The organism is Streptomyces sp. NPDC002446, from assembly GCF_053595675.1.
Window position 1 is genome coordinate 115,343 of sequence record NZ_JBSFYC010000005.1, and the last position, 56,966, is coordinate 172,308.

Annotated in this window: 47 protein-coding genes (2 of these 47 running past the window's edge); 31 read left to right on the top strand and 16 right to left on the bottom strand. The window is 73.6% G+C overall.

Features of this window, described 5'->3' with window-relative positions; all coding sequences use genetic code 11:
- The 3 genes from ACWD6P_RS05100 to ACWD6P_RS05110 all read left to right on the top strand — a co-directional run.
- Positions 1 to 376, top strand: the 3' portion of a protein-coding gene (locus ACWD6P_RS05100; protein WP_451442637.1) for an acyl-CoA synthetase. The gene continues 1,175 nt to the left of window position 1, outside the view; only the last 376 of its 1,551 coding nucleotides appear in the window; its start codon lies off the left edge, out of view; the stop codon is at positions 374 to 376.
- Positions 377 to 433: 57 nt separating this feature from the next.
- On the top strand, positions 434 to 1,975 hold the full coding sequence (locus tag ACWD6P_RS05105) for an acyl-CoA synthetase (RefSeq protein ID WP_451442638.1): 1,542 nt from the start codon (positions 434 to 436) through the stop codon (positions 1,973 to 1,975).
- Between the two features lie 96 nt (positions 1,976 to 2,071).
- Entirely contained in the window at positions 2,072 to 2,872 is an 801-nt protein-coding gene (locus tag ACWD6P_RS05110) for a VOC family protein (RefSeq protein WP_451442639.1), read from the top strand.
- 72 nt (positions 2,873 to 2,944) lie between these two features.
- Here the strand turns inward: ACWD6P_RS05110 and paaK are convergent, their stop codons facing one another.
- Positions 2,945 to 4,273 carry a phenylacetate--CoA ligase PaaK gene (gene paaK, locus ACWD6P_RS05115; protein WP_451442640.1) on the bottom strand — a complete coding sequence of 443 codons (1,329 nt, stop codon included), beginning with the start codon at positions 4,271 to 4,273 and terminating at the stop codon, positions 2,945 to 2,947.
- Positions 4,274 to 4,394: 121 nt separating this feature from the next.
- On the opposite strand from paaK, the gene ACWD6P_RS05120 reads away from it, so the two are divergent.
- Together ACWD6P_RS05120 and ACWD6P_RS05125 are read left to right on the top strand one after the other, a co-directional pair.
- Entirely contained in the window at positions 4,395 to 5,093 is a 699-nt protein-coding gene (locus tag ACWD6P_RS05120) for an alpha/beta fold hydrolase (protein WP_451442641.1), read from the top strand.
- Positions 5,094 to 5,242: 149 nt separating this feature from the next.
- A complete protein-coding gene (locus tag ACWD6P_RS05125) occupies positions 5,243 to 5,953 on the top strand; it encodes a chorismate mutase (protein WP_451442642.1) in 711 nt (236 codons plus the stop codon).
- Here the strand turns inward: ACWD6P_RS05125 and ACWD6P_RS05130 are convergent.
- A complete protein-coding gene (locus ACWD6P_RS05130; protein WP_451442643.1) occupies positions 5,908 to 7,536 on the bottom strand; it encodes an acyl-CoA synthetase in 1,629 nt (542 codons plus the stop codon). The two genes, ACWD6P_RS05125 and ACWD6P_RS05130, sit on opposite strands and share 46 nt — an antisense overlap.
- A gap of 186 nt (positions 7,537 to 7,722) precedes the next feature.
- Between ACWD6P_RS05130 and ACWD6P_RS05135 the strand changes: the two genes are divergently transcribed.
- From ACWD6P_RS05135 to ACWD6P_RS05155, 5 genes are all read left to right on the top strand, one after another.
- The gene (locus tag ACWD6P_RS05135; RefSeq protein ID WP_451442644.1) at positions 7,723 to 8,523 is read left to right on the top strand and encodes a crotonase/enoyl-CoA hydratase family protein; all 801 of its coding nucleotides are present in this window, start codon (positions 7,723 to 7,725) and stop codon (positions 8,521 to 8,523) included.
- 59 nt (positions 8,524 to 8,582) lie between these two features.
- Positions 8,583 to 9,530: a Zn-ribbon domain-containing OB-fold protein gene (locus ACWD6P_RS05140; RefSeq protein WP_451442645.1), complete on the top strand. Its 948-nt coding sequence runs from the start codon at positions 8,583 to 8,585 to the stop codon at positions 9,528 to 9,530.
- Positions 9,530 to 10,585 carry a thiolase domain-containing protein gene (locus ACWD6P_RS05145; protein WP_451442646.1) on the top strand — a complete coding sequence of 352 codons (1,056 nt, stop codon included), beginning with the start codon at positions 9,530 to 9,532 and terminating at the stop codon, positions 10,583 to 10,585. Before ACWD6P_RS05140 ends, ACWD6P_RS05145 begins: the two co-directional genes overlap by 1 nt.
- The gene (locus ACWD6P_RS05150; RefSeq protein WP_451442647.1) at positions 10,582 to 11,763 is read left to right on the top strand and encodes a thiolase domain-containing protein; all 1,182 of its coding nucleotides are present in this window, start codon (positions 10,582 to 10,584) and stop codon (positions 11,761 to 11,763) included. The genes ACWD6P_RS05145 and ACWD6P_RS05150 overlap by 4 nt, the downstream gene beginning before the upstream one ends.
- A gap of 263 nt (positions 11,764 to 12,026) precedes the next feature.
- Positions 12,027 to 12,266, top strand: coding sequence for a DUF397 domain-containing protein (locus tag ACWD6P_RS05155; protein ID WP_451442648.1), 240 nt, complete (start codon positions 12,027 to 12,029; stop codon positions 12,264 to 12,266).
- Between the two features lie 39 nt (positions 12,267 to 12,305).
- On the opposite strand, the gene ACWD6P_RS05160 is transcribed toward ACWD6P_RS05155, so the two are convergent.
- The gene (locus ACWD6P_RS05160) at positions 12,306 to 13,034 is read right to left on the bottom strand and encodes a leucine-rich repeat domain-containing protein (RefSeq protein WP_451442649.1); all 729 of its coding nucleotides are present in this window, start codon (positions 13,032 to 13,034) and stop codon (positions 12,306 to 12,308) included.
- Positions 13,035 to 13,134: 100 nt separating this feature from the next.
- Here ACWD6P_RS05160 and ACWD6P_RS05165 point away from each other — a divergent pair, with 100 nt between their 5' ends.
- Positions 13,135 to 13,530, top strand: coding sequence for an ACT domain-containing protein (locus ACWD6P_RS05165; protein WP_451442650.1), 396 nt, complete (start codon positions 13,135 to 13,137; stop codon positions 13,528 to 13,530).
- 87 nt (positions 13,531 to 13,617) lie between these two features.
- Complete coding sequence (locus ACWD6P_RS05170; RefSeq protein WP_451442651.1) at positions 13,618 to 14,118, top strand: hypothetical protein; 501 nt, start codon at positions 13,618 to 13,620, stop codon at positions 14,116 to 14,118.
- A 116-nt stretch (positions 14,119 to 14,234) separates the two neighbouring features.
- On the opposite strand, the gene ACWD6P_RS05175 is transcribed toward ACWD6P_RS05170, so the two are convergent.
- Both ACWD6P_RS05175 and ACWD6P_RS05180 read right to left on the bottom strand, forming a co-directional pair.
- On the bottom strand, positions 14,235 to 16,241 hold the full coding sequence (locus ACWD6P_RS05175; RefSeq protein WP_451442652.1) for an N-acetylmuramoyl-L-alanine amidase: 2,007 nt from the start codon (positions 16,239 to 16,241) through the stop codon (positions 14,235 to 14,237).
- A gap of 295 nt (positions 16,242 to 16,536) precedes the next feature.
- Positions 16,537 to 17,670 carry an aminoglycoside phosphotransferase family protein gene (locus tag ACWD6P_RS05180; protein ID WP_451442653.1) on the bottom strand — a complete coding sequence of 378 codons (1,134 nt, stop codon included), beginning with the start codon at positions 17,668 to 17,670 and terminating at the stop codon, positions 16,537 to 16,539.
- Between the two features lie 285 nt (positions 17,671 to 17,955).
- On the opposite strand from ACWD6P_RS05180, the gene ACWD6P_RS05185 reads away from it, so the two are divergent.
- Positions 17,956 to 19,497, top strand: coding sequence for a DNA-binding protein NsdB (locus ACWD6P_RS05185; RefSeq protein WP_451442654.1), 1,542 nt, complete (start codon positions 17,956 to 17,958; stop codon positions 19,495 to 19,497).
- A 206-nt stretch (positions 19,498 to 19,703) separates the two neighbouring features.
- Here the strand turns inward: ACWD6P_RS05185 and ACWD6P_RS05190 are convergent, their stop codons facing one another.
- On the bottom strand, positions 19,704 to 21,170 hold the full coding sequence (locus ACWD6P_RS05190; protein WP_451442655.1) for a PP2C family protein-serine/threonine phosphatase: 1,467 nt from the start codon (positions 21,168 to 21,170) through the stop codon (positions 19,704 to 19,706).
- Between the two features lie 321 nt (positions 21,171 to 21,491).
- Between ACWD6P_RS05190 and ACWD6P_RS05195 the strand changes: the two genes are divergently transcribed.
- The 5 genes from ACWD6P_RS05195 to ACWD6P_RS05215 all read left to right on the top strand — a co-directional run bounded on the left by ACWD6P_RS05195 (position 21,492) and on the right by ACWD6P_RS05215 (position 30,261).
- Positions 21,492 to 22,916, top strand: coding sequence for a HEAT repeat domain-containing protein (locus ACWD6P_RS05195; protein WP_451442656.1), 1,425 nt, complete (start codon positions 21,492 to 21,494; stop codon positions 22,914 to 22,916).
- A 136-nt stretch (positions 22,917 to 23,052) separates the two neighbouring features.
- A complete protein-coding gene (locus ACWD6P_RS05200; protein ID WP_451442657.1) occupies positions 23,053 to 24,180 on the top strand; it encodes a glycosyltransferase family 4 protein in 1,128 nt (375 codons plus the stop codon).
- The gene (locus ACWD6P_RS05205) at positions 24,177 to 25,421 is read left to right on the top strand and encodes a glycosyltransferase (protein WP_451442658.1); all 1,245 of its coding nucleotides are present in this window, start codon (positions 24,177 to 24,179) and stop codon (positions 25,419 to 25,421) included. Before ACWD6P_RS05200 ends, ACWD6P_RS05205 begins: the two co-directional genes overlap by 4 nt.
- Before the next feature lie 200 nt (positions 25,422 to 25,621).
- On the top strand, positions 25,622 to 26,605 hold the full coding sequence (locus ACWD6P_RS05210; RefSeq protein WP_451442659.1) for an SGNH/GDSL hydrolase family protein: 984 nt from the start codon (positions 25,622 to 25,624) through the stop codon (positions 26,603 to 26,605).
- On the top strand, positions 26,602 to 30,261 hold the full coding sequence (locus tag ACWD6P_RS05215; RefSeq protein ID WP_451442660.1) for a hydantoinase B/oxoprolinase family protein: 3,660 nt from the start codon (positions 26,602 to 26,604) through the stop codon (positions 30,259 to 30,261). The genes ACWD6P_RS05210 and ACWD6P_RS05215 overlap by 4 nt, the downstream gene beginning before the upstream one ends.
- 12 nt (positions 30,262 to 30,273) lie before the next feature.
- Here the strand turns inward: ACWD6P_RS05215 and ACWD6P_RS05220 are convergent, their stop codons facing one another.
- From ACWD6P_RS05220 to ACWD6P_RS05230, 3 genes are read right to left on the bottom strand one after another with little or no spacing between them, the layout of a single operon-like run.
- A complete protein-coding gene (locus tag ACWD6P_RS05220) occupies positions 30,274 to 31,137 on the bottom strand; it encodes a 5-oxoprolinase subunit C family protein (protein WP_451442661.1) in 864 nt (287 codons plus the stop codon).
- The gene (gene pxpB / locus ACWD6P_RS05225; protein ID WP_451442662.1) at positions 31,134 to 31,766 is read right to left on the bottom strand and encodes a 5-oxoprolinase subunit PxpB; all 633 of its coding nucleotides are present in this window, start codon (positions 31,764 to 31,766) and stop codon (positions 31,134 to 31,136) included. Before pxpB ends, ACWD6P_RS05220 begins: the two co-directional genes overlap by 4 nt.
- On the bottom strand, positions 31,763 to 32,539 hold the full coding sequence (locus tag ACWD6P_RS05230) for a LamB/YcsF family protein (protein WP_451442663.1): 777 nt from the start codon (positions 32,537 to 32,539) through the stop codon (positions 31,763 to 31,765). The genes pxpB and ACWD6P_RS05230 overlap by 4 nt, the downstream gene beginning before the upstream one ends.
- 327 nt (positions 32,540 to 32,866) lie before the next feature.
- Between ACWD6P_RS05230 and ACWD6P_RS05235 the strand changes: the two genes are divergently transcribed.
- From ACWD6P_RS05235 to ACWD6P_RS05265, 7 genes are all read left to right on the top strand, one after another.
- Positions 32,867 to 33,610: a GntR family transcriptional regulator gene (locus tag ACWD6P_RS05235; protein WP_451442664.1), complete on the top strand. Its 744-nt coding sequence runs from the start codon at positions 32,867 to 32,869 to the stop codon at positions 33,608 to 33,610.
- Positions 33,611 to 33,735: 125 nt separating this feature from the next.
- A complete protein-coding gene (locus ACWD6P_RS05240) occupies positions 33,736 to 34,446 on the top strand; it encodes a DUF969 domain-containing protein (RefSeq protein WP_451442665.1) in 711 nt (236 codons plus the stop codon).
- Entirely contained in the window at positions 34,443 to 35,411 is a 969-nt protein-coding gene (locus ACWD6P_RS05245; RefSeq protein ID WP_451442666.1) for a DUF979 domain-containing protein, read from the top strand. Before ACWD6P_RS05240 ends, ACWD6P_RS05245 begins: the two co-directional genes overlap by 4 nt.
- 56 nt (positions 35,412 to 35,467) lie before the next feature.
- Positions 35,468 to 36,112, top strand: coding sequence for a pyroglutamyl-peptidase I (gene pcp, locus ACWD6P_RS05250; RefSeq protein WP_451442667.1), 645 nt, complete (start codon positions 35,468 to 35,470; stop codon positions 36,110 to 36,112).
- Positions 36,113 to 36,316: 204 nt separating this feature from the next.
- A complete protein-coding gene (locus ACWD6P_RS05255; protein WP_451442668.1) occupies positions 36,317 to 37,840 on the top strand; it encodes a hypothetical protein in 1,524 nt (507 codons plus the stop codon).
- A 124-nt stretch (positions 37,841 to 37,964) separates the two neighbouring features.
- Positions 37,965 to 38,909, top strand: a complete 945-nt coding sequence (locus ACWD6P_RS05260) for a hypothetical protein (RefSeq protein WP_451442669.1) — start codon at positions 37,965 to 37,967, stop codon at positions 38,907 to 38,909.
- A 56-nt stretch (positions 38,910 to 38,965) separates the two neighbouring features.
- Positions 38,966 to 43,651 (top strand): hypothetical protein, encoded by a 4,686-nt coding sequence (locus tag ACWD6P_RS05265; RefSeq protein ID WP_451442670.1) that lies wholly within the window; start codon positions 38,966 to 38,968, stop codon positions 43,649 to 43,651.
- A 54-nt stretch (positions 43,652 to 43,705) separates the two neighbouring features.
- On the opposite strand, the gene ACWD6P_RS05270 is transcribed toward ACWD6P_RS05265, so the two are convergent.
- From ACWD6P_RS05270 to ACWD6P_RS05280, 3 genes are all read right to left on the bottom strand, one after another.
- Positions 43,706 to 44,791 carry an S-(hydroxymethyl)mycothiol dehydrogenase gene (locus ACWD6P_RS05270; RefSeq protein WP_451442671.1) on the bottom strand — a complete coding sequence of 362 codons (1,086 nt, stop codon included), beginning with the start codon at positions 44,789 to 44,791 and terminating at the stop codon, positions 43,706 to 43,708.
- Positions 44,792 to 45,050: 259 nt separating this feature from the next.
- Positions 45,051 to 45,857, bottom strand: a complete 807-nt coding sequence (locus ACWD6P_RS05275) for an IclR family transcriptional regulator (RefSeq protein ID WP_451442672.1) — start codon at positions 45,855 to 45,857, stop codon at positions 45,051 to 45,053.
- 180 nt (positions 45,858 to 46,037) lie between these two features.
- Entirely contained in the window at positions 46,038 to 46,421 is a 384-nt protein-coding gene (locus ACWD6P_RS05280) for a hypothetical protein (protein ID WP_451442673.1), read from the bottom strand.
- A 371-nt stretch (positions 46,422 to 46,792) separates the two neighbouring features.
- Between ACWD6P_RS05280 and ACWD6P_RS05285 the strand changes: the two genes are divergently transcribed.
- The 3 genes from ACWD6P_RS05285 to ACWD6P_RS05295 are packed head-to-tail and all read left to right on the top strand — an operon-like array spanning position 46,793 to position 50,629.
- The gene (locus tag ACWD6P_RS05285) at positions 46,793 to 49,759 is read left to right on the top strand and encodes a nitrate- and nitrite sensing domain-containing protein (protein ID WP_451442674.1); all 2,967 of its coding nucleotides are present in this window, start codon (positions 46,793 to 46,795) and stop codon (positions 49,757 to 49,759) included.
- Positions 49,756 to 50,196, top strand: a complete 441-nt coding sequence (locus tag ACWD6P_RS05290; protein ID WP_451442675.1) for a roadblock/LC7 domain-containing protein — start codon at positions 49,756 to 49,758, stop codon at positions 50,194 to 50,196. The genes ACWD6P_RS05285 and ACWD6P_RS05290 overlap by 4 nt, the downstream gene beginning before the upstream one ends.
- Before the next feature lie 19 nt (positions 50,197 to 50,215).
- A complete protein-coding gene (locus ACWD6P_RS05295; RefSeq protein ID WP_451442676.1) occupies positions 50,216 to 50,629 on the top strand; it encodes a DUF742 domain-containing protein in 414 nt (137 codons plus the stop codon).
- A gap of 6 nt (positions 50,630 to 50,635) precedes the next feature.
- Here ACWD6P_RS05295 and ACWD6P_RS05300 read toward each other — a convergent pair whose 3' ends face one another.
- Complete coding sequence (locus ACWD6P_RS05300; RefSeq protein ID WP_451442677.1) at positions 50,636 to 51,640, bottom strand: MASE1 domain-containing protein; 1,005 nt, start codon at positions 51,638 to 51,640, stop codon at positions 50,636 to 50,638.
- Between the two features lie 31 nt (positions 51,641 to 51,671).
- Positions 51,672 to 52,496 (bottom strand): PP2C family protein-serine/threonine phosphatase, encoded by an 825-nt coding sequence (locus tag ACWD6P_RS05305; protein WP_451442678.1) that lies wholly within the window; start codon positions 52,494 to 52,496, stop codon positions 51,672 to 51,674.
- A 157-nt stretch (positions 52,497 to 52,653) separates the two neighbouring features.
- Here ACWD6P_RS05305 and ACWD6P_RS05310 point away from each other — a divergent pair, with 157 nt between their 5' ends.
- From ACWD6P_RS05310 to ACWD6P_RS05320, 3 genes are all read left to right on the top strand, one after another.
- Positions 52,654 to 53,523, top strand: coding sequence for an alpha/beta fold hydrolase (locus ACWD6P_RS05310; protein WP_451442679.1), 870 nt, complete (start codon positions 52,654 to 52,656; stop codon positions 53,521 to 53,523).
- A 62-nt stretch (positions 53,524 to 53,585) separates the two neighbouring features.
- On the top strand, positions 53,586 to 54,206 hold the full coding sequence (locus ACWD6P_RS05315; protein ID WP_451442680.1) for a TetR/AcrR family transcriptional regulator: 621 nt from the start codon (positions 53,586 to 53,588) through the stop codon (positions 54,204 to 54,206).
- Between the two features lie 161 nt (positions 54,207 to 54,367).
- Entirely contained in the window at positions 54,368 to 54,970 is a 603-nt protein-coding gene (locus ACWD6P_RS05320; RefSeq protein ID WP_451442681.1) for a GTP-binding protein, read from the top strand.
- Between the two features lie 66 nt (positions 54,971 to 55,036).
- On the opposite strand, the gene glpK is transcribed toward ACWD6P_RS05320, so the two are convergent.
- Both glpK and ACWD6P_RS05330 read right to left on the bottom strand, forming a co-directional pair.
- Positions 55,037 to 56,572, bottom strand: a complete 1,536-nt coding sequence (gene glpK / locus ACWD6P_RS05325) for a glycerol kinase GlpK (protein ID WP_451442682.1) — start codon at positions 56,570 to 56,572, stop codon at positions 55,037 to 55,039.
- 52 nt (positions 56,573 to 56,624) lie between these two features.
- Positions 56,625 to 56,966, bottom strand: partial view of an MIP/aquaporin family protein gene (locus ACWD6P_RS05330; protein WP_451442683.1) — the final stretch only. 426 nt of this gene lie beyond the right edge of the window; the window shows 342 of its 768 coding nt (coding positions 427–768); its start codon lies off the right edge, out of view; its stop codon occupies positions 56,625 to 56,627.

A 56,966-nucleotide genomic window follows, 5' to 3' on the forward strand; every position in this document is an offset into this window, starting at 1 on the left:
CCTCGACGAGGACGGCTACCTCTTCCTGCGCGACCGCAAGATCGACATGATCATCTCGGGCGGTGTCAACATCTACCCCGCCGAGATCGAGGCGGCGCTGCTGACCCACCCCGCCGTCGCGGACGCCGCCGCGTTCGGCATCCCGCACGCCGACTGGGGCGAGGAGGTCAAGGCCGTCGTCGAACCGGCCGAGGGGCAGCAGCCCGGACCGGCCCTCGCGGCCGCGATCCTCGCCCACTGCGAGCAGCGGCTCGCGGGCTACAAACGGCCCAGGACGGTCGACTTCATCACCGCCATGCCCCGCGACCCCAACGGCAAGCTCTACAAACGGCGGTTGCGCGACCCGTACTGGGAGGGGCGCGAGCGCGCGGTGTAGCGCACCGCCGCGGCCGGGTGCCTTGACCGCGGGTGGGGCGCGGCCGAGGATCGCGCCATGACGCGAGCGCGGAGCAACACGGTCGACGGAGTCCTGCGGCGCAGTGCGCGCCGGGTGCCGGGGCGCACGGCGGTGCGGTACGGGGAGCGGGCCTGGACCTACCGCGAGCTGGACGACGCGGTGACCGCCGCGGCCCGGGTGCTGCTGGCGGACGGCCTCGGGCCCGGCGACCGGGTCGCGTCCTACGGGCACAACTCCGACGCGTATCTGATCGGCTTTCTGGCCTGCGCCCGCGCCGGACTGGTGCACGTACCGGTCAACCACGGCCTCACCGGCGAGGATCTGCGCTACCTCCTGGACCAGTCGGGCAGCGCCCTGGTGCTCACCGACGCCGCACTCGCCCACCGGCTGCCGGACTCCCTGCCCGCCATGCCGCTGTACGGCGCGCCCGGCGGGCTGCTGGAACGGGTCGCCGCACAGCCCGCGCCCACCGGCGCCGGGCCGCTGCCCGAAGTCCCCGACGACGAGCTGGTACAGCTGCTGTACACCTCGGGGACGACCGCCCTGCCCAAGGGCGCGATGATGACGCACCGGGCGCTGGTGCACGAGTACACCAGCGCCATCGTCGCCCTCGACCTCGCGGAGACCGACCGCCCGCTGCACTCGCTGCCCCTCTACCACTCCGCGCAGATGCATGTGTTCCTGCTGCCCTATCTGGCGGTGGGCGCGGAGAACACCATCCTGGACGGGCCCGACCCGGAGCAGGTCTTCGACCTGGTGGAAGCGGGCCTGGCCGACAGCCTCTTCGCGCCGCCGACGGTGTGGATCGCGCTGTCGAACCACCCCGGCTTCACCACCCGGGAGCTGGGCGGGCTGCGCAAGGCCTACTACGGCGCCTCGATCATGCCGGTGCCGGTACTGGAGCGGCTCCGCGCCCGGCTGCCCCGCCTCGCCTTCTACAACTGCTTCGGGCAGAGCGAGATCGGGCCGCTGGCCACCGTGCTCGGACCGGACGAGCACGAGGGCCGGATGGACTCCTGCGGGCGGCCGGTGCTGTTCGTCGAGGCGCGGGTGGTGGACGAGGCGGGCCGGGAGGTACCCGACGGCACCCGCGGCGAGGTCGTCTACCGCTCCCCGCAGCTGTGCACCGGCTACTGGGACAAGCCCGAGGAGACCGCCGAGGCGTTCCGGGACGGCTGGTTCCACTCCGGTGACCTCGCGGTCCGGGACGCGGAGGGCTACTTCACCGTGGTCGACCGGGTCAAGGACGTCATCAACTCCGGCGGCGTCCTGGTCGCCTCGCGCCAGGTGGAGGACGTGCTCTACGAGCATCCGCAGGTGGCGGAGGTCGCCGTCATCGGACTGCCGGACGAGCACTGGATCGAGGCGGTGACGGCCGTGGTGGTACGGCGTACGGACGGCGCGGGCAGCGGGGGCGGCGGGGACTTGGTGGGGGAGCGGGAGCTGATCGAGGCGGCGCGGGCCCGCCTCGCGCCGTTCAAGGCGCCCAAACGGGTGGTGTTCGTGGACGCGCTGCCGCGCAACGCCAGCGGGAAGGTCCTCAAGCGGGAGCTGCGCGAGCGCTTCGCCGCGCCCTGAGCCGCGCGCGGAGGGCGACTGTCAGTGCCCCCTGCCATGCTGGGAAGCGGCGGGAGAACAGCCCGCAGGCCGCGATCGGCACGACGGAGGAGCACCATGCTGACCACCGACTACGTCCCGGGCACACCGAACTGGCTCGACCTCGGCGCCCCCGATGTCGCCGCTGCCGCCGACTTCTACTCCGGCGTGTTCGGCTGGAGCTTCGAATCGGCGGGGCCCGAGGCCGGCGGGTACGGCTTCTTCCACCTCGACGGCAAGACGGTCGGAGCCGTCGGCCCGCTGACGGAGGAGGGCGCGAGCTCCGCCTGGACGGCGTACTTCCACACCCGCGACGCGGACGCCACGGCCAAGGCCGTGGAGCAGGCGGGCGGCTCGGTGCGGGTCGCGCCGGACGATGTCTTCACGGCGGGCCGGCTGGCGGCCTTCACCGACCCGACGGGCGCCGACTTCGCCGTATGGCAGCCCGGCGACGTCCAGGGCCTGGAGATGGTCATGGAGGCGAACACGCTCTGCTGGACGGAGCTCTACACCACGGACGCGGCCGCGGCGAAGGGGTTCTACCGCTCGGTCTTCTCCTGGAGCTTTCAGGACATGCCGATGGGCGGCGACCTGGTCTACTCGGTCATCTCCTCGCCGGGCGGCGGCAAGGCCGACGACACGGGGCAGGGCGGCCTCATGCAGCTGCCGCAGGAGCATCAGGAGGCCGGTTCGACCTCGGAGTGGCACCCGTACTTCGGCGTCACCGACTGCGACGCGACCTTCGCCGCCGCCATCGACCGTGGCGCCACAGTCCTGATCCCGCCGGCCGACGCACCGGGCGTCGGCCGGCTGGCCATGGTGACGGACCCCGCCGGGGCCCCGTTCGCCCTGATCAAGGGGGACCCGAACATGACCTGAGCGGGAGCCGGGCGACGGCCGCGAAGGCTGCCCCGGGCGTGTGTGCCGGGGACGGAGGCAGAACGCCCTCCCTCAGGCCTTGTCCCGCGGGCGGGTGTCCACGATGCGCTTGATCTTGCCCACCGAGCGTTCCAGGGTCTCCGGATCGACGATCTCCACGCCGACCGAGACCCCGATGCCGTCCTTGACCCCGCGCGCGATCAGCCCGGCTGCCGCCGTGCGCGCCTCGGGGGTGGCATCCGGCCGGGCCTCGGCGCGTACGGTCAGGTGGTCCATCCGGCCCTGCCGGGCCAGCCTCAGCTGGAAGTGCGGGGCGACGCCCGGTGTGCGCAGCACGATCTCCTCGATCTGCGCGGGGAAGAGGTTCACCCCACGCAGAATGATCATGTCGTCGCTGCGCCCGGTGACCTTCTCCATCCGGCGGAACGCGGCGCGCGCGGTGCCCGGCAGCAGCCGGGTCAGATCACGGGTGCGATAGCGGACGACCGGCATCGCCTCCTTGGTGAGGGAGGTGAAGACCAGCTCCCCGTGCTCACCGTCCGGCAGCACCTCGCCGGTGAGCGGGTCGACCACCTCCGGATAGAAGTGGTCCTCCCAGATGTGCAGCCCGTCCTTGGTCTCCACGCACTCCTGGGCGACACCGGGGCCCATGACCTCCGACAGGCCGTAGATGTCCACGGCGTCGATCGCGAACCGCTCTTCGATCTCGCGCCGCATCTCCTGCGTCCAGGGCTCGGCACCGAAGACGCCCACCTTCAGCGAGGTCGTCCGGGGATCGACGCCCTGCCGCTCGAACTCGTCGAGCAGGGTGAGCATGTACGACGGCGTCACCATGATGATCTCGGGACGGAAGTCCTGGATAATCTGCACCTGCCGGCTCGTCATCCCGCCGGACGCCGGGACGACCGTACAGCCGAGCCGCTCCGCGCCGTAGTGCGCGCCCAGACCGCCGGTGAACAGGCCGTATCCATAGGCGATATGGACGGTGTGACCGGGCCGTCCGCCGGCCGCGTACAGGGAACGGGCGACGACGTCCGCCCAGTGGGAGAGGTCGCGCTCGGTGTAGCCGACGACCGTCGGACGGCCGGTGGTGCCGCTGGAGGCGTGGATGCGGCGCACCTTCTCCTTGGGCACGGCGAACATGCCGAAGGGGTAGTGGGCGCGCAGATCGTCCTTGACGGTGAACGGGAAGCGGGCGAGATCGCCGAGCGCGTGACAGTCCTTCGGATGCACCCCGGCCCGGTCGAAGGACTCGCGGTAGAACGGCACATGGTCGTAGGCGTGCTGCAACGAGGCGCGCAGCCGGGTCAGCTGAAGCTCCCGCAACGCGTCCCCGGAGAGCCGCTCCGCATCGTCGAAGACCTCGCCGCCCATGGCCCTGCCCGTGCCTGCTTCCGGCATGGAATGTCACCGCCTCGTCTGCCTACCGATCATTCGGTAGCTGAATGCGGTCCAAGTAATCAGCGCGCGGCGAACACGTCAAGGGGCGTGGCGCAGGCGGCTCACGGGTAGCGTCCCGCGCATGAGTGACATCCGGAAGGTGCAGGTCGGTGAGGTCCGGCTGGCGTATCGGGTGTGGGGCGAGGAGGACGCGCCCCCGGCCGTGCTGCTGCACTGCCTGGGGGAGGACGGCGAGGACTGGCGCGGTCTCGTCGGCCGGCTCGCCGGCACCCATCGGGTCTTCGCCCTCGACCAGCGCGGCCACGGACACAGCGACTGGCCGGGGGAGTACGGATTCGAGTGCTGGCGCGATGACGCGATCGGGTTCCTGCAGGCGCTGGGCCTGGAGCGGGTGACCCTGATCGGCCACTCGCTGGGTGCGGTGACCGCGCTGCTGCTGGCCGCGCAACGCCCCGAGCTGGTGGCCCGCCTGGTCCTGGAGGAGGCCGCCCCGCCGCTTCCCGCGCAGCCGCCGCAGGAGCTGCCCGAGCGGCCGGCGGGCCCGTTGCCGTTCGACTGGCGGGCCAAGGTCGCCGTGGTGGCGGAGCGCAACGCCCCCGACCCCCGGTGGTGGGACGCCCTGACCGACATCACCGCGCCCACCCTCGTCATCGCCGGCGGCCCGACCAGCCATGTCCCCCAGGAACACCTCGCCGAGCTGGCCGAACGGATCCCCGGAGCCCGCCTGGTGACGGTCGAGGGAGCCGGCCACCTCGTCCACGAGGAACGCCCCGGCGCATTCCTCGCCGAGGTCACCTCGTTCCTGACGCCCAGCCGGTAGCTGCGGCACCGGCGGCCGGGGCACGCGCCGGGACCCGCCTCGCCCGGGCTCACCGCCGTACGCCCGCCCACAACGCCCTCGCACCGACTCCCCCTCGGCGTCGCCCGCGAACTGCCCCGGGGGCGCCCGAGTTTCAAGAAAGGCCAACCGTGCAGCTGACCGCCTCGATGCGCCGTGCGCTGGTCGCCGGCGCCGCCGCGACCGTCCTGTTCACCGGAGTGGGCGGGGCCGTCGCGGCGCCGTCGGCCCCGTCCGCCCCGGCTGTCCCGCAGGCCGCCGCGCACTCCCCGTACGGACGGCTCCGGCCGCTCGCCGCGCTGTCCGCGGAGCGGCTGGCCACCGGCGATCTGGTGGCCGCGGCGAAGTGGGGCACCGGCGGTCCGATCGACGACCCGGCGCGCGAGCAGCAGGTGCTGGACGCGGTGGCGGCACAGGCCCGCGAGCTGGGCGCGGACCCGGACGCGACGGTGCGGATCTTCCGGGACCAGATCGAGGCCAGCAAGGTCGTACAGCGCGGACTGCACCGGCGGTGGGAGGCGGACCCCTCCCAGGCGCCGGAGGAACGGCCCGACCTGGGCGAGGTCCGCAAGGAGATCAACCGCATCAACGGCGAGCTGGTGCGGGCCGTCGCCGCCTCGCCGGACGCCCGTTCCGCGCCGTACTGCCGCCCGCTGCTGGCCGCGAACGCCGTCCGCCTGCGCCATGAGCGGCAGCTGGACGCGCTTCACACGGCGGCACTGGCCCGCGCACTGCGGTCGGTCTGCGCCACGGACACCGCGCCCGCGGCCACGGCGCCCCGGGCGGGCGGAGCGGCTCACGCCTCCCGTTCGCCGGCCGCCACCGCCTTCGCCCAGCGGTAGTCGGCCTTGCCGCTGGGCGAGCGCCGGATGCGGTCGGTGAAGACCACGGCCCGCGGGATCTTGTAGCCCGCCAGCCGGCTCCGGCAGTGCGCCTGGATGCCCGCCAGGTCCAGCGGGGCCGCCCCCGCGCGCAGCTGGACCACGGCCGCGACGCGGTTGCCCCACCGCTCGTCCGGCACACCCGTCACCAGCGCGTCGTACACCTCCGGATGGGCCTTGAGCGCCTGCTCGACCTCCTCCGGGTAGACCTTCTCGCCGCCGGAGTTGATGCACTGCGAACCCCGGCCGAGGACGGTGACGACGCCCTCCTCGTCGACGGTGGCCATGTCGCCCAGCAGCACCCACCGCTCACCGTGCGCCTCGAAGAAGGTCTCGGCGGTCTTCTCCGGGTCGTTGTAGTAGCCGAGCGGTACGTGTCCGCGCAGCGCGAGACGGCCCGCCTCACCGGCGGCGACCGGCGCGCGGGTCACCGGATCGACCACCGCCGTACGCGAGTTGACGCGCAGCCGGAAGCCCCGCTCGGGGCCCGAGTCGTCGGTGGCGGTGCCGTTGAACCCGGATTCCGAGGAGCCGAAGTTGTTCAGCAGCACGGCGTGCGGGACCAGGGCGCTGAACTGGGCGCGTACGGTCTCGGAGAGGATCGCGCCGGAGCTGCTGACGCTGAACAGCGAGGAGCAGTCGACGCCCTTCAGCGGCCCGCCGAGCGCGTCGACGAGCGGGCGCAGCATCGCATCGCCGACCAGCGAGACACTGGTGACCTTCTCCCGCTCGATGGTCCGCAGCACCTCTTCGGGCGCGTACTTGCGGTGGATGACGACCTTCTGGCCGAAGTGGAAGGCGATGAAGGCGGTGAGGGTGGAGGTGCCGTGCATCAGCGGGGGTGCGGGGAAGAAGACGATTCCGTCACCGCCTGCCGCGACCCGCTCGGCCAGCTCCTGCGGCCGCTTCACCGGCTCACCGGTCGGCGCCCCGCCGCCCATGCCGGAGAAGAAGATGTCCTCGTGGCGCCACATCACGCCCTTGGGCATGCCGGTGGTGCCGCCGGTGTAGATGACGATCTGGTCGTCGGCGGAGCGCGGCCCGAAGCCGCGGGCGGGTGAGCCGGACGCTTCCGCGTCCGCGAGCGCGACCGGCGCGAGGTGCGGCTCGGGGACGCCGGCGGGCGGGGTCCCGACCCGTACGAGGTGCCGCAGCGCGGGGGCCTGCGGAAGGGCGGCGGCGACCCGGCCGGTGAACTCCGCGTCGAAGACCAGCGCCACCAGGTCGGCGTCCCGGTAGAGGTAGACCAACTCCTCTTCCACATAGCGGTAGTTGACGTTCACCGGGACGGCGCGGATCTTCAGACAGGCGTAGACGGCCTGGAGGTAGGCGACGCCGTTGTAGAGGTGGAGTCCGACGTGCTGGCCGGGGCGGACGCCGTGGTCGCCGAGGTGGTGGGCCAGGCGGTTGGCGGCGCGGTCCAGCTCCGCGTAGGTCAGCCGCCGTTCGGCACCGGTCCCCGGGTGGTCGACGTACACCAGCGCCTCGCGGTCGGGAACCGTGTCGACGATCGACTCGAAGAGGTCGGCAAGGTTGTACTCCATGTCTCCTCCAGACCGGGCGGCCTCGGCTCGACCCGGTCGGCGGACCGGACCCAGGCGGTCATTAGAGCGCCGCCGGGAGGAGCTGGGAAGGGCCCCGGCCAAGAAATCTGACTACCTGTCAGAAAACTCTTGAACTCGCCCTGCGGCTACTGCAACCTGTTCTACGTCTTGAGACGGGAGGACGGCATGGGCGGTACGGAACATCTGACCGTGGAGCGCGTCGGCGCGACCCTGGTGCTCACCCTCAACCGGCCGGAGGCGAAGAACGCGCTCTCGCTGCCGATGCTGGTGGGCCTGTACGACGGCTGGCTCGCCGCCGACGAGGACGACGAGATCCGCTCCATCGTCCTCACCGGCGCCGGCGGCACCTTCTGCGCCGGGATGGACCTCAAGGCCCTCGCCGGCGGCGGGATGGCCGGCGAGCAGTACCGCGACCGGCTGCGCGCCGACCCCGACCTGCACTGGAAGGCGATGCTGCGCCACCACCGCCCCCGCAAACCCGTGATCGCCGCCGTCGAGGGCCACTGCGTCGCCGGCGGTACGGAGATCCTCCAGGGCACCGACATCCGCGTCGCGGGCAAAAGCGCCACCTTCGGGCTCTTCGAGGTCGCCCGCGGACTCTTCCCCATCGGCGGCTCCACCGTCCGCCTCGCACGCCAGATCCCCCGCACCCACGCCCTGGAAATGCTGCTCACCGGCCGCCCCTACCCGGCGGACGAGGCGGCCCGGATCGGCCTGATCGGCCATGTGGTACCCGACGGCACCGCGCGGGAGAAGGCGCTGGAGATCGCCGAGCGGATCAACGCCTGCGGCCCGCTCGCCGTCGAAGCCGTCAAGGCGTCCGTCTACGAGACCGCCGGACTGACCGAGGCCGACGGGCTGCAGGCCGAACTGGCCCGCGGCTGGCCCGTCTTCGACACCGCCGACGCCAAAGAGGGCGCTCGCGCCTTCGCCGAGAAACGCCCGCCCGTCTACCGGCGCGCCTGAGCCCCACAGCCCGAGGAGCCAGAGGAACCCCAGGAACCCCAGGAGCCCAAGGAGTCCGCATGTCAGAGGTCCTCACGGCGCCGCTCGTCGTGGAATTCCCCTTCACCCGCTCGCTCGGCCCCGTCCAGAGCGCCTTCCTCACCGGGCTGCGCGAGCGCACCGTCCTCGGCGTCCGGGCCGGCGACGGCCGGATCGTCGTACCGCCCACCGAATACGACCCGGTCACCGCCGAGGAGCTCAGCGAACTCGTCGAGGTCGGCGCGACCGGCACCGTCACCACCTGGGCCTGGAACCCCTCCCCGCGCCGCGGCCAGCCGCTGGCCACCCCCTTCGCCTGGGCCCTGGTCCGGCTCGACGGCGCCGACACCGCGCTGCTGCACGCACTGGACGCCCCCGGCCCCGACGCCGTACGCACCGGCATGCGGGTCACCATCCGCTGGGCCGCCGAGCGGACCGGCGCCATCACCGACATCGCCTGCTTCGAGCCGTCCGACGAGGCGGCGGACGGCGACCGGCCCGTACCGCACGACGGCGAGTTCGCCGAACCCGTCACCACGATCACCACCCCCGCCCGGCTCGACTACACCTACTCGCCCGGCCGCGCCCAGTCCCGCTACCTCCAGGCGCTCACCGGCCACCGGACCATCGGCGAGCGCTGCCCCTCCTGCCGCAAGGTCTACGTCCCGCCCCGCGGCGCCTGCCCCACCTGCGGCGTCGCCACCGGCGGCCAGGTCGAGGTCGGCCCCCGGGGCACCGTCACCACCTTCTGCATCGTCAACATCAAGGCCAAGAACCTCGACATCGAGGTCCCCTACGTCTACGCGCACATCGCGCTGGACGGCGCCGACCTGCCCCTGCACGCCCGCATCGGAGGGATCCCGTACGACCAGGTCCGCATGGGCCTGCGGGTGGAACCCGTATGGACCGGGGAAGGACGCTTCCCCGACCACTACCGGCCCACCGGCGAACCCGACGCCGACTACGACAGCTACAAGGAGCTGATCTGATGCGCGATCCGATACGCGAGGTCGCCATCGTCGCCTTCGGACAGAGCCGGCACGTCCGCGACAGCGCCGAGACCTCCGAGGTCGAGATGCTGATGCCGGTGCTCCACGACGTCCTGGCCCGCACCGGCCTCAAGGCCGGCGACATCGACTTCACCTGCTCGGGCTCCTCCGACTACCTCGCCGGCCGGGCGTTCTCCTTCACGATGGCCCTGGACGGCGTCGGCGCCTGGCCGCCGATCGCCGAGTCCCATGTCGAGATGGACGGTGCCTGGGCGCTGTACGAGGCCTGGGTGAAGATCCTCACCGGCGAGGCGGAGACCGCACTGGTCTACGCCTACGGCAAGTCCTCGCCCGGCGACGTCCGCGAGGTCCTCACCCGCCAGCTCGACCCGTACTACGTCGCCCCGCTGTGGCCCGACTCCGTCGCCCTCGCCGCCCTCCAGGCCCAGGCCCTGATCGACGCGGGACTGACCGACGAACGGGAGCTGGCCCGGATCGCGGCCCGCCGCCGCACCGCCGCCGCGGCCCATCCGTCCGCCCAGCTGCGCGGCACCGTGCCCATCGGCGAACCGCTGGTCGGTCCGCTGCGCACCGGCGACTGCCCGCCCATCGGCGACGGCGCGGCCGCCGTCGTGCTCGCCGCCGGAGACACCGCCCGCCGGCTGACCGACCGCCCCGCCTGGATCCGCGGGCTCGACCACCGCATCGAGGCCCACAGCCTGGGCGTCCGCGACCTCACCGACTCACCCTCCGCCCGGCTCGCCGCCGAACGGGCCGGACTCTTCGAACGGCCCGTGGACACCGCCGAGTTGCACGCCCCGTTCACCTCCCAGGAGGTCGTCCTGCGCACTGCGCTGCGGCTCGGCGAGGGCGTCGACGTCAATCCGTCCGGCGGAGCGCTCGCCGCCAACCCCGTCATGGCCGCCGGCCTGATCCGGCTCGGCGAGGCGGCAGCCCGCATCCAGCGCGGTGAGTCCGGCCGCGCCCTCGCCCACGCCACGTCCGGGCCGTGCCTGCAGCAGAACCTGGTCGCCGTCCTGGAGGGGGAACGATGAGCAACGCCGCGACATCGAAGGAGCCGGTGGCCGTCGTCGGCATCGGCCAGACCAAACACGTCGCCGCCCGCCGGGACGTCTCCATCGCCGGACTCGTCCGCGAGGCCGCCCGACGCGCCCTGGACGACGCCCAGTTGACCTGGCCGGACATCGACGCCGTGGTGATCGGCAAGGCCCCCGACTTCTTCGAGGGCGTCATGATGCCCGAGCTCTACCTCGCCGACGCCCTGGGCGCCGTCGGCAAGCCGATGCTGCGGGTGCACACGGCCGGCTCGGTCGGCGGCTCCACCGCTCTGGTCGCCGCCAACCTCGTCGCCGCCCGGGTCCACCGCACCGTCCTCACTCTCGCCTTCGAGAAACAGTCCGAGTCCAACGCCATGTGGGGCCTGTCCCTCCCGGTCCCCTTCCAGCAGCCCCTGCTGGCCGGCGCCGGCGGCTTCTTCGCCCCGCACGTCCGCGCCTATATGCGCCGCACCGGCGCCCCCGCCGCCGTCGGCTCCCTCGTCGCCTACAAGGACCGCCGCAACGCCCTGAAGAACCCCTACGCGCACCTCCACGAGAAGGACATCACCCTGGAGAAGGTGCAGGCCTCGCCCATGCTCTGGGACCCGATCCGCTACTCGGAGACCTGCCCGTCCTCCGACGGCGCCTGCGCGATGATCCTCACCGACCGCACCGGCGCCGCACGCGCGCCGCACCCGCCGGCCTGGGTGCACGGCGGGGCGATGCGCAGCGAGCCCACCCTCTTCGCCGGAAAGGACTTCGTCTCGCCGCAGGCCGGCAAGGACTGCGCCGCCGACGTCTACCGGCAGGCCGGCATCACCGACCCGCGCCGCGAGATCGACACGGTCGAGATGTACGTCCCGTTCTCCTGGTACGAGCCGATGTGGCTGGAGAACCTGGGCTTCGCCGAGGAGGGCGAGGGCTGGAAGCTCACCGAGTCCGGCGTCACCGAACTCGACGGCGACCTGCCGGTCAACCCCTCCGGCGGAGTGCTCTCCACCAACCCCATCGGCGCCTCCGGCATGATCCGCTTCGCCGAGGCCGCCCTCCAGGTACGCGGCCGGGCCGGCGAGCACCAAGTCGACGGCGCCCGCCGGGCATTGGGACACGCCTACGGCGGCGGCTCCCAGTTCTTCGCGATGTGGCTGGTCGGCGCCGACCGCCCGGCAGCCTGAGGGGGCGGGCGGGCGTCGGCCGGCGCGGGTGTCGGGCTGTGCGGAATACCCTCCACCCCCACCACGTTGTGGCCCCGCAGGGGGGCCTCGCGTCCCCTACGGGAACTGTTCGACCACCCCCTAGACCCCCGCATCCCACCCCCTGTCCCCCCGCATCCCACCCCCTGTCCCCCCGCCTCCCACCCCCCGGCCACGTCCTCTGTCCGTTCCCGCGCACAGTGGTTAGGCTGCGCGCGGAGGACGAACCGGGAGGAGCGAGGAACGTGGCCAACAGCATCATCGAGCAGCGGCTCGTGGGCGGTCCCCGGCCCGATCTCGACCTGTCGCAGGCCGAGTGGCAGTCGAGCACCCAGGGCGTGGGCGATGTCCAGATCGCCTTCGTCGAGGGCTATATCGCCCTGCGCAACCGCCGCAGTCCGGAGATCCCGGCGGTGATCTTCTCCCCGGCCGAGTGGCGCGCCTTCGTCCTGGACGCCCGGGACGGCGAATTCGACCTCACATAGGAGCCGGTCGCCCGTCCGGTGCTCCTGACGGCGGTCCGGTCAGGTGAGCACCACGCACCCTCGCGCGCGCAGCGCCCGGACCGGCTCCGCCCCGTCGCAGACGGCGTTCCAGCGCAGATCCAGCTTCTCCAGCGAGGGCAGCCCCGCGATCCAGGGCGGCAGCCGGTCGATCCGGTTGCCGCGCAGATCGATCCGGCGCAGCAGCGGCAGCGCGCGCAGCGGCTCGGGGAACCGGTCCAGGGCGTTGTCCCGCAGCTCCAGGAGCCGCAGCTCGCGCAGCGCCCCGACGCTCTCGGGCAGCTCCGTGAGCGCATTGCCGCCCAGCCACAGCTCCCGAAGCCGCCCGAGCCGCCCCAGCGACCCGGGCACTTCGGTCAACTCGGCCCGCTGCGCCCGCAGTTCGACCAGGCCCGCCATCTCACCGACCGCCTCCGGCAGCCTGCCGAGCGGATTGTCGCCGACGTTGAGGTAGCCGAGCCCGCGCAGCCCGCCCAGGGAGTCCGGCAGCGCGCCGATCCGGTTGTCGTGCAGATAGAGGAAGCGGGTCAGCCCGGTCAGCCCGCCGATCTCGTCGGGCACCGCCGTCAGCGCGTTGTGGCCGAGATCCAGCGTGTGCAGCGCCTTGAGCCGGCCGAGCTCCGGCGGAACCCCGGTCAGGGCGTTGTCGGCGAGGATCAGCACCTCCCAGTCGGTACGCCGCCAGACCTCCGGCGGCACCGAACTCAGTCCGGCCTTCCAGAGGTTGAGGGTGCGAGGTCCGGCAAGCATGGAGGCGGTGTCCTTTCCGGGGGCGTCCGGGGCGTTCGGGGCGTTCGGGGCGCGCGTGGGTGCCGCGCTGCGCCCCGTTGCCGAGCGTAGGGTGGGCGGCATGACGGGTGAACGTGATCTTGAGGTTCTGCTGAGCGGGATGCGTCCCGAGCTGAACGAGGGCCGCTATGTCTTCACCAGCGTCCCCGGCGCGGTCCCCGAGGGGCTGACGCCGGTGGTCACCGTCGCCGAGCCCGAAGGGCTCACCCTCGTCGTCCGCCAGGAGGAGGCCGATCGCGCCGGCCTGGCGTACGACTACGTCGCCGGCTGGATCACCCTGCGGGTGCACTCCGCGCTGGACGCCGTCGGTCTGACCGCGGCCGTCGCCACCGCACTCGCGCGGGCCGGGCTCAGCTGCAATGTCGTCGCCGGCTTCCACCATGATCACCTCTTTGTGCCGTACGACGCGGCCGCCGAGGCGCTGCGCCACCTCCGCGAGCTGGCCGAGCGGGCCTGACCGGCGACGGAAGCGGAGCGACGGCCACCGCGCGCTGACCCCGATGTCCGCGCGGGTATGCCCGGCCGGGCCACGTACGATGGCGGCATGTCCTTCCTCCGTCGCCGCAGCGCAGCCACGCCAGCCGGTCCAGACTTCGACGTACTCGCCATGGACCCCGGGGACTGGCCGGGCAACCTCGGGGCCGGGCTGCTGCCCGCACCCGACGGGAGCTGCCAGGGCGTCTTCCTCCGCTACGACCTGTTCGGCGGCCGCGGCCCCGCGATGATCATCGGCAATCTGCCGGAGGGCTCCCCGGCCCGCGAGCTGGAAGACGACCAGGTGCCCTTCGAGGTGGCACAGCTGCTCTCGGCGCTCGGCAACGACGAGCCGGTGACGGTCGTCGAGAGCGAGGACACCCCGGTGATGCACGACGACAACCTGCTGATCGTCAAGCGCATCAAGTGCTCCGAGAGCCGGATCTCCTGCGCCCAGTTCGACCGCAGCGACGGCGTGCTGGTCACCATCGCCAGCTGGGACCGGCCGATCACCGACGACCTCTACGCACTGCTCAAGCCGCTGCCGGCGGAGCTCTTCCAGCAGGGCTGACCCCGCGCGGCACCGGGAGCGGACATGGCTGGCGCCCGGTGGACGGCCCGACCTCGGCCGTCCACCGGGCGCGACGCTCTCACCGGCCGGTCCGCGAAACCGGGGGCGCGCCCGGTCTACGAGCCCGAGCGCCGCAGGTCGACATCGGCCGCCCGCACATAGCCGACCCGGTGGCCGAGCTGGATCTCGTAGTAGACGTCCTTGCCGCGCACGATCGCGTGCTTGCTCACGTCGAAGGTCGGGGCGTAGAAGTACTCGCCCGTCATCCGGTCACCGACGGCGTACTTCTGGCCCGCGGCGATCTTGTACGGCAGCGGGGTGACGGCCTGGTACGGCACCCCCGCCGGGTACGCCTCCTTCTCCGGGTACGCACGGCCGTAGACCGGGATCTCCGGCCGGCCGGCCTTCGGTGTGGCGATCAGCCCCTGGGTGTGCACCGCCGTCGGCTGGTCGTACGGGTTGCGGAACCACGCGAGCTGCCCGAGGTACCAGATCCCCGTCCAGTCGCCGACCCGGCCCGCCACCGCGTACCGCTGGCCCGTCGTGGCGCGGGCGCCGGTGTCGTTCACACCGTCCGTCGAATCGCTGCCGTCCGGGTGCAGCCCCACGTCCTTGACCAGCGGAGCCAGCTCGCTCGGCGCGCTGTGCAGCCGGACCGCGGTGGAGCCGTGCGGGGCGCAGAGGTCACCGGGCTTTGCGCAGCCGGTGTAGCGCGGCTTGTTCTTGTCGTAGTCGGGGCGGATGGTGACGAGGCCGCCGTCGGGTCCCGCGTCGGGGTGGAACGGCGCGCCCAGCAGGGTGAAGTAGTGCGCCCAGTCCCAGTACGGGCCGGGGTCGGTGTGCATGCCGGGGATCGTGGACGGGGTCGTGCCGGGCACGTTGTCATGGCCCAGGATGTGCTGCCGGTCGAGCGGTACGTCGTACTTGCGGCTCAGATACCGCACCAGGCGGGCCGAGGAGCGGTACATCGCCTCCGTGTACCAGGCGTCCGGCGTGGCGAGGAACCCCTCGTGCTCGATGCCGACGGAGTGCGAGTTGATGTACCAGTTGCCCGCGTGCCAGGCGACGTCCTTGGTCGGCACGTGCTGGGCGATCAGGCCGTCCGAGGAGCGGATCGTGTAGTGCCAGGACACATACTTCGGGTCCTTGATCAGCTTCAGGGTGACGTCCCACGACCCCTCGGTGTCATGGATGACGATGGCGTTGACCTTCTGGTCCACGGGGCGGTTCGCCTTGTCGTGGTTGCCGTAGTCCTTGTCGCCGAACTCCTCGTACGGCGCCGGGACCGACTCGCAGGCGACGGTCCACGGGCACTCCAGTCCGCGCTCGGAGCCCGGTGCGGAGGCCTTGGTGGCCGGCTTGCCGAGACGTTTCTGCTGCGCGGCGTCGGGGGTCAGGCCCGGCGTGGCGGCCAGCGTGACCCGCTGTCCCGCGTCGGTCGTACGCGCCTGGCCCCGGCGCATCACCTCGTACACGTCGTCCGCGAAGGCCCGGCCGCTGCGCGCGTTGTCCTGCCCGCCGTAGGCCGCCACCGCCGCGTACCACCGGGACGGATCGCCGTCCGCCGGCAGCCCCAGCCGGCGCTGCTCCGCGGCGAGCAGCGCCGCACCGCCCAGCACATTCGCCGCGGGGTCGGTACGCAGCTTCTCGGCGCTCAGACCGGTCAGCCTCGCCGCGGTCGCCAAGGTCCGCAGACGGGCCGGGAGTTCGGCCGGCAGCGCGGCCCGCTGCGCCGTGCTCCGCGGCACCCGCTTACGGGCGCGCGAGCCGTCACCCCGCGCGTCCTCGTCGCCCTCGCTGAACTCCGGCACCCGTGACAGGGCCGTCCGGGCGTCGGTCAGATGCATCGGGCCGTACCCGCCGGAGACGCTGGGCGCGCCGCCATGGCCGTCCCAGCGGGACTCCAGATACGAGACGCCGAGCAGCACACTGCGCGGCACATGGAAGCGGGCCGCGGCGTCGCTGAAGGCCCGCTGCAGCCGGTCGGGCCGGGGCTGTCCGGCGCTCGCGGACGGTGCCCCCGAGAGCGGCAGCAGCAGGACGGCCGCCGCGACGGCGGTGGTGGATCTGCGCAGGGTCGGACGGTGCTTTCTCTGTGTGTCTTCCGGGGCGGATCCTCGCAAAACAGCCTCCTCGAGCCGGCCCGAGCCGGGCGGTGTGACGGTGGGTGCGCAAACGGCCGTGCGGGGTGGGACCCGAGAGTAGATCCCCCGTCGGGCCCATCGCTATACGTCTGCCGACGGTCCGTCAATCACCGTTCCAGGTCGGGATTTCGCATGTCAGGGCAACTCCAGAGGAGCCTTCCCGGAGCGCCGCCCGGCCTGCGAGGCGTCAGTGGAATGGACCAACGAACGCGCACATGGGTGAGCGGCGCGGCCCGTACTTACCGGGCGCGCCGCTCACAGTCCCCCTCGGCGGTCAGCGGGTGCCGACCGCCGCCCGTACCGCACGGCGCGCCATCTGGCAGTCGTCGTGCAGCCGGCGCAGGAGCAGCCGCTGCTCCTCGCCCGCCGCGGGAACGCCGGGTTGTCCCGGGCCCGTCGTCCCCGTCGGCGTGGGTTCGCGCATCGTTCGTTGCACGGCGGTCTCATAGCGCCGGATCTCGCGGGTGAGGATCAGCATCAGATTCACCAGGAAGGCGTCCCGCGAGGCCGGGCCCGCGTTCTGGGCGAGCTGGCTGATCTGACGGCGGGCCACCGGGGCGTCGCCGAGGACCGACCACAGCGTCGCCAGGTCGTAGCCCGGCAGGTACCAGCCCGCGTTGTCCCAGTCCAGGAGTACCGGGCCGGCGGGGGAGAGCAGCACATTGTTCAGCAGCGCGTCGCCGTGGCAGAACTGGCCCTGGACGTGCGACAGGCCGTGCATCAGCTTCTGCAGATCGCCCAGGTCACGGTCGGTGAGCAGCCCCAGGTCGTGGTAGCGGCCGATGCGGCCGGCGTAGTCCAGCGGGGCGTCGAACAGCCCGGCCGGCGGACGCCAGAGGTTGATCCGGCAGATCGCGCCGAGCGCGGCCCGTACGTCCGCGCGGGGAGGCGCCTCGGACGGGTGCCGTGTCATGGCGGCGACCCGGCCGGGCATCCGCTCCACGATCAGCGTGCAGTTGTCGGGGTCGGCCGCCACCAGCCGCGGCACCCGTACCGGCGGACGATGCCGGACGAATGCGCGGTATGCGCTTATTTCCTGCCGGAACCTTTCGGCCCATGCGGGGGAGTGGTCCAGTAAACACTTGGCGACCGCGGTCATACGGCCTGTCGTGCCGACGAGGAGGACGGATTTGCCGCTCCGGCGCAGCACCTGGACCGGATTGAACTCCGGGCAGATGCGATGCACCGAGGCAACCGCGGCGCGCAGCTGGGCGCCCTGGGGCCCGGACAAGTCAAGTCTCCCGCTGAGCGGTTGGGTGCCCGTCCCCTGTGCCCGCCGGGTCCGGCCGCCGGCGAGACCGGGGACCGCTCCCGCGGAAGGGGAGGGGGCGAGATACGGCCCGCCCCCCGTGGGATGCGGGCGGTACGGCCGGGCGGGGGCGGTCACGGCGGACGATGCTGCATACATGGGTGAGACAGATCCCTTCGTGCGCCGACGAGTTGCGTGCGCTCCCCGGCCTGGTGGTGGGAACCCGTGAACGGGCCCCGTGCAGGAGGCCGATCCAGGGTCCCTGTGAAGGGCGCGCACCCTGGGGAATGCGGTCCCGCCACCAGGCCGGGGGCGGCACATCTACAGAACACGGGGCTGCGGGTGGCAGACCATCTGGCGGACCCTGGCGAACCCTGGCGAATGGTCGCAGCGCACGTCACCGGCCGTTACTGTCAACTCAGTCGAGGAACCTGGGGGCTTGACGTGGACAGGCAGCCGAACACCCGTCTCGCGGACCTTTTCGGCCTGGCCGGCTGGTCCAAAGGCGAGCTGGCGAGACTCGTCAACCGGCAGGCGGCGGCCATGGGGCATCCGCAGCTGGCGACCGACACCTCGCGAGTACGGCGCTGGATCGACATGGGGGAGACCCCACGGGATCCGGTGCCCAAGGTACTGGCGTCCCTGTTCACCGAGCGCCTCGGCCGTGTCGTAACCATCGAGGACCTCGGGTTCGCAAGAACCGGTCGCGCGGGCAAGCGGCAGGCCATGGACGGTCTGCCGTGGGCTCCCGAACGGACCGCCGCGGTCCTCACGGAATTCACGGGAATGGACCTCATGCTCAACCGACGCGGCTTGGTGGGAGCGGGCGCGGCGCTCGCCGCGGGCTCCGCACTCACCGGCGCCATGCACGACTGGCTGCACACCGACCCGGCCCCCGCCGGCGCCCGACGCCACGACGACCCGTTCGCTTCCGACTCCTTCGACGAATTCGACCAGATCGGCCTCGACCGCTATGAGGCGGCCCCCGTGGGGTCGCAGGAGATCGACGCGCTGGAGCGCTCGGTCGAAGTCTTCCGCGCCTGGGACGCGGCCCGCGGCGGCGGGCTGCAGCGCAAGGCCGTGGTGGGCCAGCTCAACGAGGTGGGCGGCATGCTCGCCTACCGCCACCCCGACCATCTCCAGCGCAGGCTGTGGGGGGTGGCCGCCAATCTGGCGGTGCTGGCCGGCTGGATGTCCCATGACGTCGGCCTGGAGCCCACCGCCCAGAAGTACTTCATCATCGCCGCCCATGCGGCACGCGAGGGCGGCGACCGGCCGCGCGCCGGGGAGGCGCTCTCCCGTGCCGCCCGCCAGATGGTCCATCTGGGCCGCCCCGACGACGCGCTGGATCTGATGAAGCTGGCCAAGTCCGGCTCCGGCGAGGAAACCCTGCCGCGCACCCGCGCGATGCTGCACACCATCGAGGCCTGGGCGCAGGCGTCCAAGGGCCACGGCCAGGCGATGCGGCGCACGCTGGGCGAGGCCGAGGAGCTCTTCGTCTCGGACAAGGGCGATGTGCCACCGCCGTGCTGGATGCAGATGTTCGACGAGGCGGATCTGCACGGTATGCAGGCGCTGGCCTTCCGCACCCTCGCCGATCACGACCCCTCGGCCGCCAAGATCGCCCAGCACCACGCCAAACAGGCCCTGGAGCTGCGGCTGAGCGGCCACCAGCGGTCGCAGATCTTCGACTACATCTCGATGGCGTCGGCCTGCTTCATCGGCGACGACCCCGAACAGGCCGACCGCTACGCCAGGCTCGCGCTGGTGTCCATCGGTGAGAACTCCTCCCACCGCACCTGGGACCGGCTCCGCGAAATGTTCCGGCTGACGGGGCAGTACGCGAACTACGCCAAGATCCAGGACCTGCGCGAGGAGATCCAGCATGTCCTGCCGAAGGCGAAGCCCAAGGCCAAGGGTTCGGGCCTGGGGCCGGGTCTCGGCTCAGGATTTGGACCGGGGCTGGGTCAGAGCTTCTCGGTCTGAAGCTGCTCGGTCCCGCAGTTCTCCGAGTGCCACGCGAGATGACAGAAACGGCAGAGGTGACGGAGCGTCACGCGCGGCTGCGTGTGACGAGGCGTCCTGTGGAGCAGGCCTGCCGTTTCATGTGCTGATCGACGCACCCCTGTCCGACGTCTCGGGGCGGCCGGCTTTGGATCCGCCGGACCGCCCGTCAGCTGCCGCGATGTGTGTCAGCCGCCGACCCTGGCGACGAGCACACATGCGTCGTCCTCACGCTCGGCGGTGCCGAACTCCTCGACGACGACGCGGACGCTGTCCTGCGCACTACGGGCCGCGGCGAACCGCGGTCCCAGGGCGAGGAGCCGCTCGGCACCCTCATGGGCGGCCGCCACGTCATACGTACGGCGCGGTACGAGGCCGTCGGTGTGCAGGACGAGCAGGTCGCCGGGCTCCAGCTGCTCGGTGTGCTGGGTGTAGACCGCGCCCGACGTCGCACCGAGCAGCACGCCCTCGGGCGGGTCCAGCGCGCGCCCCGTGCCGCCGCGGAAGAGCAGCGGTGCGGGGTGCCCGGCCTGGGCCCACTCCAGCGTGCGCGTCTCCGGGTCGAACCGGCCGCACACCGCGCTGCCGAGCGCGGGCTGGGCGGCGGTGTCCAGCAGCTGGTTGAGGAAGCCCATCAGCGGCCCCGGCCGCTGTCCCGCCACCGCCATACCGCGCAGCGCGCCCAGCACCATCGCCATGCCGGAGGTGGCCGTGACGCCATGACCGGTGAGATCGCCGACGCTCAACAGCGTGGTCCCGTCGGGGAGTTGCAGCGCGTCGTACCAGTCGCCGCCGATCAGGGCGCTGGTGCCGGACGGCAGATAGCGTCCGGCGAGATCGAGGGCGACCGGGCCGCCCTGCGGGAACCGCAGCGAGCCGCGCCACGGCGGTAGCACGGCCTCCTGCAGCTCGACCGCGAGCCGGTGCTCGGTCTGCGCGATCTGCCGCTCGCGGTGCAGCGAGTCACGGGTCTCGCGTACCGCCTGCTGGCTGCGGCGCAGCTCGCTGACGTCCCGCAGCACGGCCCACATGCATGCGGTGCTGCCATCGGCGTCGAGCACCGGCTCGCCCGCCATGTGCACCGTGCGCAGGGTCGCGTCCGGCCGCACGATGCGGAACTCGCCGTCGATCGGCCGGCCGTCGACGAGGCAGTCGGTGACCATCGTGGCCAGCCTCTCCTGGTCCTCCGGGTACACCAGGGACGGCAGCTCGTCGAGGGTCAGCGGCCCCTCGGAAGGGGACCGGCCGAACATGGCGAACAGCTCGTCGGACCAGCTGACCTCGTCGGTGAGCAGATTCCACTCGGCGCTGCCCACGCGGCGCAGCAGCGCGCCGCGCTCATGCGGCTCGGGCTCCGGCGGGGCCGCCGGCAGCGCTTCCCGCGCCGCGAGGTCTTCCTCACTCTCCGTGGGCAGGCCCTCTCTCAGCTGGTCGAGATGACCGCCCAGATCGTCGAGGTGGTGCACGGCGAGGTCGCACAGCGCCCGCTGCCAGCGCAGCTGCGGGTCGGCGGCGAGGTCGGTGTCCACCGAGGACTCCCGGCGCACCGCGTCGAGGCCGCCGCGCAGGCGGCGCGCCTGCGTGATGAGTGCCTCGACCGTGTCGCGCTCGGGGGGCCGGTCGGCTGGGTGGTCCGCGAAGAGAGGGGACGGCATGACGTACTCCGTGATCAGGCGGCGCCGGGCTGAAGGGCCGGTAACGACTGTTGCACAGGCGGCGACCGTCCGTAAGGGATTTGGCACTACCCGATACGGTGGTGCATCTGTCATATGCCACGGGCCTCCCTGGGTAGCCCCGGGGCGAATCGGCGGAATGACAGCTTCCAGGCTAGGCTTCGGCCGCCGTACCGCAGGCATTCCCGCCGATTCCACGGGGTCGACGAGCAATGCCGTGCATATGGTCCGCGGTCACCGGCAAGAATGCCGGTCAGCGGAAATCCCGTTGCCAGCCTGTCCCCCGCACCGGATGCTGACCTCATGTTCGATCCAGACATAGCGCCCAGTGGCACCCTGCTCGGCCTCCTGCAGCGAGGCCGCGGCGACGGGACCCTGCATGCCCTCGCGGCGCCGCGGGCCGAGGCGCTTGCGGCACTCAACGACAGCGTGCTGCGCGACCCGCGGCGCGACTGGCAGGTCGAGAACCGCTCGCTCTACTACGCGCGCCTCTACATGCAGCTCGACGGCGGGCTCGAGGCGATCGAACGCCACCTCTTCCACCCCGACGACCTCGTCGACACGGGGGAGGAGCGCACCGGCCTCGCCCTCGCCGTCCTCGGCCACCTCGCCGCGTACGGCAGGGACGCCGCCCGGCTGCTGCTGCGCAGCTACGCCGCGGCCGGCAGCAACTGGCGCTGGGCCCTGGACGAGCTCGCGCTGCGTGACGACGACGCCGGGCTGATGACCCTCGCCCCCGCCGTGCTCGCGCGCTTCCCCGAGACCGAGCAGGGGAACACCGAGCTGGCCGCGGCAGTCCGTGACGCCTTCGAGCCCCGGCCGTGGCGGCTGTGGGCCGAGGACCCCCGTTACGGCGCCCGCCTGGCCGCCGCCGGGGAACAGGGCTCCTTCGACCGCTGGCAGCGGCAGCTGCGGCCGCGCGGGCCGCGTCCCGGCTGGAGCGTGGCCGAGGTTCTCCAGTGGGCCCAGCAGGACCTGGACCTGGAGTCCGCGGAGTACCGGCACGTCGCGGCCGCCCGATGCCTGGCCGCGGTCGTCGGGCCCGAGGACCGGCCCGAGCTGCTGCGCGCCGCGCGCAGCGGACCGGACGTGGCGCGCGCCGCCGTGCTCCACCACCTCGCCGAACGCGGCGATCCCGACGTCCTCGACCTCATCGAGGACGCGGTCGCCTGCGCCTTCTCCTCCGAGCAGCTGGTCTCGGCCGCGCTCGCCTCCTTCGAGCGGATGCGCAGTATCGCCGCCGTCGAGCGGGCCCGCCTCTGGGCGCCGCGCGCGGACCGGTTGGGCGCGTCCGCCGCCGCGATGCTCGCCCGCCGCGGCGCCCAGCGCGACGCCGAGCTGGTGCTGGCCGCGCTGCGCAGGACCGTACGGGAGGAGGGCCCGGACGCCGGCGGCCTGTGGGAGCTGGTCGACGGCACCGGCCGCCTCGGCGTCGTCTGCGCCGCCCCCGTCCTGCGGCACATCTACCGCGAGACCTCCTCCTCCCATCTCCGCGGCCGGGCCGCCGCCGCGCTGGCCGCCACCGACCCGGGGTTCGCCGCCGGCTTCGCCGTCGAGTGCCTGTGGGACTGCGAGGAGACCACGCGGGAGCTGGCCGCCCGGCACGCCGCCACGGGTGACGACCGGGTCGTCGAACAGCTCCGCCGCCTCGCCGCCGACCCGGCCGAGGAGGCCGAGGTCCAGACGGCCGTACGCAGCAGATTCGGGCCGGACGCCTCGCCGGTGTGAGTCCGGGCGGGACGGCGGATTCCGGGGCCGGGCCGTCCCGGACCGCGGATCCCCGCAGGGGAACGCTCATGGGACGTTCTCCGGCTGGAAAGATCCACGTGGCTCCCTCCACGCACGGCACGCCGACAACAGCGGTATGCGTGTCGTCATCGTCACCGAATCCTTCCCGCCCGACGTCAACGGCGTCGCTCACTGCGCGCTGGAAACCGCCCGGCACCTCGTACGGCGCGGGCACGAGCCGCTCGTCATCGCACCGCTCGGTGGCGGCGCGCCCGGCGCCGTGACGTACGAGAGCCCCTGTCCCGTCGTACGGGTGCCCTCGATGCCGCTGCCCGGATACCCGCAGGTACGCATCGCGCTCCCCGGGCGCCGGCTGTCCGCGGCGCTCGACGGGCACCGGCCCGATCTGGTGCACCTCGCCAGCCCCTTCGTCCTCGGAGCCCGTGCGATGGCGGCCGCCACCCGGCGGCGGGTGCCCGCGATCGCCGTCTACCAGACCGATCTGGGCCGCTACGCCCGTACCTACCTCGGCGGCGGCGCGGCCACCGCCTGGCGCCGTATCCGGGCCGTGCACGCGGCCGCCGACCGCACCCTGGCGCCCTCCAGCTCGGCGCTGCTGGACCTGACCGAGCACGGCGTGCCGCGGGTCCACCTGTGGCCGCGGGGCGTCGACTCCCGGCGGTTCCATCCGGGGCGCCGCGACGCGGTGCTGCGCAGTTCGCTGGCCGCGGGGCGGGAGCTGCTGGTGGGGTACGTGGGGCGGCTCGCGCCGGAGAAGGACGTCCGGCTGCTCGCCGAGACCTCGCGGCTGCCGGGCGTCCGCACCGTCGTCATCGGCGAGGGCCCCAGCGCGGCCGGGCTGCGCACCGCACTGCCGGAGGTCCGCTTCCTGGGCCGTCGCACCGGTGACGAACTGGCCCGCCTCTACGCCTCGTTGGACGTGTTCGTGCACACCGGACCGTATGAGACCTTCTGCCAGACCGTGCAGGAGGCGATGGCCTCCGGTGTGCCGGTGGTCGCGCCGCGGGCGGGCGGGCCGCTCGACCTGGTCGACCACGGCCGTACCGGGCTGCTGGTGGCACCGGGCGACGGCGGTGCGTTCCGGGACGCGGTGCGCTTCCTCGGGGGCAGCGCCGAGCTGCGCCTGCGGTACGGCCGCGCGGCCCGCGATGCGGTCGCGGACCGCACCTGGGAGGCGGTGGGCGACCAGCTGCTGGGACATTACGAGGCGGTGCTCGCCGGCCGGACGGCGGTGGCGGCATGAACCACCGGAACGGCAGCGGTACCGGCACCGGGCTGCGGATCGTACGGATCGCCAACTTCGTCACCCCGGCCTCCGGCGGTCTGCGCACCGCGCTGCGCGCACTCGGCGAGGGCTACCGGGCCGCCGGCCACGAGCCCGTGCTCATCGTGCCCGGACCGCCGAGCACGGACGGCGCCGGCGGGGCGGGCGGGATACGTGACGAACTCACCGGGCAGGGGCGGGTGATCACCCTGCCGGGGCCGGTGCTGCCCGGCAGCGGCGGCTACCGCATGCTGACCGACCGCCCCCGGCTGCAGCGGCTGCTGGCGGCGCTGGCCCCCGACCGGCTGGAGGTCTCCGACCGTACGACGCTGCGCTGGACGGGCGAGTGGGCGCGCCGGGCCCGGGTGCCCGCGGTGATGGTCTCGCACGAGAGCGTGGACGGGGTGCTGCGGACCTGGGGCGTGCCGCGGCCGTTCGCGCGGGCCGCCGCGGACCGGCTCAACCGCCGTACGGCGCATGCCTACAGCCGCGTCGTGTGCACCACCGACTGGGCGGCGGCGGAGTTCACCCGGGCCGGGGCGCGCAATGTGGTGCGTGCGCCGCTCGGTGTCGATCTCGCCGCCTGGCACCCGGACTGCCGCAGCGCCGAGCTGCGCCGCCGCTGCGCGGGCCGGGCGGAGCACCTGCTGGTGATGTGCTCGCGGCTGTCGCAGGAGAAGCGGCCGGGGCGGGCCCTGGACGCGCTGGCGGAGCTGCGCCGGCGCGGGGTCGACGCGGCGCTGGTGGTGGTCGGCGACGGGCCGCTGCGGGCGCGTCTGGAGGCGCGGGCGCGGGCCGAGCGGCTGCCCGTGGCGTTCCTGGGGCATCTTGCCGACCGTTCCCGGCTTGCCGCGCTCCAGGCCAGCGCCGATCTCACTTTGGCGCCCGGCCCGGCCGAGACCTTCGGGCTGGCCGCCCTGGAGGCGCTCGCCTGCGGTACTCCCGTCGTCGCCAGTGCGGCCTCGGCGCTGGCCGGGCTCGTGGCCGGCGGTGGTGATACGGCACTCGACGACGGGTCCTCCTTCGCCGATGCGGTCCAGCGGGTGCTGGCCCGGCCCGAGGCCGCCCGGCGCGCGGCGGCCCGCCGCCGGGCCGAGGGCTACGGCTGGCAGCCCGCCGTCGACGCCTTCCTGGCGGCGCATGACGCGCCCTCGGTGCTCGGCCGGCCGGCCGCTGCACCGGTATCGCCATACCCGGCGGGGCCGCGGGGCGGTCGGTGACCATGGCGTCCGAAGAGATACCGATGTCCGGTGCGGTGACGGCTCCTGGTGCGGTGGCGGCTCCCGGTGCGGTGGCGGCTCCTGGCCGGGCAGCGGCATCCGGCGGGGTATCGGCCTCCGGTGGGGGAGTGCCGTCCTGTGGGGCAGCGGCATCCGGCGGGGGTGTGCCGTCCGGCGGGGCATCGGTCTCCGGTGAGGGTGTGCCGCCCGGCGGGGCAGCGCCGTCCGGTGAGAGAGCGCCATCCGGTGAGGGAGCGCCGTTCGCCCGTGCGGAGGCCGGCGGTTCCGCCGCGGGGGCGCAGCAGCACTTCGTCGCGCTCGGTGACTCGCTGACGGAGGGGCTGGGTGACCCCGTGCGGGGCGGTGGCTGGCGCGGCTGGGCCGCACTGCTCGCCGGGTCGCTGGGCGAGCGGCCGGGGAGCGTACGGCTGGTGAACCTGGCCTTCAGCGGGGCGCTGGCGGCGGATGTGGCCGAGCGGCAGCTGCCCGCCGCGCGGGAGCTGAAGCCGCGGTTCGTCTCGCTGGTCGTCGGCGCGAACGACACTCTGCGGGCCGCCTTCACCATTGAGCGGGTCGCGGCCGCGCTGGACCTGGCGCACGGCACGCTGAGCGCCGACGGGGCGGTGGTCCTGACGGCGTGTCTGCCCGATCCGGGGCGGATGCTGGGGCTGCCCGCGCCGCTGGCCCGTCCGCTGGGGCGCCGGATGCGCGCCGTCAACACCGTCGTCCATGCCGTGTCCGCCCGGCACGGAGGCGTGCATCTGCACCTCGCCGACCACCCCTGGGTCGGCGAGCGCGCCTCCTGGAGCGTCGACCGGCTGCACCCCAGCGAGCGCGGCCACCGGCTGCTGGCCCGCGGCTTCCATACGGCGCTCGCCGATGCGGGCCTGCCCGTCGGACCGCCGCCCGCGCTCACCCTGGACGGCCGGCCGCCGACCCGTACCGGATCCGCCCTCTGGATGGCCACCAAGGGGGTGCGCTGGGTCGTCGACCGCTGCACCGATCTGCTGCCCGGCCTGCTCGCCCTGGCGCTCCAGGAATGCCGCCACGGACTGGCCGGATCCGGACGGCTGCTGGACGCCGCGGCCGAGCACGCCACCCGCGGCGCCCTCGGCGCGCTGGGGGCCGACTCCCCGCCGAAAGGCACCGACACCATGGAGGGCGCTGCGACAATGGCGGGATGACGACCGGACGCTGGGAGTTCTGGATCGACCGCGGTGGCACCTTCACGGATGTCGTCGGCAGGCGGCCGGACGGGCGGCTGGTCACCGGGAAGCTGCTCTCGCACCACCCCGAGCGCTACCGGGACGCCGCGGTGGCCGGGATCCGGATGATGCTGGGACTCGGCCCGGACGAACCGGTGCCCGCCGAGCGGGTCTCCGTCGTCAAGATGGGCACCACCGTCGCCACCAACGCCCTCCTGGAGCGCAAGGGCGAGCCGACGGTGCTGCTGACCACCGAGGGCTTTAGGGACGCGCTGCGGATCGCCTACCAGAACCGGCCGCGGATCTTCGACCGGCGGATCGTGCTGCCCGAGGCGCTCTACGACCGGGTGATCGAGGTGCCGGAGCGGATCGGCGCCCGCGGTGAGCTCGTCCGCCCGCTGGACACCGACGCGGTCCGTGCCGCGCTGGTCCGGGCCCGCGCCGACGGGCTGCGCAGCGCCGCCGTCGTCCTGCTGCACGGCTACCGGCACGCCGACCACGAGAAGGCCGTCGCCGAGCTGGCCAGGGAGGCCGGCTTCGCCCAGGTCAGCTGCTCGCACGAGGTCAGCCCGCTGATGAAGCTCGTGCCGCGCGGCGACACCACCGTCGTCGACGCCTACCTCTCCCCGATCCTGGGCCGCTACGTCGACGAGGTCGCCGCCCAACTCCCCGGCATCCGGCTGATGTTCATGCAGTCCAACGGCGGGCTGCGGCAGGCGGAGCACTTCCGCGGCAAGGACGCGGTGCTGTCCGGGCCGGCGGGCGGCGTGGTCGGCATGGTCCGTACGGCCGCCGAGGCCGGCGACGGCCACGACCGGGTGATCGGCTTCGACATGGGCGGCACCTCCACCGATGTGTCGCACTACGCCGGTGAGTTCGAGCGGGTCTTCGGCAACGAGGTCGCGGGCGTACGGATGCGCGCCCCCATGATGAACATCCACACCGTCGCGGCCGGCGGCGGCTCCGTACTCCACTTCGACGGGCGCCGCTACCGTGTCGGCCCCGACTCGGCCGGCGCGGACCCGGGGCCGGCCTGCTACCGGCGCGGCGGCCCGCTCACCGTCACCGACGCCAATGTGATGCTCGGCCGCATCCAGCCCGCCCACTTCCCGGCGGTGTTCGGGCCCGACGGCGACGAGCCGCTGGACGCCGAAGTGGTCCGCACCCGCTTCGCCGAGCTGGCCGCGCGGGCCGCCGCCGAGGCCGGGGACGACCGCGGCCCCGAGGAGGTCGCGGCCGGCTTCCTGGACATCGCCGTGCTCAACATGGCCAACGCCGTCAAGAAGATCTCCGTCCAGCGCGGCCATGACATCACCCGCTACGCCCTCACCAGCTTCGGCGGCGCCGGAGGGCAGCACGCCTGCGCGGTCGCCGACGCGCTGGGCATCGACACCGTCCTCGTCCCGCCGCTGGCCGGGGTGCTCTCCGCCTACGGCATCGGGGTCGCCGACGCCACCGCGATGCGGGAACAGGCCGTCGAGGCGGAGTTCACCGACGCCGCGGCCCTCGACCGGGTGGCGGAGGTCTGCGCGGCGCTGGCCGGGCAGACCCGGCGCGAGCTCCTCGACGACGGGGTGCCGCAGGAGTCGGTCACCACCCGCGCCAGGGTGCTCGTCCGCTACGCCGGAACCGACTCCACCATCGGCGTCCCGCTCGCCGATCCCGACACCATGGCCGCCGCGTTCGTCCGCGCGCACCGCGAGCGCTACGCCTTCACCATGGACAAGCCGCTGGTGGCCGAGGCGGTATCGGTCGAGGCGCTGGGGGAGGCCGGCGGCGCCCGGGGCTACGAGGCGCCGTCCGGCGGCCGGGAAGGGGAGCTGACGCCCGCCGCGGCGGTCCGGATGTACACGGGCGGGCGCTGGCGGGACACCGGACTGTACCGGCGCACCGATCTGCGCCCCGGCGACACCCTCACCGGCCCGGCGATCATCGCCGAGGAGGACGCGACCACGGTCCTCGACCCCGACTGGCAGGCGGCCATGGGCGACCGCGGCCACCTCCTGCTGACCCGGAACCGGCCGCGTACCGACCGGGTCGCGGTCGGCACCGAAGCCGACCCGGTGATGCTGGAGGTCTTCAACAGCCTCTTCATGGCCATCGCCGAGCAGATGGGCGTCCGCCTGGAGAACACCGCACACTCCGTCAACATCAAGGAGCGCCTCGACTTCTCCTGTGCGCTCTTCGACGCCGACGGCAATCTGATCGCCAACGCTCCGCACATTCCCGTGCACCTGGGCTCGATGGGGGAGTCCATCAAGGAGGTGCTCAGGCGGCGGGGCGGCGAGATGCGGCCGGGCGATGTCTATGCGATCAACGATCCTTACCACGGCGGTACCCACCTCCCCGATGTCACGGTCGTCACCCCCGTCTTCGCCGCGGCTTCCGACACCGTGTCGGATGCCCCTGCTGATTCCGTAACGCACAGTGACGAGCTGTTGTTCCTCGTCGCCTCGCGCGGCCACCACGCCGAGATCGGCGGCATCACCCCCGGCTCGATGCCCGCCTTCAGCAGCACGATCCAGGAGGAGGGCATCCTCTTCGACAACTGGCTGCTGGTCCGCGATGGCGGGCTGCGCGAACGCGAGACCCGCGAACTGCTCACCTCGGGCCCGTACCCCTCGCGCGCCCCGGACGCCAACCTCGCCGATCTGCGCGCCCAGATCGCCGCCAACGAGAAGGGCATCCTTGAACTCCACCGGATGACCGAGCAGTTCGGCCTGGACGTCGTACGCGCCTACATGGGCCACGTCCAGGACAACGCCGAGGAGTCGGTGCGGCGGATCATCGCGGGGCTGTCGGACGGGAGTTACCGCTACGAGACCGACAGCGGGGCGCAGATCCACGTCGCGCTGACCGTCGACCGCGCCGCCCGCAGCGCCGTACTCGACTTCGCCGGCACCTCACCCCAGCAGCCCGGCAACGCCAACGCGCCCACCTCGGTGGTGATGGCGGCGGTGCTCTACGTCTTCCGCACCCTGGTCGCCGAGGACATCCCGCTCAACAGCGGCTGCCTCAAGCCCGTACAGGTCCGCATCCCGGAGGGCTCGATGCTCGCCCCCGTCTTCCCGGCGGCCACCGTCGCGGGCAACGTGGAGACCTCCCAGGCGGTCACCGGCGCGCTCTACGCCGCCCTCGGGGTCCAGGCCGAGGGCTCGGGCACGATGAACAACCTCACGTTCGGCAACGACCGGGTGCAGTACTACGAGACCGTCGCCAGCGGCTCGGGCGCCGGCGAGGGCTTCGACGGGGCGGACGCGGTGCAGACCCATATGACCAACTCCCGGCTGACCGACCCCGAGGTGCTGGAGTGGCGCTACCCCGTCCGCGTCGACGGCTTCGCCATCCGCGCCGGCAGCGGCGGCGGCGGCCGCTGGCAGGGCGGCAACGGCGCCGAGCGCCGGCTGCGCTTCCTGGAGCCGATGACCATCGCCCTGCTGACCAACCACCGCAGGATCGCACCGTACGGCATGGCCGGCGGCGCCCCGGGCGCGCTGGGCGTCAACGCCATCGAGCGGGCCGACGGTTCCCGCGAGCAGCTCCGGGGCTGCGACACGGCGGACGTCGGCGCCGGCGACGTGCTGGTGGTGCGGACGCCGGGCGGCGGGGGGTACGGGCCGGCGGACGGCGGCTGACCGGCCCCGCGGCTAGCGCATGCGCAGGAAGCGCACCGGTGTCCCCGGTACGGCCTGCGCGGCCGCGGACAGGAAGCGTTCGGGGACGACGCCGACGACGGGGTAGCCGCCGGTGGTGGGGTGGTCGTGGAGGAACAGGACGGGCAGGCCGTTGGGCGGGACCTGGAGGGCGCCCAGCGGCATGCCCTCGCTGGGGAGTTCGCCCGAGCGGGCGCGTTCCAGGGGCGGGCCCTCGGTGCGCAGGCCGATGCGGTTGCTGGCCGGGGAGACCCGGAAGCGGCCGGTGGCCAGGGTACGCAGCCCGGCGTCGGTGAACCAGGCGTCGCGCGGGCCGGGCAGGAAGGGCAGCAGGAGTTCGGTCACCGGGCCGGGGTGCGGGACGGCGTCGGCGGGCGGGGGCGGGCCGTGCGGGTCGCCGAGGGGCAGGACCGCACCGTCGGAGAGCGGCTCGGGGCCCAGGCCGGAGAGCAGATCGGCGGCGCGGCTGCCGAGGACCTCCTCGGCGCCGACGCCGCCGGCGAAGGCGAGGTAGGAGCGCAGGCCGTGGGTGGCGGGCCCGGCGTCCAGGACCGCGCCCGCCGGGACGCGGACCGGCGCGCCCCAGGGGGCGGGGCGGCCGTCGACGGTCACCGGGCAGGGGGCCCCGGTGACGGTGACGGTGGTGGCCGTGCGGACCCGTATGGCGCAGCCCGTGAGTGTCGTCTCCAAGGTGGCGGCCGACTCGGGGTTGCCGACCAGGCGGTTGGCGAGGCGGTGCGCGGGTTCGTCGAGGGCGCCGGCGCGCGGCACCCCGAGGTGGGCGTGGCCGGGCCGCCCGAGGTCCTGGACGGTGGTGAGCGCACCGGCTCGGACGACCGAGAAGGCGCGGTCGGTCATCGTGCGCTCTCCGTGTTCTCCAGGGGGACGAAGCAGACGCGGGTGCCCGGGGTGAGCAGCGCCGCGGGCTCGCGGTGCGGGTCCCACAGCACGGCTTCGGCGGTGCCGATCAGCTGCCAGCCACCGGGGGAGGAGCGCGGGTAGACGCCGGTGTACGGGCCGGCGAGAGCGACCGAACCGACCGGGACCTTTGTCCGCGGGGTGTCCCGGCGCGGTACGTGCAGCGGCTCGGGCAGACCGGTCAGATAGCCGAAGCCGGGGGCGAAGCCGCAGAAGGCGACGTGGAATTCGGTGCCGGAGTGCAGACGGGCGACCCCCTCGGGGGTGGTGTCCCACAGGGCGGCGACCTCGGCGAGGTCGGGGCCGTCGTAGCGGACCGGGATCTCGACGGTGGGCCGGTCGCCGGCGGTGCGCGCCGGGACGTTCCAGGCGGCCAGCTCGGCGAGGAGGCCGCGCGGGTCGGCGAGGCCGTCGAGGAACACCGTACGGGCGGCCGGGACGATCTCCGTGACCTGCGGCAGCGTGCCGTCGTCAGCCCGGCGCAGCAGCTCGGCGTGCAGCGCCTCGACCTCCTCGGCGCTGTCCAGCTCGATCAGCAGCCCGTGTTCGCCGACCGGCAGCGGCCTCATACGAAGCTCCGTACGCGCACGCCGGCTGCGGTCAGCTCGGCCCGTACGCGCCGGGCGAGGCCGGCGGCCCCCGGGGTGTCGCCGTGCAGACACAGCGAGCGGGCGGTGATCTCGATGCGGCGGCCGTCGCGGGAGGTGACGGTGCGGTCGCGGGCCATGCCGACGGCGCGCTTGACGACCTCGTCGCCGTCGTGGACCACCGCACCCGGCTCGCGGCGCGGGACGAGGGTGCCCTCGGCGGTGTAGGCGCGGTCGGCGAACGCCTCGCCGACGACGGGGAGCCGGGCCCGCCGGGCGGCCTCGTGCAGCCGGGAGCCGGGCAGGCCGAGGACCGGAAGGCCGCCGCCCGCGGTGCGGACGCCCTCGATGACCGCGCCGGCCTGCTCCTCGTCGTGGACACAGCGGTTGTAGAGCGCGCCGTGCGGTTTGACGTAGGCGACGCGGGAACCGGCGGCGCGGGCGAAGACCTCCAGTGCGCCGATCTGATAGGCGATCTCGTCGGCCAGCTCGTCCGGTGGTACGTCCATCGCGCGGCGGCCGAAGCCCGCGAGGTCGCGGTAGGAGACCTGGGCGCCGATCACCACGCCGCGTCCGGCGGCCAGCTCGCACACCCGCCGCATCGTGGCCGGGTCGCCGGCGTGGAAGCCGCAGGCGACGTTGGCGCTGGTGACGACGGAGAGCAGGGCCTCGTCGTCGGTGAGCTGCCAGCGGCCGAAGCCCTCCCCGAGGTCGGCGTTGAGGTCGATGACGGGAGGGTCCACCGCGTGATTCATGTGTCCGTTCCAGTCTGTCCGTTCCGGGAGGTGCACGGTGCCCGGTGGGGCGGGCTGCGGGCGGATCGCGGCGGCCCGTCGTCCGCGGGGCGCAGGAGGGCCGTCCGGGCCGGCCGGCCCGTATCCGTAGTGACTCTCCCCCGAGGGCACTCGAGCCGACCGGCGTTGACGGACAACGTAGAGGATCGTTGAACGATCCGACAAGGGGTGTGCGGTGTCCGGCGAGGGGTCCGTTGTTTTGTCCCCTCAGGTGGGATTGACTTTCGCCCACATGACACCCGGACGGCGCCGACGGCCGCCCGGCACGGTGCGAGAGCGGGGAGCGGTATGGCCGGCGGAGCGGCGAAGAACGATCAGCGGCGGCTCGCCGAGGTCGCGGACCTGGCAGGGGACCGTGCCCTGCTCGGGCGCGCCAGCACGGCCGAGCGGGTCGCCGACATCCTGCGCGACCGGATCAGCGAGGGCTACTTCCCGCCCGGCGCCCGGCTCTCGGAGGAGAGCATCGGCGGCGCGCTGGGCGTCTCGCGCAACACGCTGCGCGAGGCGTTCCGGCTGCTGACGCACGAGCGGCTGCTGGTGCACGAGCTCAACCGCGGGGTGTTCGTACGGATCGTGACCGTCGAGGACCTGGACGACATCTACCGGGTGCGCATGCTCGTGGAGTGCGCGGCGGTACGCGGGCTGGGGGAGGGGCCCTACGACGCGCGGGTGCAAGGGGCGATCGAGGGGATCGAGGCCGCCGTGCGGGCCGGTGAGGCCGCCGTCGCGGAGCGGGCCTGGGACGACCTGTCGACCGCGAACATCCGCTTCCACCAGGCCGTCGTGGCGCTGGCCGGCAGCCCGCGCACGGACGAGCTGATGCGCGGAGTGCTGGCCGAACTCCGGCTGGTCTTCCACGTCATGGACGATCCGCAGCGCTTCTACGCGCCCTATCTGGTCCGCAACCGGCAGATCGCGGAGGCGCTGCTGGCGGGGCACGGCGCCGAGGCCGAGCGGCTGCTGCAGGCCTACCTGGAGGACTCACGCGGCCAGTTGTCCGGTGCGTACGCCCGGCGCATCGCCGAGGACTGAGCAGGATTGCGGGGATTACCCGCGCAGAACCCTTGTCGGATCGTTGAACAATCGCCTAGCCTCCGCTGCAATCTCTTCACCCCTCTCCATGGACCCGTGTGGTCCCGTACGCGGAAGGCGGATCCATGATCGTGCTCCTCGGCGTGCTCGTGGTCGTGATCGGCTTCGCCACGAAACGCAATCCCCTGCTGGTCGTGGGGGTGGCCGGCATCGCCACCGGCCTGCTGGGCGGGCTGTCCCCCGCAAAGGTGCTCGCCGCCTTCGGCGAGGGCTTCGCCGGCAGCCGGGCGGTGACGATCTTCGCGATCACCCTCCCGGTGATCGGCCTCCTGGAGCGCTACGGCCTCCAGGAGCAGGCCCGCAACGTCATCGCCCGGTTCGCCAAGCTCACCACCGGCCGCTTCCTCGCGCTCTATCTGGGCCTGCGGCAGATCGGCGCCGCGGTCGGGCTGACCAATGTCTTCGGGCCCGCCCAGACCGTCCGTCCGCTCGCCGTCCCGATGGCCGAGGGCGCCGCCGAGCGCAAGTACGGGCCACTGCCCGACCGGGCGCGCGAGAAGGTCCGGTCGTTCTCCGCCAGCGCGGACAACGTCGGCCTGTTCTTCGGGGAGGACGTCTTCCTCGCCGTCGGCTCGATCCTGCTGATCACCGGCTTCGTCAACACCACCTACGGCACCCACCTCGAACCGCTGCACCTCGCGCTGTGGGCGATCCCCACCGCCGTGTGCGCCTTCGTGGTCCACGGCTGGCGACTGCTGCGCCTGGACCGCCAGTTGGAGCGCGAGCTGCTCACCGCCGACGTCCGCACCCGTGCCGCAGTGGAGGCAGCCCAGTGATCAAGGCAGAGTGGTTCTACTGGCTGGTCGGACTCAGCTTCCTGGTGATGGCCGCCCAGATGGTCACCGACCGCAGCAACCCCAAGCGCCTGGGCACCGGCGCCTTCTGGGGCCTGATCGGCGCCGGCTTCGTCTACAGCAGCTGGGTCGTCACCAAGCAGGCGCCGGCCGAGCCGCTGGGCGCCGCCGTACTCGTCATGGCCTGCCTGGCCGGCTTCGGCTTCACCGGGCGGGGCACCCCGCGCACCACCACCCCCGAGCAGCGCACCGCCAGCGCCGCCAGGCTCGGCAACAAGCTGTTCGTCCCCGCGCTGACCATCCCGGTCGTCGCCATGGCCTGCGCCGTCGGCGTCAAGCACCTCTCTTTCGGGGGCGAACCGGTCCTCCAGAAGGGCAGCGAGACCATCCTCGGCCTCGGCATCGGGGCCGTCGTCGCCCTCGTCGTCGGCATGCTCATGCTGCGCGAGAAGCGGATATCGGTGCCCGTGCAGTCCGGCCGCTCCATGCTGGAGGCGATGGGCTGGGCCATGCTGCTGCCCCAGATGCTGGCCACACTGGGCGCCATCTTCCAGGTCTCCGGCGTCGGCGACCAGGTCGGCAAGCTCGCCACCTCCGTCCTGCCCAAGGACTCCCTCTACATCGCGGTCGTCGTCTACTGCGTGGGCATGTTCGCCTTCACCATCATCATGGGCAACGCCTTCGCCGCCTTCCCCGTGATGACCGCGGCCGTCGGCTGGCCCGTCCTGGTCGGGCACTTCGACGGCAACCCCGCCGCCGTCCTGGCCATCGGCATGCTCGCCGGGTTCTGCGGCACGCTGGTGACACCCATGGCCGCCAACTTCAACATCGTCCCGGCCGCCCTGCTGGAGCTGAAGGACCAGTACGGGCCCATCAAGGCGCAGCTGCCCACCGCGGGCGTGCTGCTCGGCTGCAACATCGTGATCATGGCCCTGTTCGCCTTCTGAACCGGCCGCCGCCACCCGCCCCGCCCGCCCGCCCAGCACTGCCGAGGATGTCCGAAATGACCCGGGTACTGCTCACCGGATTCGAGCCGTTCGACGGCGAGACCACCAACCCGTCCTGGCAGGCGGTGCGCGCCGCCGCGGCCGAACCGCCCGCCGGGATCGCGGTGTCCGCCGCCGAGCTGCCCTGTGTCTACGGGGCGTCGGTGGCGGTGCTGCGCGCCGCCATCGAGGAGACCCGCCCCGAGGTCGTCGTCTGCGTCGGCCAGGCGGGCGGCCGCCCCGACATCACCGTCGAACGCGTCGCCATCAACGTCGACGACGCCCGTATCCCCGATGCCTCCGGCGCCGAACCGGTCGACGAGGCGATCGTGCCCGGCGGCCCCGCCGCGTACTTCTCCACCCTGCCGGTCAAGGCGTGTGTGGCGGCCGTCCGCGCCGCCGGACTGCCCGCCTCCGTCTCCAACACGGCCGGCACCTTCGTCTGCAACCACGTCTTCTACGGCCTGGCCCACCTCATCGCCACCGATCTCCCCGGCCTGCGCGGCGGGTTCGTGCACGTCCCCTACGCCCCCGGGCAGGTCACCGACCGCGCCCAGCCCTCGCTGCCGGTCGACGCGGTCGCCCGCGCCCTGCGGGAGATCGCCGTCACCGCGGCGCACACCCGCACCGATCTCCGCGTCGCCGGCGGGGCCACCCACTGACCGGCGGCGCCCGCGGCGTGCGCGACGGCGGGCGGGACCTGGCGGCCGGCCGCCGCGGACCGCACCGTAGACTGGCGCGTCGGCGACGAGCGGTCCGCCGAGCGGCCGCAAGGCGGTCCGTCAACGGGTCCGCGGGCCGTTCCACCCATGAGCGGATCCGCGCCGTTTCGTCCGTTGTCAGTGCGACCGCCTACTCTGTGCGACGTGACTTTTCCCGCCCCGGGGCCCGCTGCGCCCCAGCTCAACGGGGTTAACCGCCCCGCGCCGGGCCCGGCCGCCGACGAAGGCCTGGCCCGCCGGCTGCGCGCCCTCGCGTGCACCGCGCCGCTGCACGACCTCGACGTGCGCAAGGCCAACCTCGCGGGCGAGTACGGCGTCTACGCCATGGCGGAGGTGGCGCTCGCCGTCATCGACCTCGTCACCCTCAACATGGACTTCGACACCGGCGCCGACCACGAGGAGATAGTGGCGAAGGTGCTCCCCCGGGTGGCCGCCCAGACCCCCGGCCGTCCCGCGGGCGAGCACGAGCGGGTGGCCCGCTGGGTGCTGGAGAACCTGATCAACGTCGGCAGCGTGGACCGCGGCTTCCGCGCCGTCTACGGCACGTTCACCACCGAGGGCGAGTACGTCCGGCGCGACTACGACTTCAAGCTCATCGAGGAGGTCCCCGGCGCCGGCGGCAGCGTCTACCTCCGGGCCACCGACGAGGCGGTCAACGTCCTGGTCGGCGCCCTCGACACCGACGTCACCAGCGCCCAGATCGCCGCCGAGGTCAAGCTGGAGGTGCTGATCAGCCGCGGGCGGCTGGCCGACGCCCAGCTCGCCGCCGAGCAGGCCCGCTACCGCACCGTCCAGTACGCCGAGACCCTGCGCCGAACGCTGGACGCCACCCGGCGCAACGTCCGCGCGGTCGACTGGCTGGAGGCCGTGCCCGACATGATCAGCGAGGCGCTCGACCACGTCGCGGACCGCTACCGCCACGAGAACGCCATCCTGACCAACATCCGCAAGGCCCGCGACGAGACCGAAGAGCCCGAACACAAGCGCCGCGCCGCCGAGCTCGTCGACATCGTCAAGGACTGCATCCGCCGGCACACCCAGCTCCAGTCCAGGCTGCTGGAGGCCGGCCCCCTCTTCCGCGCCGAGCAGGACCGGCAGGCGTTCGCCGCCCCCGCCGCCCGCTCCGGACTCGACCTGTACGGCCAGCTCGTCGCGCCGCTGCTGCCGCTCCCCGCCGAGCAGGCCCTCCGCGTCACCGACGCCTACTTCGCCCATGGCACGGGGCTGCGCACGCCCTCGGCGCTGCGCGTGGGGGACCTCGTCGAGGTGCTGCTCACCCCGCCCCAGGAGCGCGAACACCTCGGCGCCGAGATGCCCGAGCCCGACCTGGTGGCCACCCCCGACGACAGCCGCTTCAGCGAGGCCCAGCTCGACGCCGCGATGGCGCTGCTCGACCTGCCCGCCGACGCGCCCCGCAGGCTCTCCGGCCTGCTCGCCGACGCCCGCCGCAGCGATCCCGAACTCCCCTATCTCGTCGCCCTGCTGGCGGTCCACGCCGCCAGCCCGCCGGTCGGCACGGCCTACCGCCAGGGCGAACAGCAGCTGCTCTTCGCGGTCGACGACGGCACGGAGCTGACCGACCCCGAGTTCGGCGGCGCCGACCTCATCGTCGGCACGGCACTGCTCGACGCCGCCGGGATGGCCGCCGACCGCTCGGAGGTGGCGTGATGCCCGTACCGCCGACCCCCGGCGCACCGCGCGCCGCCGCCCGCCGCCGGACCGCGCCGTACGGCCACCCGCCCGCGCCGAGGCAGCAGATGTCCTCGCCCGTCCCCCGCAAGGAGCCTGTCCCGTGACCCAGTACGACGCCGACGAGGTGCCGCAGCCGGACCCGGCGTCCGGGGCCGGCGAGCCGGGCTGGGCCGCGCCGCCCACCACCGACGCCGAACCGGCCGCGGCGGGCGGCCCCGCGCAGGTCACCCCGGCCGACGCCGCGGACGCCGCGCGGCTGGTCTCCTTCGGCCTCCAGCCCAAGCTGCTGCCCGCCCGCGACGCCGAGTACGGCGAACTGCTGCGCCGCTATCGGGACGAGCCCGCCTTCGCCCGGCTCGCCGACGCCGTCGCCACCGGTCTCGGCCTGGTCGTCCTGGAGGTCTCCACCCGCGCCGGCATGGCCGTCACCGCCGCCGAGGACTCCGTCTTCGCCGTGCGGATGGGCGACTACGCCCGCCGCGCCTCCGCCGACTCCGCCGACCGGTTCCTGCACGGCCTGGCCCACCTCGCGGTCGCCGCGCTGGCCTTCCCGCGCCCCGAGGACCTCGCCGACGACGGCTACATCGGACGGATCACCGTCAACGGCGTCGACGCGTTCGTCCGGCAGGCGTGCCGCCGCCTGGAGGAGCGCGCCGAGCAGGACGGCGAGAACACCGACCCGGTCACCGACGCCCCCGGCCTGGAGTCCGCCTGGCGGATCTACGCCCGGCGCAGCGCGACCGGCGCCACCAAGGACGCCCGGCGGCTGGCCGGTTCGACCACCGGCATCATCGCCAAGGCCGTCACGTTCCTGGTCGACTCCGGCTTCCTCCAGCGCACCGGCGACGACGCCGGCGGCGCCTACCGCACCACCGCCCGCTACCAGCTCCAGGTGCGCGACATGGCCGGCAGCGCCGCCATGGCCGAACTGCTGGACCTGGGCATCGTCCCCGTCGCCGACGGCAGCGCCTCCCTGCTGCCGGGCGAGGACACCGACGACCTCGACCTGGTCTCCGACGCCGGACTGCCGTTCCACTCCGGCTGACCGCGCCGCCCGCCGACCGACCGCCGATCCTCCCGCCACGACAACGAAAGTCCGCCATGTACGAGCTGTCCCGGGTCCGCCTCTACTCCATCGGGCCGGCCGGTGCGCGCTACGCCGACACCGTGCTGGACCTGCGCGGAGTCGGTGCGCCGGTGCCCCAACCGGCCCCGGCGCAGGCGGACTTCTTCGAGGACGAACCGGTCGGGCCGCCGCGCCGCCCGGCCCCCGCGGGCGTCCTCTTCCTGGAGAACGGCGGCGGCAAGTCCGTCCTGCTCAAGCTGATCTTCTCGGTGATGCTGCCCGGTCACCGCAACACCCTCGGCGGTGCCAGCTCCGGCGTACTGCGCAAGTTCCTGCTCGCCGACGACTGCGGCCATGTCGCCCTGGAGTGGCAGCACACCCTCACCGGCGAGACCGTCGTCGTCGGCAAGGTCAGCGAATGGCGCGGCCGGCAGGTCTCCAACGACCCGCGGAAGTTCGCCGAGGCCTGGTACAGCTTCCGGCCGGGACCCGGCATGAGCCTGGACTCGCTGCCCGTCGCCGAGGCCACCATCGTCCGCCCCCGCCAGGAGGGCGGCGAGGGCACTTCCGGCGCCCAGGGCCGCCGCCGCACGATGAAGGGCTTCCGCGACGTCCTCACCGAGGCCGGGAAGAACTACCCCAATCTGGACGTCGTCTGGGAGGAGATCCACGAGCGCTGGAACGAGCACCTCGGCGGGCTGGGCCTGGACCCGGAGCTCTTCCGCTACCAGCGGGAGATGAACGCCGACGAGGGCGAGGCGGCCGGCCTGTTCGCGGTCAAGAACGACTCGGACTTCACCGACCTGCTGCTGCGCGCCGTCACGGACACCCGCGACACCGACGGTCTCGCCGACCTGGTCCACGGCTTCGCCCACAAGCTCGGCCGGCGCGCCGAGCTCACCGCCGAGCGGGAATTCACGGCCGGCTCGCTCGACCTGCTCTCCCGTATCGCCGACGCCGCCGAACAGCGCGAACGCGCCCGCGAGGTGCACGCCGGCGCCGAGCGCCGCACCCGCGGCCTGGCCCAGCGGCTGCACGCCCGCGCCACCGAGGAGCGCGGCCGCGCCGCCGAGCTGGCCGAACAGGTCGCCGCCGCGGCCCACCGCGTCACCGACGCCGAGCGGATCCGCGAGCGCCGCTCCCTGGTCTCCGCGGAACTCGCCTACCGGCACGCCTCGTTGGCGCTGGCCGCCGCGGAGAAGGGCGCCGCCGCCCAGCGCCGCGAGCTGAACGACGCCCGTACGCTGCACAGCGCCTGGCAGGCCGCCGAGATCGCGCTGCGCCACCGCGCCGCCGCCGACCGCTCCGCGCGGGTCGCCGCCGCCATCCGCGAGGCCGAGCGGGACGCCGCCCCGGCGCTCGCCGCCCGCGCCACCGCCGCCGCCGACCTGGTACGGGCGCTGCACGCGGCGGCCGAGGCCGGCGAGAAGATCGCCAACGAGGAGGAGGAGCGCTCCGCCGCCCTTCAGGAGGCCGGCGAGTCCGCGCACCGCGACGCGACCACGGCCGCCACCCACGCCCAGCGCGCCCGCAGTGAGGCCGACCACCTCAGGCAGCGGCTCGCCGAGGTCGCCGAGGAGACCGCCGAAGCCGTCCGGGCCGGCTGGCTGGACGACAGCGCCCCCGACGCCGACCCGGCCCGTGCCGCGCTCGCCGCCTCGGACGCCGAGAAGACCGCCGTCGCGGCCTGGGACGCGGCCCGGGAGACGGCGCGCCAGGCCACCGACCGCGCCCGGGAGGCCACCGCCCGGCACTCGGCCGCGGAGCTGGCGGCGGCCCGTGCCGAGGACGCCGCGCAGGCCGCCGGCCGCGCCTACGACGCCGAGCGCCGCGCGGCCGAGTCGATCGGCGCCGAGCAGCGCCTCGCCGAGCTCCTCGGGCTCCCGCAGTCCGAGGCGAAGTCCCCCGCGGTGCCCGGCCCCCGTACGGCAACGGACGGTACGGACCCGGGCGTCCCCCGCCGCCCCGGCGGCGCCGGACCGCTGACCGCCGAGGAGCTGGACCGCAGCGCCGACGCATTGCGGGAGCTGCTGGAGGAGGGCGTCGCCGCCGCCGAGCGGCAGCTGTTCGACCTGCGGACGGCCGCCGCCGACGACGCGCGGATCCTCGGCGCGCTGGGCGACGGCGGGCTGCTGCCCCCGGGGCCCGACGTGCTGGCCGCCGTCGAGTACCTCGGTGAGCACGGCGTGCCCGCGCTGCCCGGCTGGCGCTATCTCGCCCAGTCCGTCGACCCCGCCGACCACGCCCGGGTGCTCGCCGCCCGCCCCGAGCTCGTCGACGGCGTGATCATCACCGACCCGGACACCCACGCCCGGGCGCGGGACGTCCTCGCCCAGGCCGCGCTGCTGCCGCGCTCCGCCGTCGCCGTCGGCACGGCCGCCGCGCTGCTCGCCCCCACCCCCGCCCCCGACGAGCGGGACACCGGCGTCTTCCTCGTCCCGCCGAACCCGGCGATGCACGACGAATCGGCCGCCGACGAGGAACGGCAGGCGCTGCGGGCCCGCGCCGTCGAGCGCGACGAGGAGATCCGGGCGCTGGCCGCCCGCCTCGCCGGGGACCGTGCGCTGGCCGCCCGCCTCGGCTCATGGCGTACGGGCTGCCCCGCCGGCCGGCTCGCGGAGCTGGCCGCCGCGGCGGACGGGACCCGTACGGCGGCGGACGAGGCGGCCGCCGAGCTCGCCGAGGCCCGTACCGCCCGTGCCGAGGCCGACGAGGTCGCGGCCGAGGCCACCGGGGTGCGCGACGAGCGGCAGGAGGCCGCGCAGCGCGCCCGGCGCGCCGCCGACCTGCTGGCCGGCCTCGCCCACCGGCTGCGCGAGCGCGCCTCCTGGCAGTCCCGGATGCGGGAACTCGCGGACGAGGCGGCCGAGTTCGAGGCCCGCGCCGAGGAGTGCGTGGACCGCGCGCGGGCCGCCGACGAGGACCGCCGGGCCGCCCAGCGGGCCGCCGACGACGCCCGCCGCACGGCCCGTGCGCTGCGCGCCGAGCGCGCCGAGATCGCCGGCGTACCGGACGATCTGAGCGAGGCCCCCGAGGGTGCGAACGCCTCGCTGCCCACGCTGCGCGAGGCCTACCGCGCCGCCTCCCAGCTCTACGAGAAGGTCGGGGTCGGCGCCGATCTGCGCGCCGAGCAGGCCCGCGCCGAGGGCGAGGAGTCGGCCGCGCTGGCCGAGCTGAACCGCCTCACCAACAAGGTCCGTACCCGCGCCGAGGCCCTCCTGGAGAGCCCGGACGCCGCCGACGGCCCGTCCCGCCAGGCCGCAGCGGCCCGCGCCGAATCGTTGGTGCAGATGCTGGAGTCCCGCGCCTCGGCCGCCAGCGAGCAGCTCGGCCGGCTGCGCGGCGAGGCCGAGCGGCTGGCCCCGGCCGACGGCAGTGCGCACACCGAGCTGCCCGAGGAGCTGGTGCCCGCCGACGCCGACCGCGCCAAGAAGCTGCTGCGCAGCGCGGCAGGTGAACTGGCCACCGCCACCGAGGCCCTGGAGGCCGCCCGCGCCCAGCACGAGGAGCTGCTGCGCGGCCACCGCGCGGCCGAGGACGCGGCCGGCGGCTTCGACGAGACCGCCGCCCTGCTGCGCGATCTGCTGCGCGACCACCAGGACACCGAGGACGGGGCGCAGACGCCGATCGAGCCGTACGCCGGTTCGCTCGCCGAGGCCCGCCAGGCCGCCGCCGAGTCCCGCCGCTCGCTGCGCGGCTGCGCCGCCGACCTCTCCGCCGCCGAGTCCGCGGTGCGCGAGGCCTCCGACGTCCTCGTCCGGCACGCCAACTCCACCCGCTACGAGCAGGTCCGCACCCCGGCCCGGCAGCAGATCCGCGAGCTGCCCGCCGCGGCCCTGCCGGACCACGCCGCCAAGTGGGCCGAGGCCTTCGCGCCGCGGCTGCGGGTGCTCACCGACGAGCTGGCGCAGCTGGAGCGCAACCGCGACTCCATCGTCGACCGGCTGCGCGGCCTGGTGGAGTCGTCGCTGACGACGCTGCGCTCCGCCCAGCGGCTGTCCCGGCTGCCCGAGGGGCTGGGGGAGTGGTCCGGCCAGGAGTTCCTGCGGATCCGCTTCGAGGACCCCGACCAGGCCACGCTCACCGAGCGGCTGGGCGAGGTCATCGACGAGGCGACCCGCTCGGCGGTCAGGAAGAACAGCGATCTGCGGCGCGACGGGATGTCCCTGCTGCTGCGGGGCGTCAGCGCGGCGCTGCAGCCGCGCGGGGTGGCCGTGGAGATCCTCAAGCCCGATGCGGTGCTGCGCGCCGAGCGGGTGCCGGTGGGTCAGATGGGCGACGTCTTCTCCGGCGGCCAGCTGCTGACCGCCGCCATCGCCCTGTACTGCACGATGGCGGCACTGCGCAGCAACGACCGGGGCCGCGACAAGCAGCGGCACGCCGGCACGCTGTTCCTGGACAACCCCATCGGCCGCGCCAACGCGACATACCTGCTGGAGCTGCAGCGTGCCGTCGCCGATGCGCTGGGCGTTCAGCTGCTCTACACCACCGGTCTGTTCGACACCACCGCGCTCGCCGAGTTCCCGCTGGTCATCCGGCTGCGCAACGACGCCGACCTGCGCGCCGGCCTGAAGTACATCAGCGTCGAGGAGCATCTGCGCCCGGGCCTGCCGCAGCAGGACGCGTCCACGGAGGCGGTGCACGGCCAGATCACGGCCACACGGATGTACCGCCGCCCGGAGGAGCCCGCCCCCGGGGCGGCGGACGAGCCCGCCGGGTGACCCACCGGCGCGGGGAGGGCGCTGCCGACGCTCACAGCACGGTGCGGCCGGCGGTCACAGCACCACGACCGAGCGCAGTACCTCCCCGCGCCGCATCTTCGCGAAGGCCGCTTCGAGGTCGTCGAGCCCGATGGTCTCGCTGACGAAGCGCTCCAGATCGAGCTTGCCGCTCAGAAACAGATCGATCAGCACCGGGAAGTCGCGGCTGGGCAGACAGTCGCCGTACCAGGAGGACTTCAGCGCGCCGCCGCGTGCGAAGAGGTCGATCAGCGGCAGCTCGATCCGTGCGTCCGGGGCGGGCACCCCGACCTGGACCAGCGTGCCGGCCAGATCGCGCATGTAGAACGCCTGCCGATAGGTCTCCGGGAGGCCCACGGCGTCGATCACCACATCGGCGCCGTGTCCGGCGGTGAGCGCGCGGACCGCCTCGACGGGGTCCGTACCACGGGAGTTGACGGTGTCGGTGGCGCCGAACCGCTCGGCCGCGTCCAGCTTGCCGTCGTCCAGGTCGATCGCGATGACCCGGCGCGCCCCGGCCCGGGAGGCCCCGGCGATGGCGGCGTTGCCGACCCCGCCGCAGCCGATGACGGCGACGGTGTCACCGCTGCCCACGGCTCCGGTGTGCACGGCCGCGCCGTATCCGGCCATCACCCCGCAGCCGATCAGGCCCGCCGCCTCCGGTCGCGCTGACGGATCGACCTTCACCGCCTGTCCGGCGGCCACCAGCGTCTTCTCGGCGAACGCGCCGATGCCCAGGGCCGCCGTCAGCGCCGTCCCGTCCGAAAGCGTCATCGGCCGGGCGGCGTTGCGGGAGTCGAAGCAGTACCAGGGGCGGGCGCGCCGGCAGGAGCGGCACTGTCCGCACGGTGCCCGCCAGGCGAGCACCACGTAGTCGCCCGGCGCCGGCTCGGTGACGCCGGGGCCGACGGCCTCGACGACACCCGCCGCCTCATGGCCGAGCAGATAGGGGAAGTCGTCGCCGATCGCGCCGTCGCGATAGTGCAGATCGGTGTGGCACACCCCGCAGGCCTGTACGGACACGAGCACTTCGCCCGGACCGGGATCGGGCACGAGGATCGGCAGCACCTCGACGGGCGCGCCCTTCTTGAGCGCGACGACGGCGCGGGCTTCGTGCGGCATGTCTCACTCCTAAAACAGCGCCTGCGGTGACGGCAGGGGCGGGTGACGCAGGTGAGGTGGCACGGATGCCGGTGGGGGAGTGGTGCGCTGCGCTGGGAACGGGACGGTGGTGGAGGGCGCTCCACCACCGTCTCTGGTGTTGCCTATAACGCGCTGGGTTGCGCGATAGGAGACATGCTGGAAGTCCGTCAGGGATCCGTCAAGGGGCGGTTTCCGCCCTGGGCGCCGGGGCGCGCCGGCCCCGCGGCGCCCCGGCACCTCAACCCGCGTACCCCATCCGCCGGGAGAGCTCGGCGGCGGCCTTCGCGGAGCGCTCCGCGAGCTCGGGCAGCAGCTGACGCTCCATCCGGTAGGCCGGTCCGGAGACGCCGATGGCCCCGATCACCGCGCCGTCGTGCGCCCGTACCGGCGCCGCCACCGCGTTCAGCCCGATCTCCAACTCCTCGCTGGTGCAGGCGAATCCGTCCGCCAGCGCGGAGACCAGCTGCTCGCGCAGACCGGCCGCCGTGGTCACGGTGTGCTCGGTGAACCGCGCCAGCTTCCGGGCCACCAGGCTCTCCCGGCGCTGCTGCGGCAGATGGGCCAGCAGCACCTTGCCGCTGGCGGTGGCGTGCAGCGGGGTGCGCCGGCCCAGCCAGTTGTACGCGGTGACCGCGGCGGCGCCCCTGGCCTGCATGATGTTGACCGCCGCATCACCGTCCAGCACCGCGATGTTGGCGGTCTCCCCGGTGTCGTCGGCCAGCGCCCGGCACACCGGCTGGCCCTCCTGGGAGATGTCCAGCCGGATCGCCGCGGCACCGGCCAGCCGCAGCACCCCGGCGCCCAGGAAGTACTTCCCGCGCTCCCTCTCCTGCTCCACCAGCCCGCGGTTCTCCAGCACCCCGAGGATCCGGAACGCGGTCGACTTGTGGACGCCCAGCTCCTCGGAGATCTCGGTCACCCCGGCCTCGCCCAGCTTGGCCAGGATCTCCAGCACGCTCACCGCGCGGTCCACCGACTGGACGGAGCCCGCCCCGCCGCGCCGCTCCTCGGACCGGTCGTCCGCCGTATCGCTCGTGTTCGCCATGGGTCTTTGCGTCACCACCCCGTCGCCCCCGACGGGCATGCCTGGGGGCATCTGCCGGGGAACATTGACGGCCCGCTCCCCGCCTTGGATTCTGTTGCGCATCGCGCGCCGTGATGCGTTATTCACAACGCATGATACCGATCAGCGCGAGCGGGGCCAGATTCGCGAGCGGGACCAGATTCACGCGGCGGCGCGGTCCACCCGTGGCGGGTCCTCCCGCGAGGCGCGCCGCTCCTGCCGGCGCGCCCGGCGCCGCTCACGGCGCAACTCCCGGGCCGTGCTGCTCGGCTGGGACCGCACCCCGTTGCGCTGCACCCAGACCTGGCGGGTCACCCAGACGTCGAGCACGGCCCAGGTGGCGACCACGGTGCTGGCGACCGTGCTGAGCACCGAGGGGAAGGCGAGCCAGGAACCCGCCAGCGTGCTCAGGAACGCCACCATGGCCTGCACCAGGGTGACCGCCACGATGATCACGGCGCGCACCGCCGCCGTACGCACCGGATCCGCCATCCGGGGCCGGACCGCCGGCTCCTCCTGCCACAACGGTCGCCTGCCGGTGTCCATGAACGCGTCACACTCCCCGCTTCTCCCCGTGTGTCCGGCTCCTTGGAGGTGCCCGGATCCCTCCGGGCGCACTCTCCGGGTTCCGTACGCCGTCCCCCTCCATGGTCACGCACCGCGGCGGGGCAGGGTTACCCGGGGTAGAGCAAAACCGGCCAACTGTCCGGACGCCGCCCCTGATACGGGTGGGGCTCGCGCGCCCGGGAATGCGGGCGGGTTGTCCGGGAATCGGCGGACAACGTAGGACGATCCCGCCGCGAGGCCTTCCGTGACGTCACGCGAAGCCTTCGGGTTGGTCACCCGACAGTAGTAGGCTCGCGCCGTTTGTTGACGGAACACCACCCCCGTGCACCGGGGTTGACGTGGGGGAGGCCATGCGCTTTCGCGGGAAGTCGGTCCGCCGGAAGATCGTGGCGTTGCTGCTCGTACCGCTGGTGTCCCTGACGTCCATGTGGGCGTTCACGACCTATATCACCGGGCGTGAGGCCAACCAGCTGCTCGACGTCGGCAACGTCGTACAGAACGTGGGCTATCCGGTCGAGGACGTCGTCCAGGCCCTGCAGCGCGAGCGCCGGCAGAGCCTGCTCTACCTCGCCGACCGGCGCGACGCCGACGCGGCCGGCGCACTCCGCGGGCGGACCCGGGCCACCGACGAGGCCGTCGGCCGGCTGCGTGCCGACGCCGAATCCCGCGATGTGCACGAGGACTTGACCGGTGACGCCGGGGAACGGATGGACGGCCTCCTCAAGGGCCTGACCACGCTCGGGGTGCTACGCGCCCAGGTCGAGGGCAACACCGTCACCCGCGACGAGGTCCTGGAGAGCTACAACTCCCTGGTCGACCCCGGCTATGACTTCCTCGCCGCGCTCCACGCCCTGGAGAACGTGGAGATGGACAAGCAGGGCCGCGCGCTGGTCAACATCACCCGTGCCCGTGAGGCCTTCTCCCGCGAGGACGCCCTGATGTCCGCGGTGCTCGCCTCCGGCAGCATGAGCAAGCACGATCTGCGCGCGCTGTCCGACCGGGTCGCAGAGCGCCGGGTCCTCTACGGCACCAACCTCCCAGCCCTGCCGTCCAAGGACCGCGGACTCTACGAGGACTACTGGCGCTCCGCCAAGGCCCGCGAACTGACCTCCTACGAGGACCGGGTGATCGCCGCCGGTGCCCGCACCGGACCGCAGGCGATCAACGCCGAGCGCTGGCACACCGCCGCGGACAAGGTGCTCGGCGACCTCGAACGGATGGGCAAGGAGGCCGGCGGCCGCTACCAGGAGCGCGTCGCCCCGGTCGCCACCCGCATCCTGCTCAAGGCGGCCGTCGCCGGTGTCCTCGGCTTCGTCGCGCTGCTGGTCTCGGTCATCGTCTCCTTCCGCATCGGGCGACGCCACGTGCGGGACCTGACCCGGCTGCGCAAGACCGCCCACGAGGTCTCCGGCGTACGGCTGCCGAGCGTCATGCGCCGGCTGGCGGCCGGCGAACAGGTCGACGTGGAGACCGAGGCGCCCCTGCTGGAATTCGGTCCGGACGAGACCGGCCAGGTCGGCCAGGCGCTCAACACCCTCCAGCGGGCCGCCGTCGAGGCCGCCGTCAAGCAGGCGGACATGCGCCGCGGCGTCTCCGAGGTGTTCGTCAACCTCGCCCGGCGCAGCCAGGTCCTGCTGCACCGTCAGCTGACGCTGCTGGACGCCATGGAGCGGCGCACCGAGGACACCGACGAACTCGCCGACCTCTTCCGGCTCGACCACCTCACCACCCGAATGCGGCGGCACGCCGAGGGCCTGGTCATCCTCTCCGGCGCGGCCCCGTCCCGGCAGTGGCGCAAACCGATCCAGCTGATGGACGTGGTGCGCGCGGCGGTCGCCGAGGTCGAGGACTACGAGCGGATCGAGGTGCGCCGGCTGCCGCGGCTCGCGGTGGACGGCCCGGCGGTCTCCGACCTCACCCACCTGATAGCCGAGCTCCTGGAGAACGCCACGGTCTTCTCGCCGCCGCACACCGCCGTGCAGGTGCTGGGCGAGCGGGTCGCCAACGGCTACACCCTGGAGATCCACGACCGCGGTCTGGGCATGGCCCCGGACCTGCTGCTGGAGGCCAACCTCCGGCTCGCCGAGACCCCCGAGTTCGAGCTGTCCGACACCGACCGGCTCGGGCTGTTCGTGGTCAGCCGGCTCGCCCAGCGGCAGCACGTACGGGTCTCGCTGCAGCCGTCGCCGTACGGCGGCACCACCGCCGTGGTCTTCATCCCGGGCGAGATCCTCACCGAGACCTCCGACGGCGGCCGGGAGGAGGACGGGCCGGGGGCCGACGCGCTGCCCGGCGGGCCGGTCGGCAACGAACTGGAGCACGCCGCGGGCAAGTTGGCCGCGCTCTCCCAGGCGCCGGTCCCGCTCCCGCAGCGGGAGCGGCGTTCACCGGTCGTCCTCGACGGACCGGTCGAGCTGGAGGCGCCACTGGAGCTGGGCGCGCCGGGCCCGCACGAGGACGAGGACGGCCTCTTCCGGGGCGGCGACCGGACCAGGGATCGGAACAGGGACCGGACCAGGGAGCGGGGGCGCGACCGCCGGGCGCCGGGTGACACGGAGTCCGGACCGGGCGCCGGGCCGCGTGGCATCGCCCCCGTGCCGCCCGTCCCCGACGGCGAGCAGCACCAGCAGACCCGGGACCAGGCGCCCGGCGGCGGGCTCGTACCGCTGCCGCGCCGCCCCCGCCCGCCCGTCCTGGTCTCCGATCACGGCAGGACGGTCGACGGCCGCGACACGGGCGGGGACCGCGACGCGGGCGGGGACCGCGACGCGGACGGAGGCCGTGCTTCGGATGGGGGCCGCGGAGCGGACGGGGATCGTGCTCCGGCCGGGAAGCCGCCCGCCGACCGCTCCGCCCCGGACACCCCCTCGTCCGCCGGGGCCACCCCGCCCCAGGACGCGCCCGCGCCGTCCACCACGCCCCAGGGGCTGCCCCGCCGGGTCCGGCAGGCCAGCCTCGCGCCCCAGCTCAAGGCCGAGCCCGGCGGGCAGCCCGCGGCGGAGCGCCGGACCGCGGAGCCCGCGGACGACCGGGACGCCGAGGCGGTCCGCGCCCGGATGGCCGCGCTCCAGCGCGGCTGGCAGCGCGGCCGCCGAGACAACGGCGAGGAGCCGCGCGCGAGCGCAGCGCCACCGGCCGGGGACGCGGCGACCGGGGAGCCGGCCGCCGCTGGCAGCACGGCCCCGGACACCACACGCCGGGACACCACACGCCGGAACACCACCAGACCGGATGCCCGGGACGGCGCCGCGCACGACGACGGCGACCCGGGCACCGCAGCACCACCAGGAACCACATCGGGAGGGGACGGTCCATGACCGCACCGAAGGCAGCAGCGTCCACCGCATCGGTCTCGGCGAGGGGATCCGGTGAACTGAACTGGCTCCTGGACGAACTGGTCGACCGGGTGGGCTCCATCCGCAAGGCCCTCGTGCTCTCCAGCGACGGCCTGGCCACCGGCGCCTCCAAGGACCTGACGCGCGAGGACGGCGAGCATCTGGCCGCCGTCGCCTCCGGCTTCCACAGCCTGGCCAAGGGCGTCGGCCGGCACTTCGACGCCGGGCAGGTCCGCCAGACCCTGGTCGAGCTGGACGACGCGTTCCTGTTCGTCAGCGCGGCCGGCGACGGCAGCTGCCTGGCCGTGCTGGCCGACGCGGACTCCGACGTCGGGCTGATCGCGTACGAGATGACCCTGCTGGTCAAGCGCGTGGGCGCGCACCTGGGCACCGCGCCCAGGTCCGGCCTCCCCATCTGAGCGCGACGACGGTGACGCCATGAGGGATCAGGACGGCCGGACGGCGCGGGACCGGGAGGCGGCCCGCTGGTTCGACGACGAGGCGGGCCCCGTCGTCCGGCCGTACGCCATGACGCGCGGGCGCACCCGTACGGCCGCGGAGGGGCGCCTGGACCTGATCGCCCAGGTGATCGCCGAGAGCCGCGCGCCGGAGACGATCGACGACCAGACGCTGTCGCCCGAGCACCTCGACATCGTCGAACTGTGCCGGCAGGCGCCGCTGTCGGTCGCCGAGCTGGCGGCCGAACTCGATCTGCCGGTCGGCGTCGTACGGGTCCTGATCGGCGATCTGCTCGATGCGGAGCTGGTCCATGTCAGCCGGCCGGTGCCACCGGCCGAGCTGCCCGACGAGCAGGTGCTGCGCGAGGTGATCGACGGCCTGCGCGCCCTCTGACAGGCCCTATGCGCCGTCGTCGCCCGGTTTCTTCCGGCGCGGCGGCGGCCACTGCTCTGTGGGCGTGCCCGACTCCAGCTGGGAGACCGCCTCCGTCAGCTGGGTGACGACCCGCTGGATCTCGCGGTGGGTGGTGCGCCGCTCGGTGACCACCGCGGCGAGCAGCAGCGCGGTCAGCGCGGTGATCCCGTTGAACGCCTGCAGGGTGACCATGTTGGTGAAGAGGTCGTGATGGGCGAACGGCCCCGACCGCTCGGCGGCCGCCACGATCGCGACGGTCGAGACGAGCAGTGCGCACGGCGTGGCCCCGGCCCGCTCGAAGCGGAACGCGGCCCAGATCAGGCACGGCGAGACGAGGAAGAGCAGATTCATCGAGCTGCTCACCGCCAGGTAGGTCACGGCCAAGGTGGCCGCTGCCAGGAGCACCGCCTCGGCGCACCGGTAGACGCGCAGACCGCCCCGCTGCGGCCACCGGAGCGTGCTGAGGAGCAGCAGCACCGGCGTGATCACCAGCACCCCCATCGCGTCGCCGGCCCACCACACCGCCCACGTCGGCCAGAAGTCCGCGGTCGGCAGCGCTCCGGAGAGCACCAGGGCACCACTGCCGATGGTCGAGCTGACCAGCATCCCGGTCAGCGCGCCGAGGCCCACCAGCGCGACCGCGTCGCGCAGCCGGTCCATCTGCGTGCGGAACCCCGCCCGGCGGAGCAGCCGCCACGACAGCACCGGCCCCAGGGTGTTGCCCGCGACGATCACCAGGACCACGAGCAGCGACGGTCCGAGCGACACATTGACCAGGAACGCGCCGAGGGCGATCCCCGGCCAGACCCGCCGGCCCAGCAGCAGCAGCGCCGCCAGGGCGATACCGGTGGGCGGCCACAGTGGGGTGACCTGCCCCCGGACCAGTTCCTGGAGGAGGCCGAGCCGGGCACCGCCGTAGTAGGCACCGGCGACCACGAGGATCTGCACGGCCGTGCCGCCGTGCCGCCTGAGCCGCTCGTTGTGCGCCACACCCGCCTCCGTTCGCCCGCGCGGGACGCGCCTACGTGTAGGGACCGCCGTTGTGACGGAGCACCAGAACGGCCGCGTCGTCGGTGTGCCCGGTCAGATCGGCCACCGACAGCACCTCGGCGGCCAGATCGTCGGCGTCCGCGTCGTACGCCGCGCCGACGAGGTCGGTCACCCGCGTCAGCCCCCGCTCGATCGGATAGCTCGGCCCCTCCACCACCCCATCGGTGACCAGCACGAACGCTCCCACCTGGTCCAGCCGGTGGCGGGTGACCGGGTACTGCTGGTCGGGGTAGACCCCCAGCGGAAGACCGCCGGGGTCCGGCAGCACCTGTGAGCCGGCGGCCGTGGCCCAGATGGCCGGCACATGGCCGGCGCGGGAGCCGGCCAGTTCGCCGCTGTCCGGGTCGAAGCGCAGAAAGGTGCAGGTCGCCAGGAGGTCGGAGCTCATCGACAGCAGCAGGTTGTTGGCCCGTCCCAGGACGTCGCCGGGATCGGTGGTGGCGCCCGCGACGGCGCGCAGTCCGGTGCGGACCTGCCCCATGTAGGCGGCCGCCTCCACGTCATGGCCCTGGACGTCACCGATGACGAATCCGAGCGAGCCGTCCGGCAGTGGGAAGGCGTCGTACCAGTCGCCGCCGATGTCCAGACCCGTCTGCGCCGGTACGTAGCGCGCCGCGGTCTGCAGTCCCGGCAGGCCCGGCAGCTCGGGCGGAAGCATGTGCCGCTGGAGTTCGACGGCGAGCGCCACACGCGCCTGCTGCAGCTTGATCCGTTCCATGACCCGGCCGGTGACCTGGCCGAGGCGCCGCAGAAGCTCCTCGGACGGCGGGCCGGCGGTGGTGTGGCGTCGATCCATTCAGCACCCCACTGCGCATGGCCGATTCCGGTACGGCGAATCGCTGCTGAACCTCACATTACGCCGCCTGAGCGGCACCGGAACCGGCTTATTGAGCAACGGTCAATATCGCGCTAGAGTCTGTTGAGTAACTGTCAACAGAAGGAGCAGTGCAGCCATGGCCCCCGAAGCGACCGCCGCCCCCTTCGAGCACCTGGAGATCCAGGTCGGCCCGCACACCTACGACGCACTGGCCGCCGGGCCCGCCGACGGGGAGCTCGTCCTGCTGCTGCACGGCTGGCCCGAGTTCGCCGACTCCTGGAGCGCGGTGCTCCCCGCCTTGGGCGCGGCCGGCTACCGCGCCGTCGCCGTCGACCAGCGCGGCTACTCCCCGCGCGCCCGCCCCGCCGGGATCGCCGACTACGCCGTCCCCGAACTCGTCGCCGACGCCCTCGCCTTCGCCGACTCCCAGGGCGCCGGCCGCTTCCACCTCGTATCGCACGACTGGGGCGGCATGGTCGCCTGGGCGCTGGCCGGCGCCCACCCCGAGCGGCTGAAGTCCCTGACGGTACTGGCCACTCCGCACCCGGACGCGCTCAACCGCGCCGCCGCCGAGGACTCCGTCCAGTACCACCGCCTCGACTACGTCCGTTTCTTCCGCCGTGACGACGGCGCGGCGGAGGCCGCCCTGCTCGCCGACGACGCCGCCCGGCTGCGCGCCGCCTACGCGGGCAAGGTCCCCGAGGCCCTCGTCGACGGCAATGTCCGCCGGCTGTCCGCACCGGGCGCGCTGACCGCCACCCTGAACTGGTACCGCGCCCCCGAGGCGATCATCTCGGTGCCCGCGGGCCGGATCACCGTCCCCACCCTCTTCCTGTGGGGCAGCGAGGACACCGCCCTGGGCCGGGGCGCGGCCGAGTCGACGGGGGAGTGGGTGGACGGGCCGTACCGCTTCGAGGCCCTGGAGGGCGCCAGCCACTGGCTCCCCGAAGAGGTCCCCGACCTCGTCACCCCCAAGATCCTCGATCACCTCGGGCAGTACGCCTGACACCGCGGCGGGGGGCCGGGGACAGCGCGAGCGCGCCCGGCCCGCCACCGTAAACTGCGGGCATGTCCGGCAAGCGAACCACCCGTCTCACCCCCGACCAGCGCCGGGAGCAGCTGATCGGCATCGGGCTGGAGATGCTCGCCGACCGCTCCCTGGACGAGCTGTCCACCGACGAAGTCGCCCGGCGGGCCGGTATCTCGCGCGGACTGCTCTTCCACTACTTCGACTCCAAGCGTGACTTCTACCGCGCCGTGGTCCGCGCCGCGTGCGACCGCTTCACCGCCGCGACCGAACCGGACGGCTCGCTGGAGCCGGTCGCCTGGATGCGGGCGTTCATCGCGGGCTTCGTGGCGTACGTCCTGGAGCACCGGAAGGTGTATCTCGCCCTGGTACGGGGCGCCGCGGGCAGCCACCCCGCGGTCACCGACATCGTCGGCGAGACCCGCGAGACGGTCGCCCGCCGGCTGCGCGACGGGCAGCGGCGGCTCGGCATGCCGGACGTCCCGCGGCTGGAACTGGCCTTGCGCGCCTGGATGGCGTTCGCCGAGGAGGCGGCCACCACCTGGCCGGAGTCGGACGACGCCGCCCGGGACGAGCTCTGCTCCTTCGTCGAAGCCAGCTTCGTGAGCCTGCTGGGACTGCTGGACCGGCCCAGGACGCTGGGCGCCGACGACCGGCGCTGACGACCGGCGCTGACCGGCCGTGGCCCAAGCGTGATGCATCTCAAGTGGGCGGCGTGCCGCGCACGTTGTACCGTTCCCTTGCATCCGCTGCCCGTGCGCAAACGCGCCCGGAACAAGCGTGAGTTCCGCCCGCACACCCGGCAATTCAGGAGAAGAGAACCATGGTCTTCGGGCGTTCCGACCGCCGCCACCGGACCGCCCCCGTCGAGCCCGTTACGCTCAAGATCCTGGTTGCGGGCGGCTTCGGGGTCGGCAAGACCACCCTGGTCGGCGCCGTCAGCGAGATCAAACCGCTGCGCACGGAGGAGCGGTTGACCGAGGCGGGCCGGCCGGTGGACGACCTCGACGGCGTGGAGGCCAAGACCACCACCACCGTCGCGATGGACTTCGGGCGGATCACCCTCAACGAGGAACTGGTCCTCTACCTCTTCGGCACTCCGGGCCAGGACCGCTTCTGGTTCCTGTGGGACGAGCTGGCGCGCGGTGCGCTCGGCGCGGTGGTGCTCGCCGACACCCGCCGGCTCGCCGACAGCTTCTCCGCCATCGACTACTTCGAGCGGCGCGGTCTGCCCTTCACGGTCGCCGTCAACTGCTTCGACGGCGCCGACCGCTACCCACCGGAGGCGGTGCGTGAGGCACTGGACCTGAGCGACGAGGTCCCGGTGATGCTCTGCGACGCGCGCCGCAAAGAGTCCGCCCGGGACGTGCTGATCGCCGTCGTCGAGCAGGCGGGCACCCGGCGGCGGGCGCCCGCACTGCCCTGACCGCTCGCGTAAGTACGGCCCGCACCCCGCCGCCCGGGGCGCGGGCCGTACGTCTGCACTCCGCCGCTATGACGCCGCGCCGCCCTCGGCCTGCCAGCCGAAGCTCCGCTCCACGGCCTTGCGCCAGTTGGCGAACTCGCTCTCGCGGGTCTCCCCGTCCATCCGCGGCACCCACTCGCTCTCGCGTTTCCAGTGGCTGCGCAGCTCGTCGAGGTCCTGCCAGACACCGGTCGCCAGACCGGCCGCGTACGCCGCGCCCAGACAGGTCGTCTCCGAGATCACCGGGCGGATCACCGGCACGCCCAGCACATCCGCCTGATGCTGCATCAGCAGCTTGTTGGCGGTCATCCCGCCGTCGACCTTGAGCCGCGTGATCCGTACACCGGAGTCCTGGAACATCGCGTCCACGACCTCGCGGGTCTGCCAGCTGGTCGCCTCCAGCACGGCGCGCGCCAGATGCGCCTTGGTGACGAACCCGGTCAGTCCGGTGATCACGCCGCGGGCGTCGGAGCGCCAGTACGGCGCGAACAGACCGGAGAACGCCGGCACCACATACGCCCCGCCGTTGTCCGGGACGCTCGCCGCCAGCGGCTCGATCTCGTCCGCCGACGCGATGATCCCCAGCTGGTCGCGGAACCACTGCACCAGCGCGCCCGTGATGGCGATGGAGCCCTCCAGGCAGTAGACGGGGGCCTCGCCGGCGAGCTGGTAGCCCAGGGTCGTCAGCAGTCCGCTCTTGGACGGAACGGGGCGGTTGCCGGTGTTGAGCAGCAGGAACGAGCCGGTGCCATAGGTGTTCTTGGCCTCGCCGACGCCGTAGCAGGTCTGGCCGAACACCGCGGCCTGCTGGTCGCCCAGCGCGGACGCCACCGGCACCCCGTGCAGCTGCCCCACCGCCGTGCCGTACACCTCGGCCGACGACCGGATCTCCGGCAGGATCGCGGCCGGCACGTTCATCGCCGACAGGATCTCCGGATCCCACTGGAGGGTGCCGAGGTTCATCAGCATCGTGCGGCCCGCGTTGGTCACGTCCGTGACGTGCACCCCGCCGTCGGTGCCGCCGGTCAGATTCCAGATCAGCCAGGAGTCGATGGTGCCGAACGCGATCTCGCCGCGCTCGGCGCGCGCCCGCAGGCCCGGCACCTCGTCCAGCAGCCAGGCCGCCTTCGGCCCGGAGAAGTAGCTGGCCAGCGGCAGACCGGTGGCGTCCCGGAAGCGGTCCTGGCCGTCCTTGCCGCCGAGTTCCGCGCACAGCTGGGAGGTGCGGGTGTCCTGCCAGACGATCGCATGGTGCACCGGTCTGCCGGTGGCCCGGTCCCAAAGGACCGTGGTCTCCCGCTGGTTGGTGATGCCCAGCGCGCTGAGCTGATCGGCGCGCAGCCCCGCCTTGGCGAGTGCGCCCGCCACCACGGCCTGCACCTTCGACCAGATCTCGGTCGCGTCGTGCTCCACCCAGCCGGGCCTGGGGAAGATCTGCCGGTGCTCGCGCTGGTCGACGGCGACGATCGCCCCGCCGTGGTCGAAGATGATGCAGCGGCTCGACGTGGTGCCCTGGTCGATCGCGGCTACGTACTTCTCGGTCGTCCCGGTTCGCTCGGTCATACCGTCACGCCTCCTGACGTCCTGGCTCGAAGTGGGTGCGGTGCCTGCCGTGTCAGAACACGCAGTTGTGGACCAGGCCGGCCAGCACCGCGCCGATCAGCGGCCCGGCCACCGGGATCCAGGCGTAACTCCAGTCGGAGGAGCCCTTGTTGGGGATCGGCAGCAGCGCGTGCACGATGCGCGGGCCCAGGTCGCGGGCCGGGTTGATGGCGTAGCCGGTGGGCCCGCCGAGCGACAGCCCGATGCCGACGACCAGCAGCGCGACCAGCAGCACATTGATCCCCGAGCCGTAGATCCCGGCCTGCGCCCCGGGCACCTGGCCGATGCCGATGCCCTTGTTCTGGCCGAAGAACAGCAGCGGAAGCACCAGGGCGACGGTGGCGATGATCTCGGT

Coding starts and splice junctions, on each gene's coding strand:
- ACWD6P_RS05105 (WP_451442638.1), top strand. CDS start 434: ATGACGCGAGCGCGGAGCAACACGGTCGACGGAGTCCTGCGGCGCAGT.
- ACWD6P_RS05110 (WP_451442639.1), top strand. CDS start 2,072: ATGCTGACCACCGACTACGTCCCGGGCACACCGAACTGGCTCGACCTC.
- paaK (WP_451442640.1), bottom strand. CDS start 4,273: ATGCCGGAAGCAGGCACGGGCAGGGCCATGGGCGGCGAGGTCTTCGAC.
- ACWD6P_RS05120 (WP_451442641.1), top strand. CDS start 4,395: ATGAGTGACATCCGGAAGGTGCAGGTCGGTGAGGTCCGGCTGGCGTAT.
- ACWD6P_RS05130 (WP_451442643.1), bottom strand. CDS start 7,536: ATGGAGTACAACCTTGCCGACCTCTTCGAGTCGATCGTCGACACGGTT.
- ACWD6P_RS05135 (WP_451442644.1), top strand. CDS start 7,723: ATGGGCGGTACGGAACATCTGACCGTGGAGCGCGTCGGCGCGACCCTG.
- ACWD6P_RS05140 (WP_451442645.1), top strand. CDS start 8,583: ATGTCAGAGGTCCTCACGGCGCCGCTCGTCGTGGAATTCCCCTTCACC.
- ACWD6P_RS05145 (WP_451442646.1), top strand. CDS start 9,530: ATGCGCGATCCGATACGCGAGGTCGCCATCGTCGCCTTCGGACAGAGC.
- ACWD6P_RS05150 (WP_451442647.1), top strand. CDS start 10,582: ATGAGCAACGCCGCGACATCGAAGGAGCCGGTGGCCGTCGTCGGCATC.
- ACWD6P_RS05160 (WP_451442649.1), bottom strand. CDS start 13,034: ATGCTTGCCGGACCTCGCACCCTCAACCTCTGGAAGGCCGGACTGAGT.
- ACWD6P_RS05165 (WP_451442650.1), top strand. CDS start 13,135: ATGACGGGTGAACGTGATCTTGAGGTTCTGCTGAGCGGGATGCGTCCC.
- ACWD6P_RS05170 (WP_451442651.1), top strand. CDS start 13,618: ATGTCCTTCCTCCGTCGCCGCAGCGCAGCCACGCCAGCCGGTCCAGAC.
- ACWD6P_RS05180 (WP_451442653.1), bottom strand. CDS start 17,670: ATGTATGCAGCATCGTCCGCCGTGACCGCCCCCGCCCGGCCGTACCGC.
- ACWD6P_RS05190 (WP_451442655.1), bottom strand. CDS start 21,170: ATGCCGTCCCCTCTCTTCGCGGACCACCCAGCCGACCGGCCCCCCGAG.
- ACWD6P_RS05195 (WP_451442656.1), top strand. CDS start 21,492: ATGTTCGATCCAGACATAGCGCCCAGTGGCACCCTGCTCGGCCTCCTG.
- ACWD6P_RS05200 (WP_451442657.1), top strand. CDS start 23,053: ATGCGTGTCGTCATCGTCACCGAATCCTTCCCGCCCGACGTCAACGGC.
- ACWD6P_RS05205 (WP_451442658.1), top strand. CDS start 24,177: ATGAACCACCGGAACGGCAGCGGTACCGGCACCGGGCTGCGGATCGTA.
- ACWD6P_RS05215 (WP_451442660.1), top strand. CDS start 26,602: ATGACGACCGGACGCTGGGAGTTCTGGATCGACCGCGGTGGCACCTTC.
- ACWD6P_RS05220 (WP_451442661.1), bottom strand. CDS start 31,137: ATGACCGACCGCGCCTTCTCGGTCGTCCGAGCCGGTGCGCTCACCACC.
- pxpB (WP_451442662.1), bottom strand. CDS start 31,766: ATGAGGCCGCTGCCGGTCGGCGAACACGGGCTGCTGATCGAGCTGGAC.
- ACWD6P_RS05230 (WP_451442663.1), bottom strand. CDS start 32,539: ATGAATCACGCGGTGGACCCTCCCGTCATCGACCTCAACGCCGACCTC.
- ACWD6P_RS05235 (WP_451442664.1), top strand. CDS start 32,867: ATGGCCGGCGGAGCGGCGAAGAACGATCAGCGGCGGCTCGCCGAGGTC.
- ACWD6P_RS05240 (WP_451442665.1), top strand. CDS start 33,736: ATGATCGTGCTCCTCGGCGTGCTCGTGGTCGTGATCGGCTTCGCCACG.
- pcp (WP_451442667.1), top strand. CDS start 35,468: ATGACCCGGGTACTGCTCACCGGATTCGAGCCGTTCGACGGCGAGACC.
- ACWD6P_RS05265 (WP_451442670.1), top strand. CDS start 38,966: ATGTACGAGCTGTCCCGGGTCCGCCTCTACTCCATCGGGCCGGCCGGT.
- ACWD6P_RS05270 (WP_451442671.1), bottom strand. CDS start 44,791: ATGCCGCACGAAGCCCGCGCCGTCGTCGCGCTCAAGAAGGGCGCGCCC.
- ACWD6P_RS05275 (WP_451442672.1), bottom strand. CDS start 45,857: ATGGCGAACACGAGCGATACGGCGGACGACCGGTCCGAGGAGCGGCGC.
- ACWD6P_RS05280 (WP_451442673.1), bottom strand. CDS start 46,421: ATGGACACCGGCAGGCGACCGTTGTGGCAGGAGGAGCCGGCGGTCCGG.
- ACWD6P_RS05285 (WP_451442674.1), top strand. CDS start 46,793: ATGCGCTTTCGCGGGAAGTCGGTCCGCCGGAAGATCGTGGCGTTGCTG.
- ACWD6P_RS05290 (WP_451442675.1), top strand. CDS start 49,756: ATGACCGCACCGAAGGCAGCAGCGTCCACCGCATCGGTCTCGGCGAGG.
- ACWD6P_RS05295 (WP_451442676.1), top strand. CDS start 50,216: ATGAGGGATCAGGACGGCCGGACGGCGCGGGACCGGGAGGCGGCCCGC.
- ACWD6P_RS05305 (WP_451442678.1), bottom strand. CDS start 52,496: ATGGATCGACGCCACACCACCGCCGGCCCGCCGTCCGAGGAGCTTCTG.
- ACWD6P_RS05310 (WP_451442679.1), top strand. CDS start 52,654: ATGGCCCCCGAAGCGACCGCCGCCCCCTTCGAGCACCTGGAGATCCAG.
- ACWD6P_RS05315 (WP_451442680.1), top strand. CDS start 53,586: ATGTCCGGCAAGCGAACCACCCGTCTCACCCCCGACCAGCGCCGGGAG.
- ACWD6P_RS05320 (WP_451442681.1), top strand. CDS start 54,368: ATGGTCTTCGGGCGTTCCGACCGCCGCCACCGGACCGCCCCCGTCGAG.
- glpK (WP_451442682.1), bottom strand. CDS start 56,572: ATGACCGAGCGAACCGGGACGACCGAGAAGTACGTAGCCGCGATCGAC.